Source organism: Micromonospora sp. R311 (genome assembly GCF_056780015.1).
Genome location: NZ_JBSWCE010000023.1, coordinates 55,926 through 111,542 on the forward strand (window position 1 = coordinate 55,926; position 55,617 = coordinate 111,542).

The window sequence follows — 55,617 nt, forward strand, 5'->3', positions numbered from 1 at the left end:
GATGTAAACACCGAGGTAGCGCCCACTCCGGGCCGCGACCGGGACAGAAGGAGAGACAAGCGTGCGACGTCGATCGATAATCGGCACTTCTCTGGCCGTGGTCGCCGCCATGGGGCTGGCCGCCTGCGGCGGCGGCGAGGACGGCGGCAGCGGGTCGAACACCCTGCGCGTGACGCTGGTGAACCACGTCTGGACCGAGAACATCAAGAAGGCCCTGCCGGAGTTCGAGAAGCAGACCGGCCTCAAGGTCGAGGTGACCCAGCTCGGCGAGGACCAGCTCTCCGACCAGTACAACGTCAAGTTGAACGCCGGGTCCAGCGACCTGGACGTGATGATGTACCGGCCGCTGCAGGAGGGGAAGCTGTTCGCCAAGAACAAGTACCTCGCCGACCTGACCGACAAGGCCAAGTCGGACAGCGCGTTCGAGTTCAGCGACTTCCAGGCCGGCCCGGTGCAGGCCACCTCGTACGAGGACAAGGTGGTCGGCGTACCGATCATCACCGAGCAGGAGGTCCTCTACTACCGCAAGGACCTGCTGGAGAAGTCCGGCTTCACCGCCCCGCCGAAGACCCTCGACGAGCTCAAGGCGCAGGCGGCGAAGGTCGAGGCGGACAACCCGGGCGTCGCCGGCTTCGTGGCCCGGACCGGCAAGTCGGCCGCGGTCACCCAGTTCTCCAGCTTCCTGTACAGCTTCGGCGGTGACTTCGTCGACGCCAGCGGCAAGGCCTCGGTCAACACCGAGCAGGCCAAGCAGGCGTACGCCTACTACGGCGGCCTGCTGCGCGAGCACGGCCCGGAGAACATCAGCACCGACATGAGCTGGTCCGAGGCGATGGCGATCTTCACCCAGGGCAAGGCGGCCTTCTACACCGAGGCCAACTCGCTCTACAAGAACGCCACCGACCCGGCCAAGTCGAAGGTCTCCGACACCGTCGGCTTCGCCACCTTCCCGGCCGGCCCGGCCGGCTCGAAGCCGTACAACGTCCCGTCCTGGGCGCTCGGCGTGAACGACGCGTCGAAGAACAAGGACAACGCCTGGAAGTTCATCCAGTGGGCGGCCGGCAAGGAGCAGTCGCTGGCGCAGCAGAAGGCCGGCGTCCCCGGCGCCCGCGCCTCCGTCTGGGCCAACCCGGAGGGCACCGCGACCTACCCGAAGGACCTGGCCGAGGCCACCCAGGTCAGCACCGCCAACGGCATCGGCCACGACCGCCCGCTGGTCGTGAGGGTCGCCCAGGCGCGCGAGATCGTCGGCCAGCCGATCGTCGACGCGATCACCGGCAAGGACGCGGCCGCCTCGGCGGACGCGGCGAACGAGCAGTTCCAGAAGTTCCTCGACGACGAGGCGAAGTAAGCCGTCCGCGGGGTGGCGGAGCCGACCGGCCCCGCCACCCCGCGCCGGGACCCTGGCCCTGAGAACCCGGAGACATCGATGTCGACCGTCACCACCCCAGTCACCAGATCGTCCGAGGCCCGTCCGGCGTCCCCGGATTCGGCCTGGTCGCGGTGGGCCAACCAGCACCGCAAGTGGCTCTTCGCGGCACCCGCCATGGCGTTCGTCGCCGTGCTGATCATCTTCCCGGTGGCGTGGACCGGGTATCTCAGCCTCACCGACGCCGAGGGCTCGGTCCGCGCCGAGAGCGAGTTCATCGGGTTCCAGAACTACCTGGACGTGCTCTCCGACACCGACCGGTTCTGGCCGGCGGTGTGGCGCACCGTCCTCTTCACCGGCGTCGTGCTCCTCGTCGAGGTCGTCCTCGGCATGGCGATCGCCCTGCTGCTCTGGCGGCCGTTCCGCGGTGAGAAGTGGGTCCGGGTCGCGATCCTGCTGCCGCTGGTGGCCACCCCGGTCGCGGTCGGCATGATGTGGCGGCTGATCTTCGACCCCAACATCGGCATGGCCAACCAGGTGCTCAGCTGGGTCGGCATCGGCCCGCAGCCCTGGCTCTCCGGGCAGAACTCGGCCCTGCCGACGACGATGTTCATCGACATCTGGCAGTGGACGCCGATGGTCGTGCTGATCCTGCTGGCCGGGCTGACGTCGCTCTCCGACGAGCCCCAGGAGGCGGCGCTGATCGACGGCGCCAGCACCTGGCAGCGGTTCCGGCACGTCACCCTGCCGCTGCTGATGCCCACCGTGATCGTCGCGATCCTGCTGCGCGGCATCGACGCGCTGAAGACCTTCGACATCCTCTACGCCACCAAGGGCCGCGGCGGCGGGTCGTTCCACGAGGTGGAGACGCTCAACGTCTACGCCTACGGCCTGAGCTTCGACTACAACGACTACGGCGTCTCGTCGACGGTCCTGATCATCTTCTTCCTGATCATCATCGGGGTGATGTGGGCCCTGACCTACCGCAAGAAGGGGCTGGAACGATGAAGCCGAGCAGGCCGTTCAAGGTCTTCCGGGCGGTGGCCCTCGTCGTCGTGGTGGCCTCGCTGATCGCGCCGCTGCTCTGGATGATCGCCGCGTCGCTCAAGACCAACGTCGACATCTACGACGCCAGCAAGGCGTTCGCCTTCTCGCCCACCCTGGACAACTACAGCACCGTGCTGGAGCGGGCGAACTACGTCCAGTTCATCGGCAACAGCCTCTGGGTGGCGTTCGCGGCCACCGTGCTGTCGCTGATCCTCGGGGTGCCCGCCGCGTACTCGATGAGCCGGTTCAGCATGAAGAAGTCCGCGCTCGTCGTGCTCATGGCGCGGGTCATCCCCGGCGTCTCGCTGCTGGTGCCCTGGTACTACGTCTTCTCGAACCTGCAGATGGTCGGCGGCTACACCGTGCTGATCCTCAGCCACATGTTCGTCTCGCTGCCGTTGATCGTCTACATCATGATGGGCTACTTCGACGGCCTGCCGGGCGAGTTGGAGGAGGCGGCGCTCGTCGACGGGCTGACCCACATCGGCGCGTTCCGGCGGATCACCCTCCCGCTGTCGGTGCCCGGCATCGCCACCGCCGGCATCCTGTCGTTCATCTTCTCCTGGAACAACTTCATGTTCGCCCTGGTGCTCTCCGGCGCCGACACCAAGACGCTGCCGGTGGCGATCTTCGACTTCGTCGGCTACGCCAGCATCGACTGGGGCGGCCTGATGGCGGCGGCCACGGTGGTCACAGTGCCGATCATGGTGATCGCCCTGTTCGTGCAGAAGTACATCGTCTCCGGCCTCACCGCCGGCGCCACGAAGGGCTGACGCCATGACCACGATCGCCCGGGTGGAGACCTTCCTCGTCGCGCCCCGCTGGCTCTTCGTCCGGGTGGAGACCACCGACGGGACCGTCGGCTGGGGCGAGGCGACCTGCGAGGGCCGCTCCGAGACCGTCCGCACCGCCGTCGAGCAGCTCAGCGAGCTGCTGATCGGCAAGGACGCGCTGCGCATCGAGGACCACTGGCAGGTGATGACGAAGGGCTCGTTCTACCGGGGCGGGCCGATCCTGGCCAGCGCCGTCGCCGGGCTCGACCAGGCGCTGTGGGACATCGCCGGCAAGCACTTCGGCGCGCCCGTGCACCAGCTGCTCGGCGGCCCGGTCCGGGACCGGATCCGGGTCTACGGCTGGGTCGGCGGCGACGAGCCCGCCGAGGTCCGCGACCAGATCAGCGCCGCCGTCGAGACGGGCCTGACCGCGGTGAAGATGAACGCCTCGGGACGGATGAGCCCGGTCGCCTCGGTCGCCGAACTCGACGGTGTGGTCCGGCGGGTGGCCGCCGCCCGCGAGGTGCTCGGCGACGAGCGCGACGTGGCGGTCGACTTCCACGGCCGGTTCAGCCTCGCCACCGCCCGCCGGGTCGCCCCGCTGCTGGAACCCTTCCGGCCCTTCTTCCTCGAGGAGCCGGTGGTCCCGGAGAACTCGCACCTGATCGGCGAGTTCGTCCGGGCCACCACCACGCCGGTGTCGACCGGCGAGCGGCTCTACAACCGGCAGGAGTTCCTGCCGGTGCTGCAGGCCGGCATCGCTGTCGCCCAGCCGGACCTCTCGCACGCCGGCGGCATCACCGAGGTCCGCAAGATCGCCGCACTGGCCGAGGTGTACGACGCGCAGCTCGCCCCGCACTGCCCGCTCGGGCCGATCGCGCTGGCGGCCTGCCTGCAGGTCGGCTTCGCCACGCCGAACTACCTGATCCAGGAACAGAGCATCGGCATCCACTACAACCTCGGCGCCGAGGTGCTCGACTACTGCCTCGACAAGACCCCGCTGACCTTCGTCGACGGGTACGTGGAACGGCTCACGGCGCCCGGCCTGGGCATCGAGATCGACGAACACGCGGTGCGGACGGCGGACAAGCGCGGGCACGCCTGGCGCAGCCCCACCTGGCGGCACCGCGACGGCTCCTATGCGGAATGGTGATCACATGACTGTCAACCTCACCGCCGAACTCACCGCCGCCCGCATCCTCGCGGTCATCCGCGGCACCGACACCGCCGGCGCGATCGCCGCCGGCACCGCCCTGCTGCAGGAGGGCGTACGCATCGTCGAGGTGGCTCTCACCACGCCGGACGCGCTGCGGGCCGTGGAGGCGCTGCGCGCGGCCGCGCCCGCCGGGTCCCTGGTCGGCGCCGGCACGGTGCTCACCGCCGCCGACGTCGCCGACGTGGCCGCCGCCGGCGCGCAGTTCGTGGTCACGCCGGCCGTGGTCGAGTCGATCGCCGAGGCCGCCCGCCGCGGCATCCCGGTCGCGGCCGGGGCGTTCACCCCGACCGAGGCGTACACCGCGATGCGGATGGGCGCGTCGGCGGTCAAGCTCTTCCCGGTGTCGGTCGGCGGCGCGGCGTACCTGAAGGCGGTGCGCGACCCGTTCCCGGACATCCCGTTCGTCGCGGTCGGCGGCGTGGGCCTGGACGACGTGCCCGGCTACCTGAAGGCCGGCGCGATCGCGGTCGGCGTCGGCGGGCCGCTGGTCGGCGACGCCGCCTCCGGCGGCGACGTGGCCGCCCTGCGGGAGCGGGCCCGCACCTACCTCGCCGCGGTGAACGGGGCGGCGCGCTGATGACCGCGCCGGATCTGCTCACCTTCGGCGAGGCGATGGTGTCGCTGCGCTCGGCCGGCCCGCTCGCCGGCGGGGGGCCGCTGAGCATGCACCTGGCCGGCGCCGAGTCCAACGTGGCGGTGGGGGTGGCCCGGCTCGGGCACCGGGCCACCTGGGTCGGCCGGGTGAGCACCGACGAGTTCGGCGAGTACACGCTGCGGCAGTTGCGCGCCGAGGGCGTCGGGGTGGACGCCGTCGCCCGGGACGCCCGGTCGACCGGGCTGATGTTCCTGGAGCAGCGCAGCGCCGACCTGACCCGGGTGCAGTACTACCGCTCCGGGTCGGCCGGGTCCGCGCTGCGCGTCGACGACCTGCGGGCTCCGCTGGCCGCCGGCGCCCGGATGCTGCACCTGACCGGGATCACCCCGGCGCTGTCCGACACCGCCCGGGAGGCCACCCGGTGGGCGGCCGAGGCCGCCGCCGCGGCCGGGATCCCGGTCTGCCTCGACGTCAACTACCGCGCCCGGCTCTGGTCCCGGGAGCGGGCCCGCGAGGTGCTCACCCCGCTGGCCGGGTACGCCGACATCGTCATCGCCTCCGCCGACGAACTCGACCTCGTCGGTGACCCGGGGGCCGACGAGTCCACCGTCGTGGCGGAGCTGTTCCGGCGGGGTGTGCACACCGTCCTGGTCAAGCTGGGCGCGGACGGCGCCCGGGCGTACACACCGGACGGGGTCGAGGACGTCGGAATCCTGACCGTGACCGCCGTCGACCCCGTCGGCGCCGGGGACGCGTTCACCGCGGGTTACCTGTCCGGCTGGTTCGACGGGCTCGACCTGGCCGGACGGCTGCGCCGGGCGGCCACCCTCGGCGCCTTCGCGGTCTCCACCCGGGGCGACTGCGAGGGCCTGCCGCGCCGCGCCGAACTGTCCCTACTCGACGGCCACGAGACGGGCAGCGTCCTGCGCTAGCCGTCGCCGCACCACGAACCGAAGAAAGGCACCCCGTGAAGATCGTCGCAGCGGACGTGATCGTCTCGAGTCCGGACCGCAACTTCGTCACCCTGAAGATCACCACCGACGAGGGCATCACCGGCCTGGGTGACGGCACGCTCAACGGACGCGAGCTGGCCGTCGCCTCGTACCTGCGCGACCACGTCGCCGCGCTGTTGATCGGGCGGGACCCGCACCGCATCGAGGACACCTGGCAGTTCCTGTACCGCTCGGCGTACTGGCGGCGGGGGCCGGTCACCATGGCGGCCATCGCGGCGGTCGACGTGGCGCTGTGGGACATCAAGGCCAAGGCCGCCGGGATGCCGCTCTACCAGCTGCTCGGCGGCGCGTCCCGCACCGGCATCATGGCGTACGGCCACGCCTCCGGCCGCGACCTGCCGGAGCTGTTCGACTCGATCCGCCGGCACCTGGACGAGGGCTACCGCTCCATCCGGGTGCAGACCTCCGTGCCCGGTATCAACGCCGTCTACGGCGTGGCCGCCCAGCCCAGCGCCGACGGCAAGCGCTACGACTACGAGCCGGCGCAGCGCATCCCGCTGCCGGCCGAGGAGGACTGGGACACCCGGGCGTACCTGCGCCACCTGCCCGGCGTCTTCGAGGCGGTCCGCAACGAGTTCGGCCCGGAGCTGCCGCTGCTGCACGACGGCCACCACCGGATGACCCCCATCCAGGCGGCCAAGCTCGGCAAGGCGCTGGAGCCGTACGACCTGTTCTGGCTGGAGGACTGCACCCCGGCGGAGAACCAGGAGGCGCTGCGACTGGTCCGCCAGCACACCACCACGCCGCTGGCCATCGGCGAGGTCTTCAACACGGTGTGGGACTACCAGACCCTGATCCGTGAGCAGCTCATCGACTACGTCCGGTCCGCGGTGACCCACACCGGCGGCATCACCGCCATGCGCAAGCTGCTCGACTTCGCCGCGCAGTACCAGATCAAGTCCGGCATCCACGGACCCACCGACATCTCGCCGGTGGGCATGGCCGCCGCGCTGCACCTGGACCTGGCCATCCACAACTTCGGCATCCAGGAGTACATGCGGCACGGGTCGCTCACCAACGAGGTGTTCCGGCAGTCCTTCACCTTCACCGACGGGTACCTGCACCCGGGCGAGCAGCCCGGGCTCGGCGTGGAACTCGACGAGGCGGCCGCCGCGAAGTTCCCGTACGTGCCGGCCTACCTGCCGTTCAACCGGCTCAAGGACGGCACGGTCCATGACTGGTGAGCAGCGGCCGGCCCCGGCCGGCCCGACGCGGCACGTGGTGGTGATGGGGGTGTCCGGGGCCGGCAAGACGACAGTGGCCCGGGGCATCGCCGCCCGTACCGGACTGACCTTCGCCGAGGCGGACGAGTTCCACTCGCCGGCCAACGTGGCCCGGATGGCGGCCGGCGAGCCGCTGGACGACGCCGCCCGCCTGCCCTGGCTGCGTGACCTGGCCGGGTGGATGGCGGCCCGCGCCGCCGAGGGCGTCTCCACGGTGCTGGCCTGCTCGGCGCTCAGGCGCTCCTACCGCGACCTGCTCCGGCAGGGCGCTCCGGGCGTGGAGTTCGTGCACCTGGACGGGTCGGCCGAGGTGATCCGCGACCGGATGACCCGCCGGGCCGGGCACTACATGCCGGCGAGCCTGCTGGAGTCGCAGCTGGCCACCCTGGAGCAGCCCGACCCGGACGAGTCGGTCCTGGTGCTCGACGTGTCGCTGACGCCGGAGGAACTGGTCGAGGCGGCGGTCGGCAAGCTCGGGCTGCCCCGGGTGGCCGAGTGACCGGCCGGCGTCAGCCGGGCAGCGCGTCGAGGTAGACCCAGCGACCGTCCTCGCGGACGAAACGGCTGCGCTCGGTCAGCGTCCCGGGCCGCCCGCCCGCCCGGTAGTGGGCGCGGAACTCGACGGTCCCGGCCGTGTCGAAGAGCCCGCCACGGTCGGTGCCGACCACCTCGAGCCGGGTCCAGCGCTGCCCCGGGTCGAGGTCCAGCCGCGCGGGCCGGGTCGAGGAGTGCCAGCTGCCCAGCAGGTAAGCGGCGTCGCCGAGGGCGAACGCGGTGAACCGGGAGCGCATCAACGCCTCGGCGGTCGCCGCCGTCCCGCCCCGGTGCAGCGGGCCGCAGCAGTCGGCGTACGGCCGGCCGGTGCCGCACGGGCACGGCCCGGCCGGGCCGGGAGCCGGGCTCCGGCGGATGTGGCGTCGTGGCACGGGCCCATTCTGGCCCACCGCCGGGCCGTACCCCCGGTCGGTCCGGCGGCCCGCGGGTCGGCGGCGGTCAGCCGGTGGTCCGGCGGGCGCCGCGTCGGGTGCCGAAGGACTCCATCGTCGCCTTCCGCCCGGTCGTCTTCTTCGCCGGCGCGGTCGTCGTGGCGCGGGAACGGCTCGCCACCGCCTTCTTCGCGGGCGCCTTCTTGGCCGCCGCCTTGGTGCCGGGAGCCTTCGCCGCCGCCGTGGTGCCGGGCGCCTTCGCGGCCGTCGCCGACACCCGGGGCCGGCGGGTGGGGGCCGCGGTGGCCGAGGTGTCCTTCTTCCGCGCGACCCGAGCCGAGGTCGACGTGGGCTTCCCGCCCGGCGTCTTGGCCGTGCTCGCCCCGGTCGCCCGCTTCGTGGCCGCCGCGACCTTCTTCGCCGCCGCCTTCCGGGGCAGCGGGCCCCCGTGGGGCCCGCCGGTCGCTCTGCTGGTACCACCGGTGGATCTGGCCGCCATCGTCCCTCCTCGCGGATCCGCCCTGCCCGCCCTGTCCAGGGCGGGACCCGTGCTGACCGGCCGGCGCGGGCCGACGACCCGTCCGGCGCGCACGGTCTTCCCGGGGCCCCGGCCGCCAAACGCCCTCGGGCGTCCGGCCCACCGCGACGGTACGGGTGGGCCCTTCCACCGGCAGTGACCGGCGTCTACATTCCAGACACCCGGCGTGACGAGGCCGATACGCCGGTTTCCCCTTCGAGGAGGTGCGGCACACCGTGGTGTCACTCCGCAAGGCGCTCGCCGGCGTCACCGCCGGCGTGGTCGTCGGATCCATCGCCCTGGCCGGCCCCGTCCAGGCCGAGCCCACCAACAACTCCGTCCGGAAACTCACCAAGGCGGTCACGCTGCACGGCGTGGTGCGCCATCTCGACGCCTTCCAGGCCATCGCCGACGCCCACGGCGGCACCCGCGCCTCCGGCACCCCGGGCTACACGGCCAGCGCCGACTACGTGGCGGGGCTGCTGACCCGGGCCGGCTACCAGGTGACCCGACAGCCCTTCGACTTCGCCTACTACGAGGAGTACGGCTCGTCGTTCGCCCGGGTCGCGCCGAACCCGACGACGTACGTCTCCGGCACCGACTACGACCTGATGACGTACTCCGGCCCGGGCACGGTGGAGGGCCCGGTCGTCGCGGTGGACCTCAACCTGGCCGACGCGGCCGCGTCCACCTCCGGCTGCGAGGCCGCCGACTTCGCCGGCCTCCAACTGACCGGCAGGATCGCCCTGATCCAGCGCGGCGGCTGCGGGTTCGGGGTCAAGGCGAACAACGCCGCGGCGGCCGGCGCGGTCGGCGCGATCATGATGAACCAGGGCGACGGTACGCCGGAGGCCAACCCGGACCGGTTCGCGCTCTTCTCCGGCACGCTCAGCGCGCCGGTGCCGATCCCCGTCGTCTCGGTCTCGTACTTCCGGGGCGTGGAATTCGCCGGCACCGCCGGCCTGGTCGTCCGGATCACCGCGGACACCGAATCGGAGATGCGCCGCACCGAGAACGTCATCGCCCAGTCCCGGCACGGCCGCACCGACAACGTGGTGATGGCCGGGGCGCACCTGGACTCGGTGCCGGAGGGGCCGGGTGTCAACGACAACGGCACCGGCAGCGCCGCGATCCTCGAGGTGGCGTTGCGGATGGCGAAGGTGAGGCCGAACAACGCGGTGCGGTTCGCCTGGTGGGGCGCCGAGGAGCGGAACCTGCTCGGCTCGACCCACTACGTCAACACGCTCAGCCCCGCGCAGCGGGCCGACATCGCCCTCTACCTCAACTTCGACATGGTCGGTTCGCCGAACTACATGTTCGGCGTCTACGACGGCGACGACTCGGCCGGCGCGGGCGCCGGCCCGGGCCCGGCCGGCTCGGCGGAGATCGAGGACGTCTTCGAGGCGTTCTACGCCGCCCGCGGGCTGCCCACCGTGCCGGCGGACTTCACCGGCCGCTCCGACTACGGCCCGTTCATCGCCGCCGGGGTCGACATCCCGGCCGGTGGCCTCTTCACCGGGGCGGAGGGCCGCAAGACCGCGGCCGAGGCGGAGTTGTTCGGCGGGGTGGCCGGGGCCTCCTACGACCCCTGCTACCACCAGGCCTGCGACAGCCGCACCCCGGTGGCCGACGGCGCCGACGCCGCGCTGTACGCGACGCTCGACGCCGAGTACGACCTGCACGGCAACGTGAACACCTACGCGCTCGACGTGAACAGCGACGCGGTCGCCACCGCGGTGCTCACGTTCGCGTACGACACCTCGGCGGTCAACGGGGAGCCCCGCGCCCCGGGCCGGTCGCACGGTGCCGGGCGCGGCGCCGACGCGCACGGTGAGCCGACGGGGTGAGTCCGCGCCGGGCCGGGCCCGCCGCACGGCGGGCCCGGCCCGGCTGCCGGTCAGCACGATTGGACCAGGAAACGGGAGGTGGATCGGCTCTGTCATGGGGCCAATCCGGCCGGGATGGTGGGGGACAGCGATCGACCCGACCGGAAGGGCTGGAACACCCACCATGACGACCGCCGACATGTGGTTCGACCCGCGCTGCCCGTGGGCCTGGAACGCCTCCCGCTGGTTGCTGGAGGTGGAACGGGTCCGGGCGGTCACCGTGCGGTTCCACGTGATGAGCCTGTCCGTGCTCAACGAGGGGCGCGACGGGCTGGAGGAGTGGTACCGGGAGTGGCTCAAGCCGGGCATGGGCCCGGTGCGGGTGGCCGTCGCCGCCGAGCAGAAGTACGGCAACCAGGTGCTGCGCGACCTCTACACGGCGCTCGGCAACCGGATCCACCACGCGCGCGCCCCGATCGGTCCGGAGCTGTACCGGGCGGCGCTGGCCGAGGTGGGGCTGGCGGTCGAACTCGCCGACGCCGCGGAGTCCACCGACCACGACGAGGCGCTGCTGGCCAGCCACCACGCCGGCCTGGAGCCGGTCGGCGAGGACCTCGGCACCCCCACCATCCACGTCACCGCGGGCGGTCACCGGACCGCCTTCTTCGGCCCGGTCGTCGCCCCGGCGCCGCACGGCGAGGCGGCCGGCCGGCTCTGGGACGGGGTGCTCGCGGTCGCCGGCACCGACGGCTTCTTCGAGCTCAAGCGCGCCCGTACCCGCCCGCCGATCGAGCGCTGACGGCTGGCCGGTGCCCCGTTCCGCCCGCGGACAGGGATCGGGCGCCGGTCCGCGGGCCGGGGCGGCGGGAACCGGTCAGGGCAGCTCGACCGGCAGCGGCACCGGGCGCTTGGCGACCCGGCCGTCGCCGGAGGACCGGCCGCGCAGGTGGCGGGCCAGCCACGGCAACAGGTGCCGGCGGGTCCACGCCAGTTCGGCGCGGACCACCTCGTGGCGGCCCTGGCGCGGCGCGGCGGCCAGCGGCTGCGACCAGCTGTCGTCGGCGCCGGGCAGCCCGACCGTGTGCGCCAGCGCCGCGGCGATCCGCTCGTGCCCGGCGCTGTTGGCGTGCAGCCGGTCGTCGCTCCACAGCCGGGGATCCGAGGCGACCGGGTGCGCACCGAGGTCCACCAGGGTGGCCCCGGTCCGCGCGGTGGCCGCGCGCAGCGCCGCGTTGAGCGCGAGCATCCGGCCGCGCAGCGGGCGGGCCACCGGCATCACCGGCACCGGGTCGGGCAGCGTGAAGGTCAGCACGGTCGCGCCCTGCCCGACCAGGGCCCGCTGCATCGCCTCGACCTCCGCGGCCACCCGGTCGGCGTCGAAGGACGGGCGCAGCACGTCGTTCATGCCGGCCACCACGGTGGCCAGGTCCGGCGCGAGGTCGAGCGCGACGGGCAGCTGCTCGGCCCGGATCCGGGCCGCGGTGCGGCCCCGGACGGCCAGGTTCGCATATTCCAACCCGCCCTGTGCGCGGGCCACCGCCAAGGCGAACCGGTCGGCCCAGCCCCGGTAGCCCCCGCCGCCGTCGGGATCGTCCAGCCCCTCGGTGGTGCTGTCGCCGATCGCCACGTACCGCCGCCACATCACGGGGCCGAGGGTAGCGGCCGGGCCGCCGGGTCCACCGCCGCGGGGGACAGCGGACGCGGCGCCCCTCGTGATCGTCTGCTGTCAGGCAGGGGCAGGAGGCCCGTCGTCACCTGCTGGCCAGCAGACGATCATGATGGTTGCGGCGGTGACGGCTCAGAGCCAGCCGGAGCGGCGGAACAGGCGGTGCAGAGTGAACGCGACCGCCGCCATCAGACCGAGCGCGGCGAAGTATCCGTAACGCCAGCCCAGCTCCGGCATGTTGGCGAAGTTCATGCCGTAGATGCCGGCGATGCCGGTCTGGGTGGCGGCGATGGCCGCCCACGCGGCGATCTTGCGCATGTCGTTGTTCTGTTCCACCGTCAGCTGCGTCAGCCGGGACTGCACGATCGAGGTGAGCAGGTCGTCGTAGGCGCCGACCCGGTCCACGGCCCGGGCCAGCCGGCCGTCGACGTCGACGAACCACCGGTGCAGCCCGCGGGGCGGGCCGTCCGGCCGCTGGTCGAGCAGCGAGCGCAGCGGCGCCTGCAGCGGCAGCACCGCCCGCTTGAACTCCACCACCTCCCGCTTGAGCTGGTAGAGGTGCTGGATGTCGACGGACCGGTCCCGGGCGAAGACGGTCTCCTCGGCCCGTTCCAGGTCCCGCTCGACGTGCCCGGCCACCTCCAGGTAGAGGTCGACCATCCGCGAGCAGACCGCGTACGCCACCGCCCAGGGGCCCTCGGCCAGCACCGCCGGCCGGCCCTGGATCTCCTCCCGCACCGGGGTCAGCGCCCCGGAGGCGCCGTGCCGGACGGTGATGACGAACCGGTCACCGAGGAAGACCATCACGTCCCCGGTGTCGATCACCTCGGAGGTGTCGGTCAGCTCGTGGTGCTCGACGTAGCCGGCGGTGCGCAGCACCAGCAGGGTGACCTCGCCGTGCCGCTGCACCGTGGGGCGGTGGCCGTCGGCGAGCGCCTGCGCGACGGTCAACTCGTCGAGCCCGAACGTGCGGCCGACCGCCGCCATCACCGCCGCGCCCGGGTCGTGCAGGCCGAGCCAGACGAAGGCGTTGCGGCCGCGCCGGACCCGGTCGTACGCGTCGGCGTAGTGCGGCCGGCCCGGCTCGCGGCGCCCGTTGACGTAGACGGCGCAGTCCACCACCGCGTCCGGGTTGACCCGCCGGCGCGGCGCCGGGACGGCCTCGGCGGCCGGCCGGCCGAGCAACCGGGTCACCAGCCCCGGCAGCCGCATCCGGGTCCGTACGGGTCGCTCGTCCACGTCCACCTCCGCGTCGCCGGGGCACTGACCCGACACCGTACGCGGATCACGGACGCGGCCCTGTCCGGCCTCCGACGCCTCGCCCGGTCAGCCCGTGCGGGTGGCGAAGACGACGACGTTGTCGACGTAGTGGCCGCTGCGTTCGTCGAACCGGCCGCCGCAGGTGACCAGGCGCAGCCCGGCCGCCGGGTTCGGGCCGTAGACGAGGTCGGAGGGGAAGCCCTGCTTCGGGTACGCCGCGACGCCGTCCACGGTGAAGGTCGCCACGCTGGCGTCGGCCCGGGTGACCCGCACGGCGTCGCCCCGGCGCAGCCGGCCCAGGTCGAAGAAGACGGCCGGGCCGCTGGGGGAGTCCACGTGCCCGACGACCACCGCGTTGCCGTTCTCGCCCGGGCTGACGCCGAGGGAGTACCAGCCGGCCAGGGCGGGCCGGTCCAGCGGCGGGACCTCCAGCGCCCCGGCGGCGTCGGCGGCGACGGGCACCACCTCGGCCCGTACGCCGATGGCCGGCACCTCGACCCGGACGGGGTCGGCGCGGGGCAGCGGCGGCAGGCTCGGCGCGGGACGGACGGCGACCGGCGCGTCCGCGGCGTCCGGCTGCGGCGGTCGGGGCGGCGCGGCGGTCAGCCCGGCCGCGATCAGGCCGAGCCCCGCCGTGCCCACCAGCCCCACCGTCGCGGCGGTCGGCCCCGGCCTGCGCCACCACACGTCTGCACCTCCGTGCCCGGTCGGGTCGGGGTGCCCGCACCGGCGTCGGTGCGGGCACCCGTCCCTGGGATGGTGTGTCGGGTCGCCGGTCAGGCGACGGCGGCGGGATGGCGCCGGCGGCGGGCCAGGATCAGGGCGCCCCCGAGAGCGGTGCCGAGCAGGGTCGCGCCGGCGGCGAGCGAACCGGTTCCGTCCGTGTCACCGCCGCCACCGGCCGGGGCGCCGCCGATCGGCGTGACGGTGAAGGTGGCGCTGCCGGCCGCGGTTCCGTCGCCGCAGGTCGCGGTCACCGTGTAGGTGCCCAGGGTGAATCCGGCGGTGAAGAGTTCGGCGCTCAGGCCGCCGCCGGCCGCGGCCGTGGTGGACCGGACGTTGATGTCGCGGTTCGGGCCGGTGACGCGGAAGATCGCGTCGCCGGACCTCGGGTTGCAGGTCGTCGCGGTGAGCACGACCGTCCCGCCGACCGGGGTGGTGGCCGGTGACACGATGGTGTCGGCCAGCGCGGCGCCCGGGAGCAGCAGCGTGCCGAGACCTACGCCCACCGCCGCCGATACGAGAACTGTCTTTGCCTTCATGCGCGTCTTCCCTCACATTTCGTCCGCTGACTGCGTGGGACGTCGTTCGGGTGGCCAACTCCGTGACTAGCACCGGTGTGCCCAACACTAGGAGGGTTGGGGCCTCGATCCGGTGAAAATGAGAAATCTTCGTTGCCGTCACGTGTCCCCCCCCACGGCGGCGGAAGCCGCAGGTCAGGCCCGGCACGCGCGACCGCGACGCCCGCGAGGAAAGCCGTGTTGCACCCCGTTCGGGGCGTACGCCCGGCGTCGGCTCAGCCGGGACGGCCCTGGCCGGGGCGGACCAGCCCGGTCTCGTAGCAGAGCACCACGGCCTGCACCCGGTCGCGGAGCCCCAGCTTCGCCAGGATCCGCTTGACGTGGGTCTTCACCGTCGACTCCTCGATCACCAGCACGGTGGCGATCTCGGCGTTCGACAGGCCGCGGGCCACCAGCTCCAGCACGTCCCGCTCCCGCGGGGTCAGCTCACCCAGCCGGCGGCGCAGCGCCGGGTCGACCGGCGCCTCGTGGTCGACCATCCGGCTGATCACCGTACGGGTCACGGCGGGGGAGAGCAGGGCCTCACCGGCGGCCACGGTGTGGATGCCGGCGATGAGCTGTTCCGGCCGGGTGCGTTTGAGCACGAAGCCGGACGCCCCGGCGCGCAGCGCGCCGAAGACGTAGTCGTCGTCCTCGAAGGTGGTCAGCACGAGCACCCGGGCCCGACCACCGGCCGCCACGATCTCCCGGGTCGCGCGCACCCCGTCCATCCGGGGCATCCGCACGTCCATCAGCACCACGTCCGGTTCGAGCGCCCGGCTCCGCTCGACCGCCTGCCGGCCGTCGGCGGCCTCGCCGACCACCTCGATGCCGTCGTCGACCGACAACACCGCCCGCAGGCCGGCGCGCATCAGGTCGTCGTCGTCGACCAGCAGCAGCCGCAGCGGGGTCACCGGCCCGACCCGTCGTACGGCAGGCGGGCCCGCAGCCGGAACACGCCCCGCTCCGTGACCGTCTCCAGCGTCCCGCCCAGCAGGGTGGCCCGCTCCCGCATGCCCACGATGCCGTGCCGCCGCCCCCGGACGGCGGCATCGGCCGGCGCCGCCGGGGCGGGATTGCTCACCGCGATCTCCACCGCGTCCGCCCGGAAGTCCACGGCGACCCGCGCGGTGCCGGATCCGTGCCGGGCGGCGTTGGTCAGCGACTCCTGCAGGATCCGGTAGGCGGCCCAGGAGACGCTGCGCGGCAGCGGCCGGTCCGGGCCGTGCAGGTGGGCGTCGATGCGCAGCCCGTCCACCCGGTGCCGGTCCACCAGCTCCGCCAACGCACCGGGATCGGCCGGCACGGCCTCGGCCGTGTCGTCGTCGCGCAGCGCCCGCACCAGCCGCTCCATCTCGACGATGGTGCTCCGGGCCACCTCCTCCACGGTGGCGATGGCGCGCAGCGACCGCTGCGGGTCCCGGGCGTGCGTCAACCGGGCCGCGCCGGCCTGCACCAGGATCACGTTGACCGCGTGGCCGGCGGAGTCGTGCAGCTCCCGCGCGATCCGGGTGCGCTCCTCGGCCACCGCCAGCCGGCGCTCGCGTTCGACCTCCCGGGCGGCGCGGGAGGCCTGCTCCTCCAGTTCGGCGATCCGCTCCCGCCGTACCCGGGACAACTCACCGGCCAGCCAGGCGCCCGCGAACGTCAACGCCCAGGCGCCGATGCCGGACACCACGCCGTGGCCCCGCAGGCCGGCCGCGGCGTACCCGCTGGCGGCCACCGGGACGAACGCCCCGACCGCGACGCGGGCCGCCCAGCGCCGGCCGGCCCGCCGGTCGCCGCCGTACGCCGCGGCCAGCGTGTACACCGCGACGACGCAGCTGAACGGGAAGTCCAGCGGGTAGTGCAGGACCAGCAGGGCGGCGGTGCCGACGGCGGTGCCGAGGTAGGCCAGCAGCGGCGCCCGGCGGCGGGCCAGCAGCGGCAGGCACGCCGCGGTGACCAGCGCGACGCCGGTGGCGTCCAGGGTGGTCGCGTCCGGTGACGGCGTGCCGAAGCCGTCGAGGACCAGGACGAGCAGGGACACGGCGAGCACGGACACCGTCACGCCGGCGTCCACGGCCTGGTCACGACGGGTCACGACCCCGAGGTTAGCCGGGCTGTCCCGGCCGCCGGATCCCCCGCCGGGAGCATCCGTCTCCCTCCCCGGGGGTACGCGGAGATCACCACGCGGGGCGTCGTCGCGTGCCGCCCGGCGCTCCTAGCGTCGGCGGCACCCGTCACCGCAGGAGGTCGTCACCGCGATGGTCCAGCCGAGTCCGGCGCAGAGCGCGCCCCCGACCACCCCGAGCGCGAGCCGATTCGAGCGACTGGCCGGCTGGGCGCACCGGCACCGCTGGTGGGCGGTGCTCGCCTGGCTGGTGACCCTGATCGCGGTCACGGTCGGCGCGCAACTCGTCGGCGCCAACTACCGCAACGACGTCTCGCTGCCCGGCACCGAGTCGCAGCGGGCCCTGGACACGCTGCGCGAGCGGGCGCCGGTGGCGGCGAACGCCGGCGTGCAGATCGTGCTGGCCGACCCGGCGGGGCTGGAGCGACCGGCGACCCGGGCCCGGGTCGGGGACCTGCTCGACCGGGTGCGCGCTCTGCCCTCGGTCGCCGAGGCCCGTGACCCGTACGCCGATCCCGGTGCGCTCTCCGCCGACCGGACGGTCGGCTACGCCACCGTCACCCTCACCGGGCAGGCCGGGGACGTGCCGGCCGCGGACGTCCGGCGACTCGTCGACACCGCGCGCGCCGGCGCCGGCGCCGGGCTGCGCGTGGAGGTCGGCGGCGACGCGGTGGTCGGTGTGGAGGAGGGCGGCGGCGGGCCGGCGGAGGGCATCGGCCTGCTCGCCGCGCTGGTCATCCTCGTCGTCCTCTTCGGGTCGGTGCTCGCCGCCAGCCTGCCGGTCATCATCGCCGTCTTCGCCGTCGGCACCGCGATGGGGCTGGTCCTGCTCGCCTCCCACGTCGCGACCGTCGCCGACTACACCACCCCGCTGATGGCCCTGGTCGGGCTCGGTGTCGGCATCGACTACGCGCTGCTGCTCTTCTCCCGCTACCGCGCGGAACTGCTCGCCGGCGCGCGCCCCGAGCAGGCCGGGCGCCGGGCGGTGGACACCGCCGGCCGGACCGTCCTGTTCGCCGGCACGACGGTGATCCTGGCCCTGCTCGGCCTGGTGGTGCTCGGCCTGGGCTCGTTGCAGGGCGTGGCGGTCGCCGTGGCGGTGACGGTGGCGGCCACCATGGCCGCGGCGCTGGTGCTGCTGCCCGCGCTGCTCGGCATCATGGGACCGCGGATCGAGCGGACGGTGCGCCGGCGCGCCGCCCGGGGCCGCGGCGAGGCGTCCCGCTGGACGGCCTGGTCCGCCCTGGTGCAGCGGCACCCCTGGGTGTCCACCGTGGTCGCGGTCGGTGCCCTGCTGGCCCTGGCCGTGCCGGTGCTGGACCTGCGGCTGGGCATCGCCGACCCGGGCAACGGCGCGCCGTCGCGCACCAGCCGGCAGGCGTACGACCTGCTGGCCGAGGGGTTCGGACCCGGCTTCAACGGACCGCTGGTCGTGGTGGTCGACGCCAGCGCCGCACCGGGCCGGGACGCGCGGGCCGTGGCCGAGGCGGCCCGCCCGACGCTGGCCGCCACGGCCGGCGTCGCCACCGTCGTCCCGCCCGCGCCGACCCCGGACGGCCGGGTCGCTACCATGATCGTCATCCCCGACGCCAAGCCGCAGGACGCCCGCACCGAGCAACTGGTCGACCGGCTGCGCCGCGAGGTGCTGCCCGGGCTGGGCGGTCCGGGGGTGAGCTTCCTGGTCGGCGGCACCACCGCCGCGACCGTGGACTTCTCGACCGCGGTGGCGGACCGGCTGCCGCTCTTCGTCCTGGTGGTCGTCGGACTGTCCACGCTGCTGCTGGTGCTGGTGTTCCGCTCGCTGCTGATCCCGCTCAAGGCCGCGCTGCTCAACCTGCTCAGCGTCGCCGCGTCCCTCGGCGCGATCACCCTGGTCTTCCAACACGGCGTCCTCGCCGGGGCGCTCGGCGTCCAGCCCGGCCCGATCGAGGCGTTCGTGCCGGTGCTGATCTTCGCGATCGCGTTCGGGCTGTCCATGGACTACGAGATCTTCCTGCTCGCCCGGATGCACGAGCACTGGGAGCAGCACCACGACGCCCCGGCCGCCGTGCGGCACGGGATGGCGACCACCGGTCGGATCATCACCGCGGCCGCGGCGATCATGGTGGTGGTGTTCGGCTCGTTCCTGTTCGATCCCGGCCGGATGCTCAAGCAGTTCGGCCTCGGGCTGGCCGTGGCGGTGCTGGTCGACGCGCTGGTCATCCGCTGCCTGATCGTGCCGGCCGTGATGCAGCTGTTCGGCCGGCGGGCCTGGTGGCTGCCCGCCTGGCTGGCCCGGCGGCTGCCCCGGCTCGCCCTCGAACACCGCTGAGTCGCCGCCGGGAGGCGGTGCGTCCGGCACCACCTCCCGCGGCCGGCGTCGACGCGGCGGGGGCCGCGCCGGAGCCGGCGGCGGCTCAGCTGCCGGGCGCGGCGGGTTCCGGAGCCGGCTCGGGCAGCGGCTCGCCGGTCTCCAGCAGGGTCTTCAGGCTGGCCAGCAGCTCGGGCCAGCCGCCACTGCCGTCGAGCTGCCCGCTGATCGCCCGGTGCATCTCGCTGTCCGGGGAGAAGTCGTCGTGCACCACGGTCAACCGGACGGCCTCGCCGTGCGGGGTGATCTCGAAGGTCACCTTGGAGCGCCGCTCGCCGAGGCGGGCGGCGAGCTCCTCGTCGGACCAGCCGAAGTGCGCGGCGTGCTCCGGCTGGAAGCCGTGCCAGCTGTAGCTGAGCAGGCGGTACGGCTCGGCGGCCAGCACCCGCTGGCCGAGGTCCCGGAACTCGCCGCCCGGGGCGTCCTGCCACAGCACGGGGGAGCCCACCTGCCAGTCGGACCGCAGCGCCACGCCGCCCCAGTAGCGGCGGGTGAACGCCGGCTCGGTCAACGCGGCCCAGAGCCGCTGCGGCGTGGTGCTGATGTAGGTCGTGTAGACGAACGTCGGACTCTGCATGGACTCCCGCTCCAATGCTGTCTGCAGGTCGGCGAGGGCGTGGACCCGCTGCCGGTCGTACCGGTTGATCCACCGGTCGGCGATGGCGTTGATCGGCGCCGGGTTGAGGTAGTGCAGCTTCTCCCGGCCGCGGCGCACGGTGGTCACCAGGTTGGCCGCTTCCAGGACCGCCAGGTGCTTGCTGACCGACTGCCGGGTCATCGCGAGCCCGGCGCACAGTTCGCGCAGGCTCTGCCCGTTGCGCAGGTTGAGGTCGTCGAGCAGCCGGCGGCGGCTGGCATCGGCCAGCGCCCGGAACACCTCGTCCACCTCGTCACCCCGCATATGCACCCGTTTGGTTGCCTGTCACTATAGGCAGCCGAACGGCTGCATGTCCACCCGGTCGGCCAGCCGGCCGAATACCGTTCGGTCGCCAGTACGCCGGCCGGCTAGGGTCGCCCGGTGACGGAGATCAGAACCCGGCGGCTGCTGCTGCGCGACTGGCGGGAGACCGACCTCGCGCCCTGGGCCGCGATGAACGCCGACCCCGAGGTCCGCGAGCACCTCGGCCCGCTGCTCACCCCGGAGCAGGCCACCGCCTCGGCCCGCCGGTTCCAGGCCGACCTGGAGCGCGACGGCTACGGCTTCTGGGCGGTCGAGGTCCGCGACACCGGCGAGTTCGTCGGCTTCGCCGGGCTCGACCAGGTCGACCCGGGGCTGCCGTTCACCGGGGTCGAGGCGGGCTGGCGGCTCGCCCGCGCCGCCTGGGGGCACGGCTACGCCACCGAGGCGGCCCGCGCCGTGCTGGCGTACGGCTTCGACACCGTCGGGCTGCCCGAGATCCTCGCCGTCACCACGGCCACCAACCTGCGCTCGCAGGCGGTGATGCGGCGGCTCGGCATGACCACCGACCCGGCCGACGACTTCGACGACCCGGAGGTCCCCGCCGGCCCGCTGCGCCGCAACGTGCTCTACCGCAAGCGCGCCGACCGCTGAGCGGGGCGCGGCCGGCGTTACGCCCAGCGGAAAAGCGAGGGTCGGCGGTAACGCCCCCTGGTAGGTTGGCGCGCCGTGACCAGGCAGGCGGGGGGGCGGACCCGCCCCGTTGAACAGGAACGGCGCCTCGACGCCCGCCCGCGCGGCGAGCGCGCCTGTCACGGCGACCAACGAACGGGCCCGGGGAGCGGTGTGACACCGTGACCGGGTGAACACCTCCGCGCCGGTCGACGTCGACCTCGCCCTCGTCGGCGGCGGCGGCGCCGCGTCCCTGGTGCTCGCCGCGCTCGACCGGCACGGGGTGCCCGACCTGCGGGTCGCCGTGGTCGACCCGGTGCACCGGCGCGGCCAGGACCGCACCTGGGCGTTCTGGGACCGCCCGGGCAACGACCTCGACCCGGTGCTGAGCGCGAGCTGGCGGCAGGTCGAGGTGGTCACCGCGCAGCGCCGGCGGGTGCTCGACCTCGCCCCGCTGCGGTACGCCATGCTCCGCTCCGGCCCGGTCTACGACCGGGCGGCCGAGGCCGAGCGGCGCCTCGGCGCGACCCGGATCGTGGCCGCCGCCGACGGTCTCGACGACGACGGCGAGCGGGTGGTCGTCCGGGCCGGCGGTGCTCCCGTCGTGCGGGCGTCGTGGGTGCTGGACTCCCGGCCCCGCCCGCCGCGCCGGCCCGGGCGCACCAACTGGCTCCAGCACTTCCGGGGCTGGTGGCTGGCGTCGGACACCCCGGTGTTCGACGCCGGGCGGGCGGTCCTGATGGACTTCCGCACCCCGCAGCCGGCCCGGGGTGTCTCGTTCGGCTACGTGCTGCCGGTGAGCGACCGTTACGCCCTTGTGGAGTACACCGAGTTCTCGCCCGCGCCGCTCACCGACGCCGGCTACGACGCGGCGCTGGCCGGCTACCGCGACCTGCTCGGCCTCGACCCGGCCCGGCTGACCGTGCGGGAGGTGGAGAGCGGGGTGATCCCGATGACCGACGGGCCGTTCGACGCCCGCCCGTCGCCCCGGGTGGTCCGGCTCGGCACGGCCGGCGGGGCGACCCGTCCCTCCACCGGCTTCACCTTCTCGGCCATGCGCCGGCAGGCCGACCAGGTCGCCCGCGCCCTGGCCGCCGGGCGGCCGCCGGTGCCGGCGCCGGCGTACCCCCGACGACACCTGTGGATGGACGCGGTCGCGCTGCGCGCGCTGGACCGGGGCGGGGTGAGGGGGCCGGAGTTCTTCGACCGGCTCTTCGACCGCAACCCCGCCGAGCGGGTGCTGCGTTTCCTCGACGGCGCCACCGGCCCGGCCGAGGAGTTGGCGGTGATGCGCTCCACCCGGCTGTCGCCGATGGTGGCCGCCACCGCGGGCGACGCCGCCCACCGGCTCCGCGACCGGCTCACTCCTGGCCGGTGACCGGCACGGGTCCTCGACGGCTGGCCCGCGCTCAGCCCGGCGGCCGCGCTCAGCCCGGCGGCGCGCCGTCGGCGGCCAGCTCGCGCAGCGACTCGCCGTCGAGGCGCAGCACGTCGATCTCGTCCAGCGACCGGGCCCGCAGCCGGCGGTAGAACCGCAGCGCCGGGTCGTTGGTGCGCAGCACCCACCATTCCAGCCGGGCGCAGCCCCGCGCCACGGCCAGTGCGGCCAGGTGGGCGAGCAGTGCCCGGCCGAGCCCGCCGCCGCGCTGCTCCGGCCGCACGTACAGGTCCTCAAGGTGCATGCCGGGACGGCCGAGCACGGTGCTGTAGGTGGGATAGAACAGCGCGAAGCCGACCGGCTCGTCGTCGACGGTCGCGACCACCGCCTCCGCCACCGGACGCGGCCCGAACAGCGCCCGGGCCACGTCCGCCGGCTCGGCGCTGACCTCCCCCGGGAAGTCCTCCGCCTCGGCCAACTCCACGATGAACCGGTGCAGCACGTCGACGTCGCCCGGCCCGGCCGGCCGGATCACCGCCCGGCCGCTCAGCTGCGCCCCGTCGATCATCGGTCGGCCGCCACCGCGCTGACCTCCTCGACGGTCCTGCTCACCTCGGCCCGCCGGCCGTCCCCGATCCCGGTCACGGTGATCCACCCTGCCAGACCGGCCCCGCCGCGGGCACGCCTTTTCCAGCGGCGGCCGTGCCGCCCGGCCCCGGTGTCAGGCCAGCAGCCGGTCGCGAAGCTGGGTGATCGTCTTCTCGGACACGCCGAGCCGGTCGGTCACGTAGCCGTGCACCGAGCCGTACCTCGCCCGCAGGTCGGCCAGGACGAGCTGGATGATCTCGGCCGGGGCGCGGCCGTAGCCGGGCCAGACCAGCGTGCGTCCGGGGTGGGCGGCCCGCCAGTCGGCGACCAGCCGCTCGGTGGCCAGCTCGGTCAGCGCGAAGTCCGTGGTGATCTGCTCCTCGTCGACGCCGAGCAGGGTGAGCAGCAGCGCGGCGAGCAGGCCGGTGCGGTCCTTGCCCGAGGTGCAGTGGAAGACCAGCGGCCCCTCGGCCTCGGCGATCACCTCGAGTGCCGTCCGCAGCTCGGCGGCCCCGTCCTCGGCCACCTCGGCGTAGCGGTCGGCGAGGTAGCGCCACGGGTCGACGGCCGGGTCGATGGTGGCCTGGTCGTAGGGGCGGTGCTCGATGCTGAGGTTGTGCCAGACCAGGCCGTCGTGGTGCGGCGCCCGGCCGCGGGCCTCGATCTCCCACGGGTAGCGCAGGTCGATCACCGTACGCACGCCGAGTTCCCGGAACCGGTCCACGTCCGCGCCGGCCAGCTTGCCCAGCGAGTCCGACCGGTAGAGCAGACCCCACCGCACGGTGCGGCCGTCGTCGGACCGGTAGCCGCCAAGGTCCCGGAAGTTGTGCAGCCGCTCGAAGCTGATGTGCCGTTCCACCGGCCCGACCCTATCCGCCGAGCGGCGTGGCGGACGCCCCGACCACCCGGGCGGACGCCCGCACCCGGTAGGTTGCCGGCATGGTGGACGGGACGGCCGGCATGGTCGTGCAGATCTGGACCGACGGCGCGTGCAGCGGCAACCCCGGCCCGGGCGGGTGGGGCGTGGTGCTGCGCTACGGCAACCACGAGCGGGAACTCTGCGGCGGCGAGGCGACCCCGACCACCAACAACCGGATGGAGCTGATGGCCGCCATCCAGGCGCTGGAGAGCCTGACCCGGCCGGTCGCGGTCGAGCTGCACACCGACAGCACGTACGTGCGCAACGGCATCACCAGCTGGCTCGCCTCGTGGAAGCGCAACGGCTGGCTGACCGCGGCGAAGCAGCCGGTCAAGAACGCCGACCTGTGGCAGCGGCTGGAGGCCGCGTGCGCCCGGCACCAGGTCACCTGGCTCTGGGTGAAGGGACACAACGGACACCCGGAGAACGAACGCGCGGACGCGCTGGCCAACCGGGGGATGACCGAGGCCCGCGCCGCGGCGGTGCCCGCCGCCCGCTGACACCTTCCGGCGCCGGGACGCGGGAGGAGCACCCGGCGCCGTGCCCGTTCTCCGGCGCCCGGCGCCGACCCGGCGACGGCTGTCCCCGGCGGCTGGAGCGCTGGTCCGGCGGCGGCTCTCTCCGGCGGCCGGAGCGCTGGCCGGGCGGCGGCTTTCTCCGGCGGCCGGAGCGCCGACCCGCCGGCGGCCCTTCTCCGGCATTCCGAGCACCGGCCCGGCGGCGGCACTCCTGCGCGTCGAGCGTGATGACTCTGCGGTATCAATATGACTCTGGGGTATCACGTCGGCGAGCGATCAGGTCGCCGGGCGCGACACGCCGGAGATCGGCGGCGCCGGGCGCGACACGCCGGAGATCGGCGGCGGCCGGCGGGGCATGGGCGGGCCGGCCGTGGTGACGCGGGTGGTCGAGAGGTCCGGCCGGGGCCGGTGGTCAGCGGGTCGCGTCCGGGTGGCCGGGCATGCCCGAGCCGCCGCTGCTGCTGCCGGACGCGCCGCCGGCCACGCCGGAACCGTCGTCCTCGGTCACGATGTCCGGCTTGATCTCGGTGTCGTCCGGGGCCGGGACGTCGGTGTCCGCCCCGACCTGGACCAGCCGGGCCTGGCCGACCTCGTCCTCGGCGTGCTCCGGGTCGACAGGCTGTTTGCCCTGACGTGTCCGAAATCCCACCATCGCCTCCCCGTACGTGCCGTCGGTCACCCGGCTACCCGAGGCCCTGACGCCGAAACGTCGCCCACGGGCTCCGCCGCCGGGAGTGGATCATCCGGCGGGGCGGCCAGCGACCGGCCGCGGCCGACCGCGACCGTCACGGCGACCGCCAGCGCCCCGGACACGATCAGGAAGGCGGGGGTGGTGCCGACGCGGTCGCTGACCGCGCCGCTGCTCGCGGCGCCGAGCGCGGTCCCGAGCTGACCGACGGTCTGCAACCAGCCGTACGCCTCGGCGGTGTGCGGCGCCGGCGCCGCCCGGGCCATCAGGCTGTCGGTGACGGCGAGCCACGGTGCGAGCGCGAGCCCGAAGACGGCGAGCGCCACCGCCATCTGCGGCACGGTACGCGGCCAGGGCAGCGCCACCGAGGTGACGGCCAGGGTGGCCAGCAGCGCCAGGTAGGCGCGCCGCGGGTCGGTCAGCCGGCCGCGGCGGGCGAGCACCAGGCCTCCGGCCAGGCTGCCCACCGACCAGACGGTAACCAGCAGGCCAGCCTGGTCCGGGTGCCCGGCGGCGGTGGCGAACGCCGGCACCAGCACCCACATGCCGCCCATGCACGTCGCGTAGCCGAGGTGCACGCCGAGCAGGGTGCGCACCGTGCGCCGGGCGGCCGGGCGGGCGGCCTGGCCGGGCGCCACCGCGGTGTCCCGCCGGGGCACGACGACGGCGTTGCCGACGAGGGCGAGGCTGCCGACGGCCGCGAACACCAGCATCGCCCCGGCGGGGCCGGTCAGCACGAGACTCAGGGTCACCGCGAGCGGGCCGCCGACGTAGAGGAACTCCTGGCCGACCGCGTTGACGGCGTACGCGCGGGTCAGCGCCGGAGCGGGCACCAGTCGGGGTAGCAGGGCCCGGCCGCTGCTCAGCGCGGGCGGGGTGGCCACTCCGGCGGCGGCGGCCAGGGCCACGAAGGCGGCGGGACGGGTGGTCAGTGCCAGGCCGGACAGGGCCACCAGGTGGGCGAGGCCGGAGACGAGCAGCACCACCCGGTCGCCGAACCGCGGCAGCAGCCGGCCGTAGAGGGGTGCGGTCACCGCCAGGCCGAGCCCGCAGGCGGCGCTCGCGGCGCCGGCGGTGGCGAAACTGCCGGTGTTGTGGTGGCCGAGCAGCACGACGAGCAACTGTCGCATCGCGACCGGGAGCTGGGCGAGGTTCATCAGCACGATGACGGCGACCGCCCGACCCGGTAGATTCATAACTTATGAATCTACCCGAGGGCCCGGCGGCCAATCTCCTCGGCGCGCTCGCGCTGCTGGTCAACTCCCGGGTGCGCGCCGCCGTCGCCGGCCCGGCCGGGTCCGGCGGGGCCCTCGCCGAGGCGGTCGTGGTCATCAGGGACCAGCCCGGCGTGACCGCGGAGTGGCTGGGCCAGGTGCTCGGCCTGACCCAGCCCGGCGCGGCCCACCTGGTCCGTCGCCTGGTCGACCAGGGCTGGGTGCAGCGGCGACCGGGCGCGGACGCGCGCAGTCGCGCGCTGCACCTGACACCGGCCGGCCAGCGCGCCGCCGGGGAGATCCTGCGGACCCGGCAGCAGGCGCTCGCCGAGTTGGTGGACAGACTCACCGCCGAGCAGCGCCGGCGGTTCGCGGAGATCGCCGGCGACCTGCTGCGCTGCGAGCCGGGGGACCGGCAGGAACTGGCCCGGCTGTGCCGGCTCTGCGACCGCTCCCGTTGCCCCGCCTGCCCGGTGCACGACAGCTACCGGCACGGCTCCAGCCGGACCGGTGGTCCGCAGCCCGCCGGCTGAGCAGTTCCCGGGACGGTGCGGCCGAGCAGACGGGCCGGTGCGCAGCCAGGCCCGGTCGGGGCGGGTCGCGGCGGCGTGTCGGCGCCCGCATCCAGGCCCGGTCCGGGCCGGTCGCGGCGGCGGGTCAGCGCCGTCGGGCGGTGCGTGCCGGGCGCCGGCCGGCCACCGGTCGTACCGGGGTGAGCGGCAGCCCCGACCAGTGCGCCGGCCGGGTGAGCGCGGCCGGCAGGCCGGTGTGCCGGTCACCCCGGGCCGCGTCGAGCTGCGACTGGTGCAGGAAGAGGCCGGCGGACAGGTCGGCCCCGCGCAGGTCGGCGCCGCGCAGGTCCGCGCCGGTCAGGTCGGCCAGGCGCAGGTCCACCCCGCGCAGGTCGGCCCCGATCAGCAGCGCGCCGCGCAGGTTGGCCGCGCGCAGGTCGACCCGGCGCAGGTCGGCCCCGAACAGTCGGGCGCCCCGGTGGTCGGGGCCGGGCCGGCCGCCCCGGGCGCGCACCAGGTCGCCGGTGCGCGACAGTAGCGCGTTGACCCGCCCCCGGTACGCGTCGACGTCCAGCGCGAGCAGCGTCTCCGGATCGGCGTCGGTCAGGCGCCTCGTCTCGGCCAGCGCGGCGGCCAGCTCGTCGGGCAGCGGCCGCGGCGGGCGCAGCGCCACCGCCTGGGTCAGATACCAGAGCAGTTCGTGCAGCGGCCGCATCACCGCGAAGGTGTCGAACATCCGGGCCGCGGTCTCCGGGGCCTGCCGCCAGTCCCGGCCGCCGAAGGTCACCTGGGCGACCTGCTGCCCGGCGCCGAAGCAGTCGAAGACCGTGCAGCCCGGGAAGCCGCGCTCGCGCAGCTCGGTGTGGATGCCGCAGCGGAAGTCCGACCGCAGGTTCCCGCAGGGCTGCCCGGCCGGCTTGTCGGCGGCGAAGTCGGCCGACGCGGCGAAGGCCGGCGCGACGCAGCAGAGCCCGAAGCACCGGGCGCAGTCGGCGCGCAGCTCGCCGGCCGGCGACGGGGCCTGGGCGCTTTCCGACACGCTGACCGTTCTCCTGCCGATGCTGGTTCCCGCCCGGGTGGACGGACACCGGCCATTGTCCCAGCCGGCCGCCGCCGCGGCCGGCCGCGGGTCACCGACCGTTCGGGTCGGCGCCGGCGGCGGAGCGGGGACCGGGCGGGCGGCGGTCGGGCACCAGCCGTGGCACGGCCCGGTCGCCGTCGCCGGGGCCGTACTTCTGGTCGACGAGCCGGGCCACCGCCTGTTCGTGCTCCCACAGCTCCTCGAACCGGGCGTGCGCGAACCCGCCCCACGGGCTGTCCATGTCCACCTCCAGCTGCGGGACGTTGAACGACAGCTTGCCGATCGGGAAGAACGAGATGAGCGCGTGCCCGTCCCACTGGTAGAGCTGAGGTGTCGGGCGGCGCGGCGCCCGCCCGCCGGCGGACGCCGCGCCGAGGCGTGGGTCAGAAGGCGAAGAGCGAGCCGGTCTCGCGCAGCATCGCGCAGCGGTTGCCGAAGGTCTTCGCCCAGGACACCGGCCGGTCCTGCCAGAAGCCGAAGGCGCGGGCGGTGACCGGCGCGTACTCCAGGGTGCACGGGCCCGGTTCGGGGGTCATCGCGGTGAGGTCGCCGTCCACGGCCGCCACGGCCCGGCAGGCGGCCATGGCCTCCGGGTGCGTCCCGCCGGCCGGCTCGCAGCGCAGCGCGGTGGCCCGCGGTTCGCCGTGGACGTGCGGCAGGACGGTCAGCAGCAGCACCGAGGTGGGCCGGTCGGCGGCGTGCGCGGCGCGGGGGGTGGTCGCCGCCGTGAGCGCGCCGGTGGCCAGGACGGTCACCGCGAACAGGGCGGTGACCCGCTGGACGAAGGGCATGGTGTGTCCTTCCGGTCGGGGCCCCGGGTGGGGGCCGGTGTCGGCCCGGCCGTCGTGTGACCGGGCCGCCGACCACGCTAAGTGGACACTGTGAACCGCGAGCGTCACCAACTGTTACGAGGGTTCGACCCGCCGCCAGTCGTCCGAGGTGAGCGCCGCCGCCTGCGGCCCCATCATCAGCATGCCGCCGTCGACCGGCCAGGACGCCCCGGTGACGTACGCGGCGGCGGGGGAGGCCAGCAGCGCGACCACCGCGGCCACCTCGCGGGCGTCGCCCGGCCGTCCGACCGGCACACCCGGGCGCTGCTGGGTGAACGGGTCGACGTCCTCCTGACCGGTCATCGGGGTGGCGATCTCACCGGGAGCGACCGCGTTCACGGTGATGCCGTCGGCGGCCAGTTCCTGCGCCATCACCTTGGTGAGCAGCCCCAGCCCGCCCTTCGCCGCGCAGTACGCGGCCGAGCCCACCCGCGGCGCGTGCTCGTGCACGCTGGTGATGTTGATGATCCGGCCGCCGGTGCCGTCCGCCCGCATCCGCCGCGCGGCCCGCTGTGAACAGAGGAACGGCCCGTCCAGGTCGATCGAGAGCACCTCGCGCCACTGCTCCCAGCCGGTGTCGACGAACGGGACGGCGGTGCCGGTGCCGGCGTTGTTGACCAGCACCCCGATCCCGCCCAGCCGGTCGGCGAGCTCGTCGATCACGGCGTCGGCCCCGGGCAGCCGGGTCAGGTCCAGCTCCGCGACCTCGCAGCGGCGCCCGGTGGTGCGGACCTCGGTGGTGGTCCGGTCGGCCCCCTCGGGGTCGCCGTACCAGGTGATGCCGATGTCGAAGCCGGCCTCGGCGAGGGCGACCGCGCAGGCCTTCCCGATGCCGGAATCCGCGCCGGTGACGATGGCGATCCTCGGATAGTTCTCGTAGCGCGCTGGCATGCCCGCGCATTACCCGTCACATGCGAATACAACCATCCGTCGACGTCGGTCCATGCAGGGGATTGTCGGCGACCGATCACTTCTGACATCCTCCAGCGTGGACGCTGCCAGCGACGGTCGCCAATCCGGCCGCCGCGCTGCGGCGACGCGTTCTCGTGCCGGAGGGACCCCCGTGAAACGCAGACGTCGCCATCTCCTCGCAGGACTAGCGGTCGCCGCCCTCGTGGCGACGACGGGTGCCGCGGGCATCCATTTCACCGGTGCCGAGGTGCCGGCCGCCGCGGCGGTGGGCGACGGCGAGATGCCGGGCGCCACCGGCGCCCACCTCGACCGGTTGCGCCAGGCGGTGCCCGGCAGCGACGGCATGTCGCCCGAGGGGCCTGGCAACGCCGCCCAGCAGGAGTTCCTCGAGCGCGCCTACCCGGCCGACTCGATCAGCATCGCCCAGGTCGACCGCTCCAAGGCCGCCTACGCGGCCGCCGAGCGGCGCCTGCGCGGCACCCAGCGGTGGACCAACGTCGGCCCCAGCGAGGCGCTGTACCCGTTCACCGAGTACCGCGACGCCTTCAACTACGTGCCCAACGAGTACGTCGCGGGCGGCCGGGTCACCTCCATCGACATCGCCCCGGACTGCAACGCGCTGCTCTGCCGGGCCTACGTCACTCCGGCCGGCGGCGGCGTCTGGGGCACCCTGAACGTCCTCGCCCCGCAGCCGAAGTGGTTCTACCTCGGCGGGCCACTCGGCATCAACGCCGCCGGCTCGGTGAAGATCGACCGCAACGACAAGACCGGCCTGACCATCTACGTCGGCACCGGCGAGGCGAACACCTGCGCCTCCGGCTGCGTGGCCGGCGTCGGGCTCTACAAGTCGACCAACGGCGGCCTGACCTGGCAGGGCCCGCTGGGCAAGGACGTGCTGGCCGGTAAGGGCATCGGCGAGATCACCATCAAGCCGGGCGACCCGAAGACGCTCTACGTCGCCACCACCACCGCGCTGCGCGGCATGTCCAGCTCCTGCTGCACCGGTGTCACCCGCCCGGTGCCCGACGCCGCCAAGTGGGGCCTGTACAAGTCCACCGACGGCGGCAAGAACTGGCGGTTCCTCCACAACGGCTCGGCCGACGCGACCCAGTGCACCGGCAGCGCCGCGGAGTACAACAACACCGCCGCCTGCTCGCCGCGCGGGGTGCGCTACGTCAAGCTCGACCCGAAGAACTCCGACATTGTCTACGCCTCGTCGTACGCCCGCGGGGTCTGGCGCTCGGCGGACGCCGGCGCGACCTGGACGCAGATCAAGCCCTCCCTCAACGCCGCGGTCTTCCAGACCCGGGCCGCGATCGACGTGACCGCGCTCCCGAACGGCAAGACCCGGATGTACGTCTACGAGGGCAACATCGGCAACCCGTACTCCCGGCTGTTCCGCAGCGACGACGTGGCCGCCGGCGCCCCGGCGTTCGCCGACCTGACCAGCGCCAACCCGGCCGACCCGGGCTTCGCCACCTACAACCAGTGCACCGGCCAGTGCTGGTACGACGTGTTCGTGCACACCCCGCCGGGGCACCCGGACATCGTCTACACCGGCGGTTCCTACGTCTACGGCGAGACCGTCGCCCACAAGCGGGCCGTCGTCCTCTCCACCGACGCCGGGGTCAGCGGCACCGACATGACCTACGACGGCACCGACGAGCTGCACCCGAACGGCCTGCACCCCGACCAGCACGCGCTGATCACCAACCCGCGCAACCCGTACCAGTTCTTCGAGACCAACGACGGCGGCGTGATGCGCTCCAGCGGCCAGTTCGTCGACCGCTCGGCCTGGTGCGACAACCCGGCCCGCAACCTGACCACGCAGGCGCAGAAGGACCGCTGCCGGCAGATGCTGTCGAAGATTCCCTCGAAGCTGGAGGGCATCAACACGGGCATGAACACCCTGCAGTTCATCAGCCTCTCGGTCAGCCCGCACGACCACCGGCTGCTCCAGGGCGGCACCCAGGACAACGGCACCTGGGAGAACAAGGGCCAGCGCGCCCGCTGGGTCAACACGATGATCGGTGACGGCGGTGCCTCCGGCTTCGACGTCGGCAAGCCGGAGTTCCGGTTCCACAACTTCTATGACGTGACGCCGGAGGTGAACTTCAACAACGGCGACATCGGCAGCTGGATCTCCGTCTACGACGGGGTCTTCGGCCAGCCGGGCAACCTGTTCTACGCCCCGGTGATCAGCGACCCCAAGGTCAGCGGCACCATGTTCGCCGGCACCGCGCGCTCGGTCTACCGCACCAAGACCTTCGGTCTGGGCAACCGGACGCTGGAGGAGGCCAACCGGATCTGCAACAGCTGGACCGGCACCTTCGAGGCCCGGTGCGGCGACTGGGAGCAGCTCGGCACGGTCGCGCTGACCGACGCCGCCTGGGGCGACCGGGCCGGCGGGGCCGTCTCGGTGGTCCAGCGGGTCGACACCGACTCCTCCACCGCGTACGCGGCGACCAGCACGGGCCGGGTGTTCGTCACCCGCAACGCCGACGCCGAGCCGGCCGCCGCGGTGACCTGGACCCGGATCGACACCCCGACCACCCCGAACCGCTTCGTGACCAGCATCCACGTCGACCCGGCCGACCCGGCCCGGGCGTGGATCTCCTACAGCGGCTTCAACTCGAACACCCCGGCCACCCTCGGGCACGCGTTCGAGGTACGGCTGACCGGCACCGGGGCGACCTGGGCCGACCGGTCGTACGACTTCGGCGACCAGCCGATCACCGACCTGGTCCGCGACGACGTCACCGGCGACCTGTACGCGGCCACCGACTTCGGTGTGCTGCGGCTGGCCAAGGGGACGACGAGCTGGGTCAAGGCGGCCGGCGGGATGCCGAACGTGGAGGTCGCCGGGCTCACCATCGTGCCGGGCAAGCGGATCCTCTACGCCGCCTCGCACGGGCTCGGCGCCTGGAAGCTCCCGCTGAGGTAGGCGCAGATCGGCACCAACCGGGTGAGGGGCCGCGCGAGCGGCCCCTCACCGCTGCCCGAGCGGGCCGCGCGCGTCTGGCGCACCCTCGGCGCGGCCTTCGTCCTCCTCGTCTTCGTCCCGCCGCTGCTGCTGCTGGTCTCCGGCTCGCTCACCGAGCCCGGCCTGCCGCCCTCGCCGACGCCGCGACTGCTGCCCGAGCCGGTCTCCACCACCGGCTACCAGCAGGCCGTGGAGCTGGGCGGGCTGCTGCGCGCGTCGCTGAACTCGGTGCTGGTGGCGGTCGTCGCCGTGCCGCTGAGCGTGCTGGTCGCCGCGCTCGCCGGCTTCGCGCTGGCCCGGCTCGCCCCGCGCACCACCGCCACCGTGGTCGCGGCCTCGCTGGTCGCGCTGATGGTGCCGGCCACCGCGCTGCTGGTGCCCCGGTTCGCGATCTTCCGGATGCTCGGGTTGACCGATACCCTGGTGCCGTTGATCGCGCCGGCCCTGGTGGGCACCTCACCGCTCTACGTCCTGGTCTACTACCTGGCCTTCCGGGCGCTGCCGGCCGACCTCTACGACGCCTGCCTGGTGGAGGACCTCTCCCCGATGCGCATCTGGTGGCGGGTCGCCCTCCCGCTGGTCCGCCCGGTCACCGCCACGCTCACCGCGCTCACCTTCGTGCTCACCTGGTCGAACTTCCTCGACCCGCTGGTCTACGTCTACGACCGCGACCTGTTCACCCTGCCGCTGGCGCTGCGTTCGCTGTCGGTGCTGGATCCGACGAACTTCCCGGTCTTCCTGGCCGGGGCGGTGCTCGCCACGGTGCCGGCGCTGGCCGTGTTCGTGCTCGCCCAGCGGCGCTTCCTCCACCACGACGACCCGACGGGACGGAACCGATGAGACCGAAGGCCCTGCTGGCACTGCTGCTCTCCGCCGTGCTCCTGACCACCGGTTGTGGTTCCGGGTCCGGCTCGTCCACCGACGGTCCGGTGCGGCTGCTGGTCTTCGGCGCCCCGGAGGAACTGGCCGCGTACCGCACCCTCATCGAGGCGTACCAGAAGGCCCGGCCCGGGGCCGAGGTGCAGCTGATCGAGGCCAGCGACCGCAAGGACCTGCTGGCCCGGCTGGCCACCTCGGTGGCCGGCGGCGCGCCGCCGGACCTGTTCCTGATGAACTACCGCTTCTACGGCCAGTTCGCGGCCAAGGACGTCGTCGAGCCGCTGGACGAGCGGATCGCCGCCTCCGACGCCGTCGACCCGGCCGACTACTACCCGGTCGCGATGGACGCGTTCAAGTGGAACGGCAGGCAGCTCTGCCTGCCGCAGAACGTCTCCAGCCTGGCCGTCTACTACAACCGCACGCTCTTCCAGAAGTACGGCGTGCCCGAGCCGAAGCCCGGCTGGACCTGGAACGACCTGGTCGGCACCGCCACCGCGATGACCCGCGACGCCCGCGGCGTGGTGGTCAAGGCGACCGAGAGCGAGGGCGCCGCGCTGCGCCCGGCCGTGCACGGGCTCGGCGTCGAGCCGTCCATCATCCGGCTCGCCCCGTTCGTCTGGTCCAACGGCGCCGAGATCGTCGACGACCCGGCGAAGCCGACCCGGCTGACGCTGGACACCCCGGCGGCCCGGGAGGCGCTGAAGAACCTGGTCGACCTGCGGCTGGCGTACGGGGTGGTGCCGACCGACGAGGAGGTGGAGGCGGAGGACGACGAGTCGCGGTTCGCCAACGGCCGGCTCGCCATGCTGATGAGTTCCCGCCGGTCCACCACCACGTTCCGGTCGATCACCGACTTCGAGTGGGACGTCGCCCCGCTGCCGGTCTACCGGGAACAGGTCGGGGTGCTGCACTCCGACGCGTACTGCATGACCCGGGGGGCCAGGCGCAAGGACGCGGCCTGGCGGTTCCTGGAGTACGCCATCGCCGAGGAGGGCCAGCGGATCGTCGCGGCGACCGGCCGCACCGTGCCGTCGCACATCGGGGTGTCGCAGTCCCCGGCGTTCCTCGGCCCGGCCCAGCCGCCGCGCAGCGCCAAGGTCTTCCTCGACGCCATCCCCACCGTGCGGGCGCTGCCCACCGTCTCCACCTGGCCGGAGATCGAGGACGTCACGTACGGGATCCTGGAGAACGCGATGCACCGCGGCGACCGGCTCGACGACGTGATCCGCGACCTCGACCAGCAGACCCGGCCGCTGTTCGCCCGTGGGGAGCACGGGTGAGCGAACCGGGGCTCGCCCTCGACGGCGTCAGCGCCGCCTACCGGTCCGCGACGGTGCTGCACGAGGTCGACCTGGCGGTGGCCCGCGGCGAGCTGCTCGTCGTGCTCGGCCCCTCCGGAGCGGGCAAGTCGACCGTGCTGCGGGTGGTGGCCGGGCTGGAGCCGGTCACCGCCGGTCGGGTCCGGATCGCCGGCCGGGACGTCACCGGCGACCGCCCCGGCCTGCGCAACGTGTCCATGGTCTTCCAGTCGTACGCGCTCTTCCCGCACCTGAGCGTGGCGGAGAACATCGCCTTCGGGCTGGAGGTGCGGGACACGCCCCGGGCGGTGGCCCGGGAGCGGGCCCGTGCCGCCGCCGAGTCGGTGGGCTGCGCCGGGCTGCTCGACCGCCGCCCCGGGCAGCTCTCCGGCGGCGAGCGGCAGCGGGTGGCGCTGGCCCGGGCGCTGGTGCGGGAGCCGGACGTGTTCCTGCTCGACGAGCCGCTGTCCAACCTCGACCTCGCGCTGCGGGTGGAGATGCGCGCCGAGCTGCGCGCCCTGCACGACCGGCTGGGCGCCACCATGGTGCACGTCACCCACGACCAGACCGAGGCGCTGGTGCTGGCCGACCGGATCGCCGTGCTGCGGGACGGCCGGATCGAGCAGGTCGGCACCCCCGACGAGATCTGGCGCACCCCGGCGAGCACCTTCGTGGCCCGCTTCGTCGGCTCGCCGGCGATGAACCTGCTCCCCGCTGCCGGGCCGCTGCGGCCCACCGGCACCCCGCCGGCCGGGGCGCCGGTCACCGAGCCCGGCCGGCTCGACCTCGGCTTCCGGCCGGAGGCGGTCACCGTGGCCGGCCCCGACGCCGACGGCACGCCGGCCACCGTGGACCGGGTGGACGTGGTCGGCGAGGACGCGTACGCGTACCTGCGGCTCGCCGGCGGGGAGCCGGTGGTCGCCCGGGTGCCGGCGGCCCGCCGGCCGGACCGGGGCGCGGCGGTACGCATCGCGGTCCGCTGGGCCGACGTGCACGTCTTCCACGCCGGTCCCGGGCGACGGTTCACCCCGTCATGAGGCCGGACACCCGCTCCCGCCGGCAGTTGGCGCTGATGCTGGCGCCGTACCTGGTCGGCCTGGTCGGGCTGGTGCTGCTGCCCGCCGTGGTGACCCTGGCGCTCGCCTTCACCGAGTACGACCTGCTGCGCCCGCCGACCTGGGTGGGGCTGGACAATCTCACCGCCCTGTTCGACGACCCGGTCTTCCGGGTGTCGCTGACCAACTCGCTGGTGTTCGGGTTGGTGGCCGTACCCCTACGGGTGCTCCTCGCGCTCGGCCTGGCGCTGCTGCTGCACCGCCGCGCGTTCGGCGTCGGCAGCGCCCGCACCGCGGCGGTGCTGCCCACCGCGGTGCCGGAGATCGCCTACGGCCTGCTCTGGCTCTGGCTGCTCAACCCGCTGTACGGGCCGATCAACCAGTTGCTGCGCACCGGCGGGGAGAACGGGCTCACGGCGCTCGGGCGCACCCCGCCGCAGTGGCTCACCGACCCCACCGACGCCCGCGCGGCGATCATCCTGCTGAGCCTGTTCACCATGGGGGAGACCTTCGTGGTGCTGCTCGCCGCGCGGCGCGCGCTGCCCCGCGACGTGTACGAGATGGCCGCCATCGAGGACGCCACCGGCTGGGACGTGTTCCGGCGGATCACCCTGCCGCTGATGGCGCCGGTGCTGGCCCTGCTGGCGGTGCGTGACCTCATCCAGAGCCTGCACTTCTCGTTCGTGCCGGCGTTCGTGGTCACCGACGGCGGTCCGCCGCCGTACGCCACCACGTACCTTTCGCTGTTCGTCTACCGCAACGCCTTCGAGTACCTGCGGTACGGCTACGCGGCCGCGGCGACGCTGGTGATGATCCTGCTGACCGTGGCGGCGGTGCTCGTGCAGTGGCGGCTGATCCGCCGCTACCGCGCGTTCTACGGCGTCTGAGGAACCCGGCGGCCGGCCGGACCGTCCCAGCTGACGGAGGTGTCATGTCATGCGCAGAGCATCGGTGCTGCTCACCGCGATCGGTCTGGTCTGGACGATGACCGCCTGCGCCACCGGCGACCCACCCGAGCCGGCGTCCACCGGCCAGCCGCCGACCGCACCCCCGCCGTCCGCGACCGGCCCGTCGGCCGCGACGCCGCCCCCGCCGGGCGGTGGCGAGGTGCCCGGGCCGCTGCCCTGGGGTGGCCGGACGCTGACCGGGACGGTGGAGCGCGTCGGCGACTGCACCATGCTGCTGGTGGGTGCCCGGCGTTTCGCCCTCACCGGGGAGGTCGCGGCCAGCCTGAGCCCGGGCGCCCGGGTGACCGTGCACGGCGCGCTGACCGCGCGCCCCGCCGACTGCGGTGAGCGGGACCTGGCGCAGACCATGGCCGTGAACCGGGTGGAGCCGGTCTGATCCGGTGGTCAGGCCGGCGCGGGCAGGTGTAGGGCGGCCCGGCGCGGGTAGCCGCGGGGAATGGAGCTGGTGGAGGAGTCGCCGTACCGGTTCCGGATCGACCGGCACGACCCCATGCGGGTACCGGGCGTGGTCTTCGCGTCCCGCTCGCTGCTGCCGGACGCCGGGGCGGACAAGTCGCTGGACCAGGTGGCGAACGTGGCCACCCTGCCCGGCATCGTCGGCGCCTCGTACGCCATGCCCGACGTGCACTGGGGCTACGGCTTCCCGATCGGCGGGGTCGCCGCCACCGACGTCGAGGCCGGCGGCGTGGTCTCCCCGGGCGGGGTGGGCTTCGACATCTCCTGCGGCGTCCGGTTGCTCGCCGCCGACCTGGACCGCGCCGAGCTGGGCGCCCGGCTGGAGACGCTGATGGACGGGCTGGGCGCGGTGACCCCGCGCGGCATGGGCAAGGGCGCGGTGTGGCACCTGTCCAAGCAGTCGGAGCTGGACGCGGTGCTGCGCGGCGGCTCCCGGTACGCGGTGGAGCGGGGGTTCGGCGTCGAGCGGGACCTGGCCCGCTGCGAGGACTACGGCGCGGTGGACGACGCCAACCCGGCCGAGGTGAGTGAACGGGCGGTGGAGCGCGGCGCGCGCCAGGTCGGCAGCCTCGGCTCCGGCAACCACTTCCTGGAGGTGCAGGCCGTCGAGGAGGTGTACGACGACCGCGTCGCCACCGCGTTCGGGCTGCGACCGGGCCAGGTGTGCGTGATGATCCACTGCGGGTCGCGGGGGCTGGGCCACCAGATCTGCACCGACTACGTCCGCAGGATGGAGAAGGTGATGGCCCGGTACGGCATCCACGTGCCGGACCGGCAGCTGGCCTGCGCGCCGGTGGACTCGCACGAGGGCCGCGCCTACCTGGGCGCGATGGCGGCCGCCGCGAACTACGCCCGGGCCAACCGGCAGCTGCTGGCCGACGCCGCCGGCAAGGTCTTCAAGCGGGAGACCGGCCACGGCCTCGATCTGGTCTACGACATCTCGCACAACCTCGCCAAGATCGAGACGCACGGGGTGGACGGCGGGCAGCGCAGTCTCTGCGTCCACCGCAAGGGCGCCACCCGGGCGTTGCCGCCGGGTCACCCGGACCTGCCCGACGACCTGCGGGACGTGGGGCAGCCGGTGCTGATCCCCGGCTCGATGGGCACCGGCTCGTACGTGCTCACCGGGGTGCCCGGCGCGCCCGCCTTCGCCTCCACCTGCCACGGCGCCGGCCGGGTGCAGAGCCGCAAGCAGGCGGTCAAGGCCGAGAAGGGGATGGACCCGCGCCGCCAGCTGGAGGCCCAGGACATCGTGGTGCGCGGCGCGTCCCGGCGGGGCCTGGCCGAGGAGATGCCGGCGGCGTACAAGGACATCTCGGCGGTGATCGAGGCGGCCGAGGGGGCCGGGCTGTGCCGGAAGGTGGCCCGGCTGGTGCCGATCGGCGTGGTGAAGGGCTGACCGCGCGCGTCGCCGGCGGGCGCTGAGCGGGCTCAGACGTCCAGGGTCACCGCACAGGACCAGCCGCCCTCGTCGCCGCGGCCGAAGCGCAGCTCGTGCAGGGCGACCGCCTTCGGCACCGCGCCGACCAGCTCGACCGCCTCGGTGTCGGTGGTCCGCCAGCGCACCAGCAGGCCGCCGGCGCCGTCGCCGGTCACCTCGGTGCTCAGCGGCAGCTCGCCCTCGGTCTCCATCCGGAAGATCACCTCGTCCAGGACGCTCACCAGCAGGTCCTCGTCGTCGCCGGCAGGCGCCCGGAACTCCCGTTCGGCTTCGGGCCGGGCCGCGCCGGGGTCGGTGAACGTGTCGACCAGGGCGGTCACCGCCTCGGCCACGCACGCCTCCCGGGTGGGCGCCCATGCCTCGATCCGTACGTCGGCGGTGTGCGGCACGCACCGGTGCCCCCGTTCCGCTCGTCGCTCCATGCCCCGATCATGCGCTTCCGCGCCAGGCGGCGGGGCGGTTGTCGGGAGCGGCCCGGAACCGGGTCCGGGGGAACCCGGAGCGGGCCCGGAAACCGGCCGGATCCGCTGGGCGTCGCCCGGATATGCAGTCACGCTACAGGTACTGAATCTACAGGAGGTGCGTGTGGTGGCCGGACGACGATCCCTGGCCCGGGTGGCCATCGGCGTGCTCGCCGTCGTGCTCGTCATCTGCTGCGGCGGGGTGGCCGTCGGCGGCTGGGCGCTCGCCCGTGGCGGCACCGACACCGTCGGTCGGGTGGACTTCGTCCGCCCGCTCGCGGTGCCGCCGCTGGCCGAGTCCCGGATCGACGAGCGGGGGCGGCGGGTGTTCGACCTGCTCGCCCGGGACGGCGAGCGGGATTTCCGCGGCGACGGGCGGCTGACCCGCACCGCCGGCTTCGACGGCGACTTCCTCGGCCCCACCCTGCGGGCGAAGCGGGGGGAGCAGGTCGTGGTCAACGTGGTGAACCGGCTCGCCGAGGCGACCAGCGTGCACTGGCACGGCACGCACCTGCCGGCCCGGATGGACGGCGGGCCGCACCAGATGATCCGCCCGGGGGCAACGTGGTCGCCGACCTGGACGGTGAACCAGCCGGCCGCCACCCTCTGGTACCACCCGCACCCGCACGGGGCGACCGAGGAACACGTCTACCGCGGGCTCGCCGGGATGTTCATCGTCGACGACGAGCGGGCGGCCGCCCTGCCGCTGCCCCGCGACTACGGCGTGGACGACATCCCGGTGATCGTGCAGGACCGAAACTTCTCCCGCAGCGGCGAGTTCAAGACGACCCGCAACGCCATCGCCGGCATCGGGGTCCTCGGCGACACCCTGCTGGTCAACGGCACCGTCGGGCCCTACCTGGACGTGCGGACCGAGCGGGTGCGGCTGCGCCTGCTCAACGGCTCGACGGCCCGCACGTACGACTTCGGCCTGGCCGACGACCGGCCCTTCGCGCTGATCGGCAGCGACGGCGGGCTGCTGCCGCGCGCCGCCCGGGTCGACCGGGTGCAGCTGTCTCCCGGCGAGCGCGCCGAGATCGTGGTGGACGTCCGGCCGGGGGAGCGGGTCACCCTGCGCAGCACCCCGCCCGAACTGGGCGCGGGCGCCCTGGCCGACCGCTTCGCCGGCGGCGCGGACCGCTTCGACGTGCTGCAACTGCGGGCAGCCGACACGCTCGCGGCGTCGCCGCCGGTGCCGGCGGCGCTGGTGCCGACCGACCGGCTGGATCCGGCCGACGCGGCGCAGACCCGCCGGTTCACCCTCACCGGCCGCAGCGTCAACGGGCGCAAGATGGAACTGGACCGGATCGACGAGACGGTGACCCGGGGCAGCACCGAGGTCTGGGAGGTGACCAACCGGGACGGCACCCCGCACAACTTCCACGTGCACGACGTGCAGTTCCAGGTGCTCTCGGTCGGCGGCTCGGCCCCGCCGCCCGCGCTGAGCGGCTGGAAGGACACCGTCTACCTGGCGCCCGACCGGCCGGTACGACTGATCATGCGGTTCACCGACCACAGTGACCCGAACGTGCCGTACATGTACCACTGCCACCTGCTGTACCACGAGGACGCGGGCATGATGGGCCAGTTCGTGGTGGTGGAACCGGGCCAGCGCGCCGGCCGCCCACCCCGGGCGGGCGACCACGGCGGCCACGACTGACGGCCACCCGCGTGGTGACCGGCGTCCCGGTGACCGGCGGCCCGGTCACCGGCGGTCGGATGACGGCGGTCGGATCACCGGCGGTCGGGTCGCCGCCCTCCGGGGGCGGGCGGCGCGGACCCGGCCGGGCGCCCGTGGCGGCCTGTCGAGCTGCCCCATCTGTAGGACCAACCGGCACCGGGCCACCCGGCCCGACCCCGGCGCGAGGCGCGACATCCGCGTGCCCCGTCCGTGCGGGCAGCTCGACAGGGCGCGCAGGAGCCGAGCGTCACCGCCGCAGGCGCGTCACGGTGACCCGTCTGTGGGGCAGTTCGGCAGGGCACGCACGGGCGAGCGCCGGGATGACCGGTGCACCGGCCGCCGCCGGCGTCGGTAGGCGGCGGGACCGCGGCGGCCCGCGGCGGGGCGTACGGTCGGCGGGTGCGGATCACCAAGTTCACCCACGCCTGTGTCCGGATCGAGCACGACGGGGCGGTCCTGGTGATCGACCCGGGCACCTGGAGCGAACCGCGAGCCCTGGCCGGCGCGGACGCCGTGCTGGTCACCCACGAGCACACCGATCACGTCGACGTGCTGCGGCTGGCCGGCCTCGGCGTCCCGGTCTTCGCGCCCGAGCAGGCGGTGCTGCCCGACCTGGCCCCGCTGCCGGTCACCCGGGTCCGCGCCGGCCAGCGGTTCACCGCCGCCGGCCTCACCGTGGCCGCGTACGGCGGGCGGCACGCCACCATCCACGACGGGCAGCCCGACTGCGCCAACCTCGGCTACCTGGTCGAGGAGAGCGTCTACCACCCGGGCGATTCGCTGCACCGACCGGACCGGCCGGTGCCGACGCTGCTGGTGCCGGCGCAGGCGTCCTGGCTGAAGCTCACCGAGGCGATCGACTTCGCCCGCGCGGTCGGCGCCGAGCGGGTCTTCCCGATCCACGACGCCCAGCTCAACGAGCGGGGCCTGGCCAGCGTCAACGGCTGGTTCGCCGAGACCGTGCCCGGTTACCGCCACCTGGCGCCGGGCGAGTCCGCCACCTCAGCCTGACGGTCGCCGGCTCAGCACTCGAACCGGGGCGCGGCCGCGGTCAGCAGGGCCGTCCGGGCCGGCGCGGCCCAGCCGCGCCGCAGCTCGCTAGCGATCGCGTCGAGCACCCGCGGCACGTCCCGTGCGGCGCCGTCGTGCATCGCCTCGACCACCACCAGGATCGCCGCCGTGTCGTCCCGTACCGCCGACCAGCCGCTCTGCCGGTTGGTCCAGCGCCGGGCGTGCGCCCGCCCGTCCGGGTCGGCGAAGATCACCTCACCCGGGTCCGGGTGCTCCTCGACGCCGCCGAAGGTCAGGTAGCGCTCGTCGCCGCGGGCCGGCCGCACCTCGATGCCGCCGCCGATCCGCGCCACGTCGAGGATCCCCACCGGGACGGCGTACGCGGCGGAGACGGCGTTGCCGAGGTCGACCAGCGGATGCACCGCCGGCAGGCTGCCCTCGGTGCGCAGCCGGCGCAGCAGTGACTCCGCCGCGCACCGGTACCTCGTCGGGGCGAGCCCCATCCGCGAGAACGCCCGCCGCCACGCCTGGATCTCGGGGAAGGTCGCCTCGCTGCCGCCGGCCAGCCGCTGCCGGGCCACCGTGTGCAGGTCGGCCAGCGGCAGGTCGACGCGGGACTTGCCGTCGACGCCCTCGGCGTGCAGCAGCCCGGCGACCAGTCCCGGGTGCGCGGACCAGACCTCGGGGGAGTGCTGGAAGAACATCTCAGCTCCCCGCTCAGGACTCGGCGCGGGCCAGCAGCAGCCCGAGCGCGACGAACGAGCCGGCGAAGCCCCGGCGCAGCCAGCGGGTCACCGCCGGCCGGGCCAGCACCCGGTCGCGCACCGCGCCGGCGAGCACCCCGTAGCCGCCGAACACCACGAAGGTGAGCAGCATGAACACCGTGCCCAGCCCGAGCATCCGGGCGAACTGGTCCGGCTCGCCCGCGCGGACGAACTGCGGCAGGAACGCGAAGAAGAAGATGGTCAGCTTCGGGTTGAGCAGGTTCGACAGCACCGCCACCGTGATCACCCGGGTGGCCGACGGGGCCGGGTCCGCCGGGTCGACGGTGAACCCGCTCCGGTCCCGCCACGTCGCCCAGGCCAGGTAGAGCAGGTAGGCCACCCCGACGTACCTGAGCACCTGGAAGGCCGTCGCGCTGGAGTGCAGCAGCGCGGCCAGCCCGGTGACCGCCGCCGCCAGGTGCGGGGCGACGCCCAGGGTGCAACCGGCGGCGGCGAGCAGCCCCGCCCGGGGGCCCCGGCCGAGCCCGGCGGCGAGCGTGTAGAGCGCGCCGGTGCCCGGGGTGGCGATCACGACGAGCGAGGTGACCAGGAACGCGACGGTCATCATCGTCCTTCCGACAAGTGGGTGGGTGCTTCCTCCAGAGCCCCACTCTGCTGCCATCATGGCCCGATGAGCAGGGCCAAACCACGGCCGTCCGAGAGGTCCATAACCGCCGGGTCGGACTTCCTGCACCTGGACATCGCCGACGCCCCGCCCGGCGGACGAGCCGACTGGCTCGCCACCCGGCTCCGCGCGGCCATCGCCGGCGGGCGGCTCCCCGTCGGCGGCCGGCTCCCCGCCACCCGGGTGCTCGCCGCCGACCTCGGCGTCTCCCGGGGCGTGGTCACCGAGGCGTACCAGCGGTTGGTCGAGGACGGCCAGGTCGCCGGCCGGGGGCGCGCCGGCACCGTGGTGGTCGCCGCCCCGGCCGCGCCGCCCGCGCCGCCGCCGATCTCCGCGCCCGCGCCGGCCACGCTCTTCCCGCGCGCCCCGGGCACCGACATCTTCGACGCGGTACGCACGGCACCCGCGCGGATCGACCTGACGCCCGGCGTACCGGATCTGGCCGCCTTTCCGCGCGCGGACTGGCTGCGCGCCGAACGGACCGTGCTGCGGCAGCTGGCCGCGTCGGACTTCGGCTACGGCGACCCGCGCGGGACGCCCGCGCTGCGCGGCGCGGTCGCCGCCTGGCTGGCCCGCAGCCGGGGCGTCGCCGCCGATCCCGTCGAGGTGATCGTCACGACCGGCGTCTCCCAGGCGCTCGGCCTGCTCGCCCAGGCGCTGCGCCCGCACGGCGTCACCCGGATCGCGGTGGAGGACCCTGGCTCGCTCGGGGTACGCCAGCACCTGAACAACTGGCGGGTCGACACCCCGCCCGTCGCGGTCGACGCCGGCGGCCTGCGGGTCGACGAGCTGGCCGCCAGCGGCGTGGGCGCGGTGATGCTCACCCCCGCCCACCAGTTCCCGACCGGCGTGGTGCTCGACGGCGAGCGCCGCCGGCAGCTCGTCTCCTGGGCACGGGCCGGCGGGCTGGTCATCGAGGACGACTACGACGCGGAACACCGCTACGACCGCCCGCCGGTGCCGGCGCTGCGGGCGCTCCTGCCCGACCAGGTCTGCTACGCCGGCAGCGTGTCGAAGCTGCTCGCGCCCGCGCTGCGGGTCGGCTGGCTGCTGGTGCCACCGCGCTACCGGGATGCGGTGGTGGACGCCAAGCGCAACGCCGACCTGGGCAACGCGGTGCTGCCGCAGCTGGTGCTCGCCGAGCTGATGACCTCCGGCGCGCTGGAACGCCAGCTCCGGATGCTGCGCCGGCGGCACGTCCGCCGGCGGGACGCGATGATCGCCGCTCTGGCCCGGCATCTGCCGGGCGCGACCGTGCACGGGGCGGCGGCCGGGCTGCACCTGATGGTCACGTTGGCCGGCGACGTGCCGGACACCGAGGTGGCGGCCGCGGCGCTGGAGCGCGGGGTGAAGGTGCAGCCGCTGTCCTGGCACTGCCAGCGCGAACACCGGCCCGGCCTGGTCCTCGGGTACGCGGCGAACACCGCGACGGCCATCGAGGAGGGCATCGCCACCGTCGCCGCCGTGCTGCGTGGGTAGCGAGGCTCCGGCGGTTCTCGTGCCCCGGAGTCGGCGAGGGCATCCTGTTCGACAGCCCCCGAGCGTCGGCGCCGCGGGGTGCCGGGCCCCGCGGCGCGTGACGGCTCCGCGTTCGCCCAGGAGCACCCGGGCGTCCGTCAGAGGCCCTTCGCGACCTCGACCAGCTGGTCCAGGGCTGCGCCCCAGCCGTCGATGAACCCCATCTCCGCGTGCGCCTTCTTGGCCGAAGCGTCGGCGTGGATCGCGGTGGCGGTGTACCTCGTGCCGTTGCCGGCGGGCTCGATGTGGACGACCGCGGTGAACGGGAAGCCCTCCTCGGTGACCTGCGGGCGGAACCCGGGGCCCAGGGCCGAGGTGAACACCAGCGTCGAGTTCTCCTCGACCAGCAGGACGCAGCCGATGTTCGGGAACTCCTCGCCCTCCGGGGAGCGCATCACCGTGTTGAACTTGCCGCCGGGCCGCAGGTCCAGCTCGCAGGACGTGGTCGACCAGGGCTTCGGGGTGAACCACTGGACGATCAGCTCGGGCGTGGTCCAGGCCTTCCAGACCAGCTCGGGGGCGACGTCGACGGTGCGCTCCAGGACGAGGTCGAGGTCGGGGTTCGCGTTGTAGGTGGTCATTGCTGCTGCTCCTTCAGGTGGTAGAGAAGTGCGTCCAGTTGATCGAGGCGTCGGGTCCACAGGGCGCGCTGCCCGGCGAGCCAGGTGTCCATCCGCTCGAGCGGCTCGGGCGCGAGCCGGTAGGTCCGCACCCGCCCCTTCTTCTCCGACGTCACCAGGCCGGCGCGCTCGAGGACGCTCAGGTGCTGGGTGAACGACGGCAGCGCCATGTCGAACGGACGGGCCAGCTCGCTGGTGGTCGCCGGCCCCCGGCCGAGCAGCTCGACGACCCGACGGCGGGTGGGATCGGACAGCGCGTGGAACACGCCGTCCAGCGTCGGGTCGACCACCCCGTCCCCACCGTCGACTCGCTTAGGCATGTACCTAAGTATGGGGGCAGAGGTCGGTTAGGTCAATGCCTAAGTGAGTTGGTCCCCGGCGGCGCAGTCAGGACCTGCGGGGGAGGGCGTCCGCTTGACACGCCCGGGCTCGCTGGCCAGCATCGGGGCATCGGTGTCGCGACCTCGGCGGCCAGTCGGGCCGCGCGGGCTGAAACGTCGACTCTCCACGAAGGGACGACGTGATGCACCCGACGCTGCGGCGGCTGGACGACCTCGCCACCCACCTCGCCAGCCGCACCGACGTGATCGCGCTGCTCGGGCTCGGCTCCGCCGGCGCCGACCACGACCGCCTCGACGACTACTCCGACCTGGACTTCTTCGTCGTGGTCGACGCGCACGCCAAGCCCCGCTACCTGGAGTCCGTCGACTGGCTGCGCGCACCCTGCCCGGTGGCGTACAGCTTCGCCAACGACCGCAACGGGCGGAAGGCGCTCTACGCCGACGGCATCTTCGTCGAGTACGCCATCTTCACCCTCGACGAGCTGGCCCGGCTGCCGTTCACCGGCGCCCGGATCGTCTGGCAGCGCGCCGACGCGCCGGCCGGACTGGTCGACTGCGGACCCCCGCCGACCGGGGCTGTTTTCGACACCGTCGAGTTCCACCTCAACGAGGCGTTGACCAACCTCTACGTCGGCCTGCTTCGCGAACTGCGTGGCGAGCGGCTGACCGCGGCCCGGTTCATCCAGTCGTACGCCGTCGACCGGGTCATCGCGCTGCTGAACCTGACCTGTCCCGACGCCGGGCACCGCCGCGACCCGTTCGACGCCAGCCGGCGGGTGGAGCAGGCGTACCCGCCGGAGCTGCTTCCGCTGGCCGCGATGGTGCCCGGCTACCAGCGCAACCGACAGGCGGCGACGGTCACGCTGACCTGGCTGGAGGAGCGCTTCACCGCCGACCGGGTGATCACCGACGCCATCCGCCGGCTGCTGGATGCCGGGTAGCGGCGGGGGCATGCCGGTAGCGGGAAGCCCCCTGGACGCCCACTCGTCGGTGACGATGTCGTCGCGGTGGGCCGGGCGGTGGCCGACGACGGCTGGACCGGGTGTTCGGCATGGCGACGCTGCCCGGGCGCGCGGGCTCGGGGCAGCCCCTGCCGGGCTGGCCGCCCTGGCCGAGTGGGCTGGCGCGGAGCCGCCCCCGGATGGGTCGGGCCCACATCGCGGCGCCGCCCGACGTGTCGGTCCCGCTCATATCCGGTGTGCTCGATGTCACGCTAGCGTCTGGCCACGCCGACACCACCGCCGGCGCTCACCGACCCGGGAGAGCGTCATGAAGACCCCGCTGAAGGCCACCGCCGCCCTGGTCACCGCCCTGCTGCTGACCCTGACCGCCGCGACCCCCGCCCAGGCCGCCGACCCGTCCACCAAGCCGCCGGTCGCCGGCTCGCTGCGCGCCTACCACGTCTCCGGCGTGTACGTCGCCGGGGTCTCCTCCGGTGGCTACATGGCCACCCAACTGCACGTCGCCTACTCGTCCCGGATCCGGGGCGCGGCGGTCTTCGCCGCCGGGCCGTACTACTGCGCGCAGAACAACGTCGCCCAGGCGCTCTACGGCTGCGGCGACAACCAGTACCCGACCAACCTGTCCGCCCTCCAGACGTACACCCGCAGCTGGGCCTCGTACGGCTGGGTCGACCCGGTGGGCAACCTCTCCGGTGACCCGGTGTACGTCTTCCACGGCACCAACGACACCACCGTCAAGAAGTCCGTCACCGACGACCTGGTCCGCTACTACCAGCACTTCGGCGCCAGCGTGCAGTACGACAGCGGTTCGTCGGCCGGCCACGCCTGGGTCACCCCGTACGGGACCCGCGGGTGCACGGCGACCGCCTCGCCGTTCCTCAACAACTGCGGCACCGACCCGCAGAACGCCCTCCTGCGCAAGCTGCTGGGCAGCGTCAACGCGCCGAACACCGGCGCGCTCGGCGGCACCCTCATCCGGTTCAGCCAGAACACCCACGCGACCAACGGCTGGGCCCCCGGCCTGAGCATGGACGCCAATGGTTTCGCGTACGTGCCCTCGTCGTGTGCCGCCGGCCAGTCCTGCCGGCTGCTGGTCGCACTGCACGGCTGCCTCCAGGCGTACGGCTCGGTCGGCACGGCGTTCGTGGACCGGGCCAACCTCAACCAGTACGCCGACACCAACAACCTGATCGTGCTCTACCCCCAGGCCGCCACCGCGGGCACCAACCCGAACGGCTGCTGGGACTGGTGGGGCTACCTCGGCGCCAGCAACTACCCGATCAAGGGCGGCGCCCAGGTCGAGACGATCATGAACATGGTCCGCCGGCTGGACGGCTGACCCACCGCACACCCGGGGCGGGGCCGCCGGCCCCCGCTCAGGCGTGCTCGTCGGCGGGGGCGTCCACCCCGGCCAGGCGGGCGTCCGCCGCGGCCTGCCCCTCGGCGTCCCGTACCGCCTCGCACACCGCCGCCGCGTCCACCCAGTGCCGCCGCGCCTCGTCCCGGTCACCGAGCCGCGCCGCCGCGTCGCCCAGGTAGAGCAGCGTCCGGCCCAGCCCCGCCGTGGCCCGCCCGCCCTCGCGCAACCGCTGGCTCTCGGCCAGCATCTCGTACGCCTGCCGGGCCTGCCCGGGCGCGGTGCCCAGCAGCGTGGCGCCGGCGTTGAGCAGCGCGGCGGCCCGGTTCGTCGGGTCCGCCACCGACTCGTACTCGCGCAGCGCCGCCCGCCACGACTGCGCCGCGTCCAGGTGCTCGCCCAGCTCGGCGTGCACCAGCACCAGATTGGTCAGCGCCGCCGCGTAGCCCCGGGCGTCGCCGAGCGAGCGGAACGTGTTCGCCGCGCGCACCAGGTGGTGGTGCGCCACTTCCAGCTCACCGCGGGCGAGCTGGGCGGCGCCGAGCCCGAGCTGGGTGAGCGCGTGCCCGGCCCGGTCGGCGCCGGAGCGGTGCCGGCGGGACAGCTCCAGGTGCTCCACCGCGTCGTCGAGCTGGCCCAGGTCGAGCAGGACCAGGCCGAGGTTCATCCGGGCCTGCGCGGTGCCCCGGCGGCCCCGCTCCGCCACCGCCAGGGTAAGCGCGGTCGCCGCGCCCTGCGGGTCGTGCCGGCGCCGGCGCAGCACCCCCAGCTCGTTGTGCGCCCAGCCGGCGATCTCCGGCCGGTCGTCGGCGGTCGGCGTGGCCAGCACGGTGCGGCACACCTCGTCCCACTCGTCCAGCCGCTCGACGTGGGCGAGCCAGCCGCACAGCGCCACCGCCAGCCGGAACCACCAGCGCCGCACCCGCCGGGGCAGCGTCTCCGCCGCGCCCGCCGGCACCTTGACCACCGCGAGCAGCAGCTCCTGGTGCAGGTCGAACCAGCCGTACGGGTCGTCGTCCAGGGGCAGTGGCCGGTCCCGGTCCAGCGTGGACGCGGCCACCGCCAGGCTCGCCACGTGCCGCTCCGCCCGCCGGGCCAGGTGCCGGGTGAGCCGGGCCTGCGCGGCCACCCGCCGGCGCACCGGCTCGTCCCGGCGCAGGTGCAGCCGGGCGTACGCGCCGAGCAGCGGCCGCACCTCGTACCGGTCGCCGGGCGCGCCGACCACGAACGCCCCGGCGGCCAACTCGTCCAGCAGGGCGGCGACCCGGTCGGGCCGCCGGTCGGCGAGCGCGGCGATGGTCGGCCGGTCGACCGGGGCGGGACTGAGCGACATCAACCGCCACAGCCGCCGGGCCTCCGCCGAGAGCGCGTGGTAGGCGGCGTCCCGCGCGGTCACCAGCAGGGTCGCCGGTGAGGCGTCGATCTCCTGGTGCGGGGGAGTCTCGACGGCCCGGCGCAGCGCCTCCAGCACGTCGGCGTGCCGCCAGCCGTGCTGGGCGGTCCGCCGGCCCAGTTCCGCCACCGTACGGGGCTGCCGCCCGCACAGCTCGACGATGCTGCCGACCGCCGGGTCGGTGCGCGGGTCCGGGCGGTGCGGCCGGGCCGCCGGCGCCGCCGCGCCGGCGGTGGCGAAGAGGTCGACGGCGTCGTCGGTGTCCGGCTCGCCGATCCAGTGCGCCACCACCCCGACCGCGTCCAGCGCGGCCAGCGCCCCGGTGCCGGCCAGCAGCAGCCGGCAGGTGTGGGCGGTCGGCGGCAGCAGCGGCCGGACCTGGGCGGCGTCGTCGACGTTGTCCAGCACCAGCAGGATCCGCCGGCCGTCGAGCTGGCCGCGCAGCTCGTCGGCGGCCTCGGCGAGGTCGTCCGGGCGACCGGAGGCCGGCGGCCGGGTGCCCAGGATCCGGGCCAGCGCGGCGAGTACCTGCCGGGGCGGGTGGCGGCGGCCGCCCCGGCGCAGGTCCAGGTGGTACTGGCCGTCCGGGAAGTCCGCCCGGCACCGGTTGGCCGCCTCGATGGCGTACCAGGAGGTGCCGACGGCCCGGCGCCCCACCACCGCCACCGCGTGCTCCCGCTTCAGCGCGTCGACGATGGCGTCCACGTCGTCGCTGCGCCCGGTGAAGGTGCCCTGGTAGGGCAGCGTCGGCGTGCCGGCGGCCGCCGGCGTCTCGGCGTCCGGCTCGGCGAGTTGTTCGCGCTGGCGGCGGCGCCACTCCACGACGAACGAGGCGAGCAGGCCGAGCACGACCACGCCGACGCTCGCCGAGCCGAGCACCGCCACGGAGAGCTCGGAGAGCAGGTTGCCGGCGACGTTGCCGAGCAGCGCGCTGACGCCGCCGCCGAGCACCCCGCCGAGGGCGAGCAGCACGCTCAGCCGCCCCGGCCCGCGGGACCGGCCACCCGGCCGGGTCACCGGACGCCCCCGGCGACCAGCCCGGCGACGAGCTGCCGGCGGGCCAGCACCACCAGCAGCACCGGCAGGATCGACGCGACCACCGACCCGGCGGCGAGCACCCCGCTGTTGACCACGAACCCGCGGGTCTGGCCGGCCAGGAAGAGCCCCAGCGGCGCGGCGCCGGGGCCGCTGAACAGCAGGCCGACCACCAGGTCGTTCCACACCTGCACGAACTCCAGCACGGCGACCGCGACCACCGCCGGGCGGTTGTGCCGGGCCAGCAGCCGCAGCGTGCTCCACCAGTGCCGCCCGCCCAGCCGCACCGCGCGTACCTGCTCGGCGGGGAGGTCGGCGAAGGCGTTGCGCAGCACCAGCACGGCGAACGGGATGCCCAGCGCGACGTGCACCAGCCCCAGCCCGCGGGCGGTGCCGGAGGAGAGCACCACGCCGAGCACCTCGTTGACCGGACCGGCGATCACCTGGACCGGCACCACGCTGGCGGCCATCAGCAGCAGCCCGGTCGCCTGCGCGGGCGGCCCGGTCAACCAGGCCAGCGGGTACGCCGCCAGCAGCGCGATGCCCAGCACCGCGGCGGTGACCACGGTGGCCAGCACCAGCGTGAAGCCCAGCGTGCGCCACAGCTCCGGGCCGCTGGCCAGCTGGCGGTAGGAGTCCAGGCTGGGCGCGCTCGACCACCAGGCGCGGGCCGCCGCGTCGACCGGCTTGTGCAGTGAGGTGGCCAGCAGCACGCCCAGCGGCACCAGCCAGGCGAGCGCGGCGCCCGCGGCGAGCAGCCGGATGGACCGGCGCGGCGGGGCCGCCGCCGGGTCGGGCTCGGCCGGCGCCGGATCCCGCGGCGGCGGCCACGACTGGCGGACGAAGAGCGCGGCCACCAGCATCCCGGCCACCACGGCCACCAGCCAGATCACGCCGAGCGCGGCGCCCTCGCCGGTGGTGGTGCCGCCGGAGGTCTGCCAGACCCGCAGCGCCAGCACCGACGCCTCGTCCCGCACCGAACCGGGCGTCATCACCAGGATCAGGTCGAAGGTGCGGCTGGTGCCGAGCGCCACCAGGGCGAACACCACCGCGACGGTACGCAGCAGCAGCGGGCGCCACTGCGCGTCCCAGAGCACGTCCCGCCGGCTGCCGCCGAAGGCGCGGACCGCGTCGGCCAGGCTGGGCGGCACCGCGTCCAGGGCGGCCCGGAACACCAGCACGGCCAGCCCGACCCAGGCCCACACGAACGCCGACATCAGCGCCACGGTGACCAGACCCGGGCCGAGCAGCTGCGGCACCTGGTCCGCCGAGCGGCCGGTGAGCCGGGCCAGCAGGAGGGTGGCCAGCCCCCGCTGTGGATCGGGGTCGTAGAGCAGCCGGAAGGTGACCCCGGTGACCACCAGCGGCAGCGCGGTCGGCACCACCAGGATCAGCCGGACCAGCCCGCCCTCCTGGGAGCGGCGGGACGCGGCGGCCAGCAGGTAGCCCAGCACCGTGACCACGGCCGGCACCACCAGCGCCCAGAGCACCGTGCGACCCACCACCGCGGCGGTGCCGGGCGCGGCGAACGCGGCGCGGAAGTGCGCCGCGCCGACCCACCGGCCGTCGGTGAACACGCTGGCGTGCAGCGTCCGCAGCACCGGCCAGGCCACCAGCCCGCCGAGCAGCAGCAGCGCCGGCAGCAGCAGCGCGGAGGTGGCCCCCGCCGCCGGATAGGCCCGGCCGCGCCGGGGCGGCCCGACGTCGTCGAGCACCGCCAGCTCGCCGAGCACCGGCCGGGTCATCGGCCGCCTCCGGCCGCCCGGGCCGCCGCGGCCAACTGGTTGGTGGCCCGGCGTACCGCCTCGGCGGCCCGCACCCCACCGGTGACGTCGGCGAAGAAGTCCTGCATGATCCGCCAGATCCCCACCCCGTCGGAGCCGGTGAACGGGCCGGGCAGCCGGTCGGAGAGGTCGAAGCGGACCGACTCCGCGCCCTGCAGCTCGGCGGCGAGCGCCCGGCGCACCGGGTCGCGGTAGCTCGCCAGCGGGACGGTCACGTTCGGGGAGAGGTAGCCGCCGGCCTGCAGCCACGGCTGGAACGCCGACCCTTCGCTGAGCCAGCCCACCAGTTCTGCGCCGCGCGCCGACCCGGCGAACGCGACCGCCGCGTCCCCGCCGAGGATCAGCGGGCGGTCCGCCACCCGCGAGCCCGGGAACCGGAACGTGACCGGCTGCTCCGCGCCGCGCTGGAACCGGGCGCTGACGTCGCCGACGAAGTCGCCCTCGAACACCATCGTCGCCCGGCGGTGGTGCACCACCTGGATCACCGACTCCTCGTACTGGGTGAGCAGGGCGCGGCGGGCGCCGCCGGGAAAGGCGCCGTCGATGCTCCACAGCTCGGCCAGCCGGTCCAGGGCGACCCGTACCGAGCGGCTGCGCCAGTCGGCCTCGCCGCGGGCCAGCGCCTCGTAGAAGTCGGGCGCGGCGATGTCGGCCAGCACGTTCTCGAACCAGTCGGTGAGCACCCAGCCGTCGGCGGCGCCGATCGCCAGCGGGGCCGGGGCGGTGCCGGCCCGGGCCCGGGCGCCGAGCCGGCGGGTGATCGCCACCAGCTGGTCCCAGGTGGCGGGCGGCTCGGAGAGCATCGAGTCGAAGTACCAGAACAGCGACTTGTGCGCCGCCTTCACCCAGACGCCGTAGCGGCGGCCGTCGGTGACCAGCAGGTCGGCCATCCCGGGCGGGACGGCGTAGCTCGCGGCGGGGGTGAGCTCGCGCAGCCAGCCGCGCCGGGCGTACTCGACGACCAGCCCGGAGCGGGGCAGGATGGCCACGTCGGGGCTGGTGCCGGCGAGGTGCCGGGCGCGCAGGAACGCGTCGATGTCGTTGCCCGCGCTGACCACCCGCACCGGGGCGCCGTAGCCGGCCACCACCTCCCGGAACCGGGCCAGCTCCGCGCCGCTCCACACCACCGCCACCTGCACCGACCGCTCGTTCCGGGAGCAGGAGGTGACGGCCGTCGCGGTTCCCGCCGCGGCGGCGGCGCGCAGCAGCGTACGGCGGCGCAGCCTCACCGGCCCGCCTCCGCGGTGGCGTCGGCCGGCTCGACGGCAACCCGGTCGCCGACCTCGGCCAGCACGGCCTCGTCGCCGGTGCAGGCCAGCACCGCGACACCCGGGGCGTCCGGCGGGGCGAGCCGCCCGACCAGGTCGGTGAGGCGTCCCCCGTCCGGCGTGCCGGCCGGCAGGTCGATCACCAGCACCTCCGGCAGGCAGGCCATCGCGCGGGCCAGCGCCACCCGGAACCGCTGGGCCTCGGAGAGCAGGTGCGGGCGCAGGTCGAGCGTCGGCGCCAGCTCCAGCCGCTCGACCACCGTCGCCACCCAGGTGTCGGCCACCTCGCGCACCCGTTCCCGCTTGCGCTGGCCGTAGGCGATGTTGCGGCGCACGGTCAGATGGGGCAGCAGGGCGCCGCCGGCCGGGACGTACCCGATCCGGCGGCGCAGCGGCGGCAGGTCGGTGACGTCCCGGCCGCCGACCAGGACGGTGCCGGCCAGCGGCGCGGCCAGCCCGGCCACCACCCGGGCGAACGCCGTGCCGACCCGGGGTGGGGCGGCCAGCGCCACGGTGGTGCCGGCGGCGACGGCGAGGGTCACCGGCGCGACGGCGGGCACGGCGACGAGTTCGCACAGTCGTAACGTGGCCATCACCTCCGGTGACCCGAGTCGTCGCCCCCAGGGTGGCACACTCCGACGACAACCACGGCCCCGGCACCCTCCCTTGTGGAGACGGCGAGTGGTCCGCACTCTTCGGTGCGGCGTTGCGGCGAACCGGCACCGGGCCGGCTGGCCGACGCCTAGCCTGGCGGTGAGGAGCAGCATCGACCGTCGACGGAGGCCACGGTGAGCATCGAGCAGGCGAGGGACGCCTTTGCCGGCGTCGAGGAGGTGCAGCTCACCGTCACCGGCCGCCGATCCGGGCGGCAGATCTCCCACCCGGTGTGGTTCGTGCAGGAGGAACAGAACATGTTCCTGGTGCCGATCACCGGATCGGACAGCGACTGGTACAAGAACGTCCGAAGGACCCCGATGGTCGAGGTCGCCGCGAACGGCACGGCGGTGAGCGCGCCCGCCACCCCGATCACCGACGCCGACCGGGTCGGCCATGTCGTGGCGATGTTCTGCGAGAAGTACGGCCGGGAGCAGGTGGAGCGGCACTACCCGAAGCGCGACGTCGCCGTCCGGGTGGCCCTCGGCTGAGCGACGGCGGGGCCGGGCCTCAGCGGGGCGGATCGGCGGCGCGCGGCGGGTAGAGCGCGGCCAACCCGGCGGCGGTGGCCGTGAGCATGGCGCGCAGCTCGGCCGGCGCCAGCACCTCCACCTCGGCGCCGAGCCGGAGCAGGTCGCCGTGGGCGTGGGTGAGCGACTCGATCGGCACCACCGTGGTCACCCAGCCGGTGGCGTCCGGTGGGCCGGCGTTGTTCTCGGCCGCGCGGGCCACCACGTCGCTGGCGACCTCCCGCAGCCGCTGCCGGCCGGACGGGGAGAGCCGGACGGTCGCGTCGTCGCGGTGCAGCCGGGCCCGGAACCGCACCACGTGCGTCCGCCACCAGGCCGGCAGGTCGAACTCCGCCGGCCGGTCGAAGCCCTCGTCGAGGGTGGTCAGCGCCAGGATCTGGTTGATCCGGTAGGTCGCCGGGCTGTCCCGGCCCGGCCGGTTGGCCACCGCGTACCACCGGCCGCCCTTGAGCACCAGCCCGTACGGCTCCAGCACCCGGTCAACCTCGCCGGTCCAGCTGCGGTAGCGGACCTGGACGCGCCGCTCCCGCCACACCGCGTCCGCCATCTCGGTCAGGTGGGGTGAGGCGTCGCCGTCGGCGTACCAGCCGGGGGTGTCCAGGTGGAACCGCTGCCGCAGCCGCCCGGCCCGGTCGGCGAGCGCGGGCGGCAGCGCGGCCTGGAGCTTGAGCTGGAGCGCGGCCACCACCGCGCCGTAGCCCAGCTCGGCGGCGGGCCCGGGAAGCCCGGCGAGGAAGAGGCGGTCGGCCTCCTCGGCGGTCAACCCGGTCAGCCGGGTCCGCCAGCCCTCGACCAGCTGGTAACCGCCGGCGTGCCCGGCCTCCCCGTAGAGCGGGATGCCGGCCGCGTGCAGCGACTCGACGTCCCGGTAGACGGTGCGGACCGAGACCTCCAGCCGTTGCGCGAGCTGGGCCGCGGTCAGCCGGCCGTGGGTCTGCAACAGCAGCAGGAGGGAGAGGAGTCGACTGGCCCGCACTCTGCTGACAGTAGCTGTCAGGGGAGTGGTCCTACCGTCCCGGCATGGCATTTCGCGACAAGGACCTGTGGGTGCCGGGACCGGTGACGGTCGCCGGCCGGGAGCTCAAGCGCTATCACATCGACCAGCCGCACCGGCGCATCGAGCCGGAGGTGGAGAAGGCCGCCTACGAC

General features: G+C 74.6%; 55 protein-coding genes and 2 pseudogenes (1 of these 57 cut by a window edge). 31 read left to right on the forward strand and 26 right to left on the reverse strand.

The window, feature by feature from the left end; translation table 11 throughout:
• The first annotated feature begins 61 nt into the window (after window positions 1-61).
• From AC1WTP_RS20250 to AC1WTP_RS20285, 8 genes are all read left to right on the forward strand, one after another.
• Window positions 62-1,351: an ABC transporter substrate-binding protein gene (locus AC1WTP_RS20250; RefSeq protein WP_481650827.1), complete on the forward strand. Its 1,290-nt coding sequence runs from the start codon at window positions 62-64 to the stop codon at window positions 1,349-1,351.
• Window positions 1,352-1,429: 78 nt separating this feature from the next.
• Window positions 1,430-2,377, forward strand: coding sequence for a carbohydrate ABC transporter permease (locus AC1WTP_RS20255; protein ID WP_481650828.1), 948 nt, complete (start codon window positions 1,430-1,432; stop codon window positions 2,375-2,377).
• Window positions 2,374-3,189, forward strand: a complete 816-nt coding sequence (locus tag AC1WTP_RS20260; RefSeq protein WP_481650829.1) for a carbohydrate ABC transporter permease — start codon at window positions 2,374-2,376, stop codon at window positions 3,187-3,189. The genes AC1WTP_RS20255 and AC1WTP_RS20260 overlap by 4 nt, the downstream gene beginning before the upstream one ends.
• Before the next feature lie 4 nt (window positions 3,190-3,193).
• On the forward strand, window positions 3,194-4,342 hold the full coding sequence (dgoD, locus tag AC1WTP_RS20265) for a galactonate dehydratase (RefSeq protein WP_481650830.1): 1,149 nt from the start codon (window positions 3,194-3,196) through the stop codon (window positions 4,340-4,342).
• Between the two features lie 4 nt (window positions 4,343-4,346).
• Entirely contained in the window at window positions 4,347-4,982 is a 636-nt protein-coding gene (locus tag AC1WTP_RS20270) for a bifunctional 4-hydroxy-2-oxoglutarate aldolase/2-dehydro-3-deoxy-phosphogluconate aldolase (RefSeq protein WP_481650831.1), read from the forward strand.
• Entirely contained in the window at window positions 4,982-5,932 is a 951-nt protein-coding gene (locus AC1WTP_RS20275) for a sugar kinase (protein ID WP_481650832.1), read from the forward strand. The genes AC1WTP_RS20270 and AC1WTP_RS20275 overlap by 1 nt, the downstream gene beginning before the upstream one ends.
• Window positions 5,860-7,197, forward strand: a complete 1,338-nt coding sequence (manD, locus tag AC1WTP_RS20280; protein ID WP_481650901.1) for a D-mannonate dehydratase ManD — start codon at window positions 5,860-5,862, stop codon at window positions 7,195-7,197. The genes AC1WTP_RS20275 and manD overlap by 73 nt, the downstream gene beginning before the upstream one ends.
• The gene (locus AC1WTP_RS20285) at window positions 7,187-7,735 is read left to right on the forward strand and encodes a gluconokinase (RefSeq protein ID WP_481650833.1); all 549 of its coding nucleotides are present in this window, start codon (window positions 7,187-7,189) and stop codon (window positions 7,733-7,735) included. Before manD ends, AC1WTP_RS20285 begins: the two co-directional genes overlap by 11 nt.
• Window positions 7,736-7,745: 10 nt before the next feature.
• Here AC1WTP_RS20285 and AC1WTP_RS20290 read toward each other — a convergent pair whose 3' ends face one another.
• A complete protein-coding gene (locus AC1WTP_RS20290) occupies window positions 7,746-8,162 on the reverse strand; it encodes a YchJ family protein (RefSeq protein ID WP_481650834.1) in 417 nt (138 codons plus the stop codon).
• Between the two features lie 98 nt (window positions 8,163-8,260).
• Between AC1WTP_RS20290 and AC1WTP_RS20295 the strand changes: the two genes are divergently transcribed.
• The 4 genes and pseudogenes from AC1WTP_RS20295 to AC1WTP_RS20310 all read left to right on the forward strand — a co-directional run bounded on the left by AC1WTP_RS20295 (window position 8,261) and on the right by AC1WTP_RS20310 (window position 11,304).
• Window positions 8,261-8,839, forward strand: coding sequence for a hypothetical protein (locus AC1WTP_RS20295; protein WP_481650835.1), 579 nt, complete (start codon window positions 8,261-8,263; stop codon window positions 8,837-8,839).
• Window positions 8,840-9,290: 451 nt separating this feature from the next.
• Window positions 9,291-9,602 (forward strand): annotated as a pseudogene (locus tag AC1WTP_RS20300) (PA domain-containing protein); the annotation flags it as partial.
• Window positions 9,603-9,692: 90 nt separating this feature from the next.
• Window positions 9,693-10,430 (forward strand): annotated as a pseudogene (locus AC1WTP_RS20305) (M28 family peptidase); the annotation flags it as partial.
• Between the two features lie 259 nt (window positions 10,431-10,689).
• Window positions 10,690-11,304, forward strand: a complete 615-nt coding sequence (locus AC1WTP_RS20310; RefSeq protein WP_481650836.1) for a DsbA family protein — start codon at window positions 10,690-10,692, stop codon at window positions 11,302-11,304.
• Between the two features lie 75 nt (window positions 11,305-11,379).
• Here AC1WTP_RS20310 and AC1WTP_RS20315 read toward each other — a convergent pair whose 3' ends face one another.
• The 6 genes from AC1WTP_RS20315 to AC1WTP_RS20340 form a co-directional block, all read right to left on the reverse strand.
• Window positions 11,380-12,147, reverse strand: a complete 768-nt coding sequence (locus tag AC1WTP_RS20315; RefSeq protein WP_481650902.1) for an SGNH/GDSL hydrolase family protein — start codon at window positions 12,145-12,147, stop codon at window positions 11,380-11,382.
• Window positions 12,148-12,303: 156 nt separating this feature from the next.
• Window positions 12,304-13,410 (reverse strand): magnesium and cobalt transport protein CorA, encoded by a 1,107-nt coding sequence (locus tag AC1WTP_RS20320; protein WP_481650837.1) that lies wholly within the window; start codon window positions 13,408-13,410, stop codon window positions 12,304-12,306.
• 87 nt (window positions 13,411-13,497) lie between these two features.
• Window positions 13,498-14,118, reverse strand: coding sequence for a class F sortase (locus AC1WTP_RS20325; protein ID WP_481650838.1), 621 nt, complete (start codon window positions 14,116-14,118; stop codon window positions 13,498-13,500).
• A gap of 89 nt (window positions 14,119-14,207) precedes the next feature.
• Complete coding sequence (locus AC1WTP_RS20330; RefSeq protein ID WP_481650839.1) at window positions 14,208-14,693, reverse strand: hypothetical protein; 486 nt, start codon at window positions 14,691-14,693, stop codon at window positions 14,208-14,210.
• A 254-nt stretch (window positions 14,694-14,947) separates the two neighbouring features.
• Window positions 14,948-15,583, reverse strand: coding sequence for a response regulator (locus AC1WTP_RS20335; protein ID WP_481650903.1), 636 nt, complete (start codon window positions 15,581-15,583; stop codon window positions 14,948-14,950).
• A 38-nt stretch (window positions 15,584-15,621) separates the two neighbouring features.
• Complete coding sequence (locus tag AC1WTP_RS20340) at window positions 15,622-16,794, reverse strand: sensor histidine kinase (protein WP_481650840.1); 1,173 nt, start codon at window positions 16,792-16,794, stop codon at window positions 15,622-15,624.
• Window positions 16,795-16,957: 163 nt separating this feature from the next.
• On the opposite strand from AC1WTP_RS20340, the gene AC1WTP_RS20345 reads away from it, so the two are divergent.
• Window positions 16,958-19,135 carry an MMPL family transporter gene (locus AC1WTP_RS20345; protein ID WP_481650841.1) on the forward strand — a complete coding sequence of 726 codons (2,178 nt, stop codon included), beginning with the start codon at window positions 16,958-16,960 and terminating at the stop codon, window positions 19,133-19,135.
• Between the two features lie 85 nt (window positions 19,136-19,220).
• Here AC1WTP_RS20345 and AC1WTP_RS20350 read toward each other — a convergent pair whose 3' ends face one another.
• Window positions 19,221-20,060 carry an ArsR/SmtB family transcription factor gene (locus AC1WTP_RS20350; RefSeq protein ID WP_481650842.1) on the reverse strand — a complete coding sequence of 280 codons (840 nt, stop codon included), beginning with the start codon at window positions 20,058-20,060 and terminating at the stop codon, window positions 19,221-19,223.
• Between the two features lie 132 nt (window positions 20,061-20,192).
• Between AC1WTP_RS20350 and AC1WTP_RS20355 the strand changes: the two genes are divergently transcribed.
• Window positions 20,193-20,726, forward strand: a complete 534-nt coding sequence (locus AC1WTP_RS20355; RefSeq protein ID WP_481650843.1) for a GNAT family N-acetyltransferase — start codon at window positions 20,193-20,195, stop codon at window positions 20,724-20,726.
• Between the two features lie 208 nt (window positions 20,727-20,934).
• Window positions 20,935-22,122, forward strand: coding sequence for a lycopene cyclase family protein (locus AC1WTP_RS20360; protein WP_481650844.1), 1,188 nt, complete (start codon window positions 20,935-20,937; stop codon window positions 22,120-22,122).
• Window positions 22,123-22,171: 49 nt separating this feature from the next.
• Here the strand turns inward: AC1WTP_RS20360 and AC1WTP_RS20365 are convergent, their stop codons facing one another.
• Both AC1WTP_RS20365 and AC1WTP_RS20370 read right to left on the reverse strand, forming a co-directional pair.
• Window positions 22,172-22,690 carry an N-acetyltransferase family protein gene (locus AC1WTP_RS20365; protein WP_481650845.1) on the reverse strand — a complete coding sequence of 173 codons (519 nt, stop codon included), beginning with the start codon at window positions 22,688-22,690 and terminating at the stop codon, window positions 22,172-22,174.
• Between the two features lie 153 nt (window positions 22,691-22,843).
• Entirely contained in the window at window positions 22,844-23,569 is a 726-nt protein-coding gene (locus tag AC1WTP_RS20370; RefSeq protein WP_481650846.1) for a tyrosine-protein phosphatase, read from the reverse strand.
• Between the two features lie 80 nt (window positions 23,570-23,649).
• Here AC1WTP_RS20370 and rnhA point away from each other — a divergent pair, with 80 nt between their 5' ends.
• Window positions 23,650-24,129: a ribonuclease HI gene (gene rnhA, locus AC1WTP_RS20375; RefSeq protein ID WP_481650847.1), complete on the forward strand. Its 480-nt coding sequence runs from the start codon at window positions 23,650-23,652 to the stop codon at window positions 24,127-24,129.
• A 430-nt stretch (window positions 24,130-24,559) separates the two neighbouring features.
• Here the strand turns inward: rnhA and AC1WTP_RS20380 are convergent, their stop codons facing one another.
• Window positions 24,560-24,826 (reverse strand): preprotein translocase YidC, encoded by a 267-nt coding sequence (locus AC1WTP_RS20380; RefSeq protein WP_481650848.1) that lies wholly within the window; start codon window positions 24,824-24,826, stop codon window positions 24,560-24,562.
• Entirely contained in the window at window positions 24,823-26,031 is a 1,209-nt protein-coding gene (locus AC1WTP_RS20385) for an MFS transporter (RefSeq protein WP_481650849.1), read from the reverse strand. Before AC1WTP_RS20385 ends, AC1WTP_RS20380 begins: the two co-directional genes overlap by 4 nt.
• Before the next feature lie 5 nt (window positions 26,032-26,036).
• On the opposite strand from AC1WTP_RS20385, the gene AC1WTP_RS20390 reads away from it, so the two are divergent.
• Window positions 26,037-26,582, forward strand: a complete 546-nt coding sequence (locus AC1WTP_RS20390; RefSeq protein WP_481650850.1) for a MarR family winged helix-turn-helix transcriptional regulator — start codon at window positions 26,037-26,039, stop codon at window positions 26,580-26,582.
• A 124-nt stretch (window positions 26,583-26,706) separates the two neighbouring features.
• Here the strand turns inward: AC1WTP_RS20390 and AC1WTP_RS20395 are convergent, their stop codons facing one another.
• The 4 genes from AC1WTP_RS20395 to AC1WTP_RS20410 all read right to left on the reverse strand — a co-directional run bounded on the left by AC1WTP_RS20395 (window position 26,707) and on the right by AC1WTP_RS20410 (window position 29,363).
• Window positions 26,707-27,600 carry a pentapeptide repeat-containing protein gene (locus AC1WTP_RS20395; protein ID WP_481650851.1) on the reverse strand — a complete coding sequence of 298 codons (894 nt, stop codon included), beginning with the start codon at window positions 27,598-27,600 and terminating at the stop codon, window positions 26,707-26,709.
• Between the two features lie 91 nt (window positions 27,601-27,691).
• Window positions 27,692-27,883 (reverse strand): hypothetical protein, encoded by a 192-nt coding sequence (locus tag AC1WTP_RS20400; RefSeq protein WP_481650852.1) that lies wholly within the window; start codon window positions 27,881-27,883, stop codon window positions 27,692-27,694.
• Between the two features lie 142 nt (window positions 27,884-28,025).
• Window positions 28,026-28,433 carry an SSI family serine proteinase inhibitor gene (locus AC1WTP_RS20405; protein ID WP_481650853.1) on the reverse strand — a complete coding sequence of 136 codons (408 nt, stop codon included), beginning with the start codon at window positions 28,431-28,433 and terminating at the stop codon, window positions 28,026-28,028.
• 114 nt (window positions 28,434-28,547) lie between these two features.
• On the reverse strand, window positions 28,548-29,363 hold the full coding sequence (locus tag AC1WTP_RS20410; protein WP_481650854.1) for an SDR family oxidoreductase: 816 nt from the start codon (window positions 29,361-29,363) through the stop codon (window positions 28,548-28,550).
• Between the two features lie 172 nt (window positions 29,364-29,535).
• Between AC1WTP_RS20410 and AC1WTP_RS20415 the strand changes: the two genes are divergently transcribed.
• Genes AC1WTP_RS20415 through AC1WTP_RS20445 form a run of 7 tightly spaced genes read left to right on the forward strand, consistent with a single transcriptional unit; the run spans window position 29,536 to window position 38,422 of the window.
• Window positions 29,536-32,328 (forward strand): exo-alpha-sialidase, encoded by a 2,793-nt coding sequence (locus AC1WTP_RS20415; RefSeq protein ID WP_481650855.1) that lies wholly within the window; start codon window positions 29,536-29,538, stop codon window positions 32,326-32,328.
• Between the two features lie 21 nt (window positions 32,329-32,349).
• Entirely contained in the window at window positions 32,350-33,207 is an 858-nt protein-coding gene (locus AC1WTP_RS20420) for a carbohydrate ABC transporter permease (protein WP_481650856.1), read from the forward strand.
• Entirely contained in the window at window positions 33,204-34,526 is a 1,323-nt protein-coding gene (locus tag AC1WTP_RS20425) for an ABC transporter substrate-binding protein (protein WP_481650857.1), read from the forward strand. Before AC1WTP_RS20420 ends, AC1WTP_RS20425 begins: the two co-directional genes overlap by 4 nt.
• Window positions 34,523-35,581, forward strand: coding sequence for an ABC transporter ATP-binding protein (locus AC1WTP_RS20430; protein WP_481650858.1), 1,059 nt, complete (start codon window positions 34,523-34,525; stop codon window positions 35,579-35,581). The genes AC1WTP_RS20425 and AC1WTP_RS20430 overlap by 4 nt, the downstream gene beginning before the upstream one ends.
• A gap of 35 nt (window positions 35,582-35,616) precedes the next feature.
• Window positions 35,617-36,486, forward strand: a complete 870-nt coding sequence (locus tag AC1WTP_RS20435) for a carbohydrate ABC transporter permease (RefSeq protein WP_481650904.1) — start codon at window positions 35,617-35,619, stop codon at window positions 36,484-36,486.
• A gap of 49 nt (window positions 36,487-36,535) precedes the next feature.
• Window positions 36,536-36,943, forward strand: a complete 408-nt coding sequence (locus AC1WTP_RS20440; RefSeq protein WP_481650859.1) for a hypothetical protein — start codon at window positions 36,536-36,538, stop codon at window positions 36,941-36,943.
• Between the two features lie 60 nt (window positions 36,944-37,003).
• A complete protein-coding gene (locus tag AC1WTP_RS20445) occupies window positions 37,004-38,422 on the forward strand; it encodes an RtcB family protein (protein WP_481650860.1) in 1,419 nt (472 codons plus the stop codon).
• A gap of 32 nt (window positions 38,423-38,454) precedes the next feature.
• On the opposite strand, the gene AC1WTP_RS20450 is transcribed toward AC1WTP_RS20445, so the two are convergent.
• A complete protein-coding gene (locus AC1WTP_RS20450; RefSeq protein ID WP_481650861.1) occupies window positions 38,455-38,886 on the reverse strand; it encodes an archease in 432 nt (143 codons plus the stop codon).
• Window positions 38,887-39,052: 166 nt separating this feature from the next.
• Here AC1WTP_RS20450 and AC1WTP_RS20455 point away from each other — a divergent pair, with 166 nt between their 5' ends.
• Together AC1WTP_RS20455 and AC1WTP_RS20460 are read left to right on the forward strand one after the other, a co-directional pair.
• A complete protein-coding gene (locus AC1WTP_RS20455; RefSeq protein WP_481650862.1) occupies window positions 39,053-40,585 on the forward strand; it encodes a multicopper oxidase family protein in 1,533 nt (510 codons plus the stop codon).
• A 420-nt stretch (window positions 40,586-41,005) separates the two neighbouring features.
• Window positions 41,006-41,617, forward strand: coding sequence for an MBL fold metallo-hydrolase (locus tag AC1WTP_RS20460; protein ID WP_481650863.1), 612 nt, complete (start codon window positions 41,006-41,008; stop codon window positions 41,615-41,617).
• A gap of 11 nt (window positions 41,618-41,628) precedes the next feature.
• On the opposite strand, the gene AC1WTP_RS20465 is transcribed toward AC1WTP_RS20460, so the two are convergent.
• Window positions 41,629-42,321 (reverse strand): B3/B4 domain-containing protein, encoded by a 693-nt coding sequence (locus AC1WTP_RS20465; RefSeq protein ID WP_481650864.1) that lies wholly within the window; start codon window positions 42,319-42,321, stop codon window positions 41,629-41,631.
• A gap of 13 nt (window positions 42,322-42,334) precedes the next feature.
• Window positions 42,335-42,946: a LysE family translocator gene (locus tag AC1WTP_RS20470; RefSeq protein WP_481650865.1), complete on the reverse strand. Its 612-nt coding sequence runs from the start codon at window positions 42,944-42,946 to the stop codon at window positions 42,335-42,337.
• A 66-nt stretch (window positions 42,947-43,012) separates the two neighbouring features.
• Between AC1WTP_RS20470 and pdxR the strand changes: the two genes are divergently transcribed.
• Window positions 43,013-44,485, forward strand: a complete 1,473-nt coding sequence (gene pdxR, locus AC1WTP_RS20475; protein WP_481650866.1) for a MocR-like pyridoxine biosynthesis transcription factor PdxR — start codon at window positions 43,013-43,015, stop codon at window positions 44,483-44,485.
• Window positions 44,486-44,622: 137 nt separating this feature from the next.
• Here pdxR and AC1WTP_RS20480 read toward each other — a convergent pair whose 3' ends face one another.
• A complete protein-coding gene (locus tag AC1WTP_RS20480; protein WP_481650867.1) occupies window positions 44,623-45,105 on the reverse strand; it encodes an SRPBCC family protein in 483 nt (160 codons plus the stop codon).
• Window positions 45,102-45,464 (reverse strand): ArsR/SmtB family transcription factor, encoded by a 363-nt coding sequence (locus tag AC1WTP_RS20485; protein ID WP_481650868.1) that lies wholly within the window; start codon window positions 45,462-45,464, stop codon window positions 45,102-45,104. Before AC1WTP_RS20485 ends, AC1WTP_RS20480 begins: the two co-directional genes overlap by 4 nt.
• A gap of 203 nt (window positions 45,465-45,667) precedes the next feature.
• Between AC1WTP_RS20485 and AC1WTP_RS20490 the strand changes: the two genes are divergently transcribed.
• A complete protein-coding gene (locus AC1WTP_RS20490) occupies window positions 45,668-46,426 on the forward strand; it encodes a hypothetical protein (RefSeq protein ID WP_481650869.1) in 759 nt (252 codons plus the stop codon).
• Between the two features lie 328 nt (window positions 46,427-46,754).
• Window positions 46,755-47,786, forward strand: a complete 1,032-nt coding sequence (locus AC1WTP_RS20495; RefSeq protein WP_481650870.1) for an extracellular catalytic domain type 2 short-chain-length polyhydroxyalkanoate depolymerase — start codon at window positions 46,755-46,757, stop codon at window positions 47,784-47,786.
• A 37-nt stretch (window positions 47,787-47,823) separates the two neighbouring features.
• Here the strand turns inward: AC1WTP_RS20495 and AC1WTP_RS20500 are convergent, their stop codons facing one another.
• Genes AC1WTP_RS20500 through AC1WTP_RS20515 form a run of 4 tightly spaced genes read right to left on the reverse strand, consistent with a single transcriptional unit; the run spans window position 47,824 to window position 53,877 of the window.
• Window positions 47,824-50,214, reverse strand: coding sequence for a tetratricopeptide repeat protein (locus AC1WTP_RS20500; protein WP_481650871.1), 2,391 nt, complete (start codon window positions 50,212-50,214; stop codon window positions 47,824-47,826).
• The gene (locus tag AC1WTP_RS20505; protein WP_481650872.1) at window positions 50,211-51,977 is read right to left on the reverse strand and encodes an ABC transporter permease subunit; all 1,767 of its coding nucleotides are present in this window, start codon (window positions 51,975-51,977) and stop codon (window positions 50,211-50,213) included. The genes AC1WTP_RS20500 and AC1WTP_RS20505 overlap by 4 nt, the downstream gene beginning before the upstream one ends.
• Window positions 51,974-53,245, reverse strand: a complete 1,272-nt coding sequence (locus AC1WTP_RS20510; protein ID WP_481650873.1) for an extracellular solute-binding protein — start codon at window positions 53,243-53,245, stop codon at window positions 51,974-51,976. The genes AC1WTP_RS20505 and AC1WTP_RS20510 overlap by 4 nt, the downstream gene beginning before the upstream one ends.
• Complete coding sequence (locus AC1WTP_RS20515) at window positions 53,242-53,877, reverse strand: ATP-binding cassette domain-containing protein (protein ID WP_481650874.1); 636 nt, start codon at window positions 53,875-53,877, stop codon at window positions 53,242-53,244. The genes AC1WTP_RS20510 and AC1WTP_RS20515 overlap by 4 nt, the downstream gene beginning before the upstream one ends.
• Before the next feature lie 195 nt (window positions 53,878-54,072).
• Between AC1WTP_RS20515 and AC1WTP_RS20520 the strand changes: the two genes are divergently transcribed.
• Entirely contained in the window at window positions 54,073-54,429 is a 357-nt protein-coding gene (locus tag AC1WTP_RS20520; protein ID WP_481650875.1) for a nitroreductase/quinone reductase family protein, read from the forward strand.
• A 19-nt stretch (window positions 54,430-54,448) separates the two neighbouring features.
• On the opposite strand, the gene AC1WTP_RS20525 is transcribed toward AC1WTP_RS20520, so the two are convergent.
• A complete protein-coding gene (locus AC1WTP_RS20525; RefSeq protein WP_481650876.1) occupies window positions 54,449-55,444 on the reverse strand; it encodes a helix-turn-helix transcriptional regulator in 996 nt (331 codons plus the stop codon).
• A 44-nt stretch (window positions 55,445-55,488) separates the two neighbouring features.
• On the opposite strand from AC1WTP_RS20525, the gene AC1WTP_RS20530 reads away from it, so the two are divergent.
• Window positions 55,489-55,617, forward strand: partial view of a hypothetical protein gene (locus tag AC1WTP_RS20530; protein WP_481650877.1) — the beginning only. 351 nt of this gene lie beyond the right edge of the window; 129 of the gene's 480 nt are visible here — the first part of the coding sequence; its start codon is at window positions 55,489-55,491; its stop codon lies beyond the right edge, outside the window.

Coding starts and splice junctions, on each gene's coding strand:
- AC1WTP_RS20255 (WP_481650828.1), top strand. CDS start 1,430: ATGTCGACCGTCACCACCCCAGTCACCAGATCGTCCGAGGCCCGTCCG.
- AC1WTP_RS20260 (WP_481650829.1), top strand. CDS start 2,374: ATGAAGCCGAGCAGGCCGTTCAAGGTCTTCCGGGCGGTGGCCCTCGTC.
- dgoD (WP_481650830.1), top strand. CDS start 3,194: ATGACCACGATCGCCCGGGTGGAGACCTTCCTCGTCGCGCCCCGCTGG.
- AC1WTP_RS20270 (WP_481650831.1), top strand. CDS start 4,347: ATGACTGTCAACCTCACCGCCGAACTCACCGCCGCCCGCATCCTCGCG.
- AC1WTP_RS20275 (WP_481650832.1), top strand. CDS start 4,982: ATGACCGCGCCGGATCTGCTCACCTTCGGCGAGGCGATGGTGTCGCTG.
- AC1WTP_RS20285 (WP_481650833.1), top strand. CDS start 7,187: ATGACTGGTGAGCAGCGGCCGGCCCCGGCCGGCCCGACGCGGCACGTG.
- AC1WTP_RS20310 (WP_481650836.1), top strand. CDS start 10,690: ATGACGACCGCCGACATGTGGTTCGACCCGCGCTGCCCGTGGGCCTGG.
- AC1WTP_RS20315 (WP_481650902.1), bottom strand. CDS start 12,147: ATGTGGCGGCGGTACGTGGCGATCGGCGACAGCACCACCGAGGGGCTG.
- AC1WTP_RS20330 (WP_481650839.1), bottom strand. CDS start 14,693: ATGAAGGCAAAGACAGTTCTCGTATCGGCGGCGGTGGGCGTAGGTCTC.
- AC1WTP_RS20335 (WP_481650903.1), bottom strand. CDS start 15,583: ATGCGCGCCGGCCTGCGGGCGGTGTTGTCGGTCGACGACGGCATCGAG.
- AC1WTP_RS20345 (WP_481650841.1), top strand. CDS start 16,958: ATGGTCCAGCCGAGTCCGGCGCAGAGCGCGCCCCCGACCACCCCGAGC.
- AC1WTP_RS20365 (WP_481650845.1), bottom strand. CDS start 22,690: ATGATCGACGGGGCGCAGCTGAGCGGCCGGGCGGTGATCCGGCCGGCC.
- rnhA (WP_481650847.1), top strand. CDS start 23,650: ATGGTGGACGGGACGGCCGGCATGGTCGTGCAGATCTGGACCGACGGC.
- AC1WTP_RS20385 (WP_481650849.1), bottom strand. CDS start 26,031: ATGAATCTACCGGGTCGGGCGGTCGCCGTCATCGTGCTGATGAACCTC.
- AC1WTP_RS20390 (WP_481650850.1), top strand. CDS start 26,037: ATGAATCTACCCGAGGGCCCGGCGGCCAATCTCCTCGGCGCGCTCGCG.
- AC1WTP_RS20400 (WP_481650852.1), bottom strand. CDS start 27,883: ATGGACAGCCCGTGGGGCGGGTTCGCGCACGCCCGGTTCGAGGAGCTG.
- AC1WTP_RS20405 (WP_481650853.1), bottom strand. CDS start 28,433: ATGCCCTTCGTCCAGCGGGTCACCGCCCTGTTCGCGGTGACCGTCCTG.
- AC1WTP_RS20410 (WP_481650854.1), bottom strand. CDS start 29,363: ATGCCAGCGCGCTACGAGAACTATCCGAGGATCGCCATCGTCACCGGC.
- AC1WTP_RS20425 (WP_481650857.1), top strand. CDS start 33,204: ATGAGACCGAAGGCCCTGCTGGCACTGCTGCTCTCCGCCGTGCTCCTG.
- AC1WTP_RS20435 (WP_481650904.1), top strand. CDS start 35,617: ATGCTGGCGCCGTACCTGGTCGGCCTGGTCGGGCTGGTGCTGCTGCCC.
- AC1WTP_RS20440 (WP_481650859.1), top strand. CDS start 36,536: ATGCGCAGAGCATCGGTGCTGCTCACCGCGATCGGTCTGGTCTGGACG.
- AC1WTP_RS20445 (WP_481650860.1), top strand. CDS start 37,004: ATGGAGCTGGTGGAGGAGTCGCCGTACCGGTTCCGGATCGACCGGCAC.
- AC1WTP_RS20450 (WP_481650861.1), bottom strand. CDS start 38,886: ATGGAGCGACGAGCGGAACGGGGGCACCGGTGCGTGCCGCACACCGCC.
- AC1WTP_RS20465 (WP_481650864.1), bottom strand. CDS start 42,321: ATGTTCTTCCAGCACTCCCCCGAGGTCTGGTCCGCGCACCCGGGACTG.
- AC1WTP_RS20470 (WP_481650865.1), bottom strand. CDS start 42,946: ATGACCGTCGCGTTCCTGGTCACCTCGCTCGTCGTGATCGCCACCCCG.
- pdxR (WP_481650866.1), top strand. CDS start 43,013: ATGAGCAGGGCCAAACCACGGCCGTCCGAGAGGTCCATAACCGCCGGG.
- AC1WTP_RS20480 (WP_481650867.1), bottom strand. CDS start 45,105: ATGACCACCTACAACGCGAACCCCGACCTCGACCTCGTCCTGGAGCGC.
- AC1WTP_RS20485 (WP_481650868.1), bottom strand. CDS start 45,464: ATGCCTAAGCGAGTCGACGGTGGGGACGGGGTGGTCGACCCGACGCTG.
- AC1WTP_RS20490 (WP_481650869.1), top strand. CDS start 45,668: ATGCACCCGACGCTGCGGCGGCTGGACGACCTCGCCACCCACCTCGCC.
- AC1WTP_RS20495 (WP_481650870.1), top strand. CDS start 46,755: ATGAAGACCCCGCTGAAGGCCACCGCCGCCCTGGTCACCGCCCTGCTG.
- AC1WTP_RS20505 (WP_481650872.1), bottom strand. CDS start 51,977: ATGACCCGGCCGGTGCTCGGCGAGCTGGCGGTGCTCGACGACGTCGGG.
- AC1WTP_RS20515 (WP_481650874.1), bottom strand. CDS start 53,877: ATGGCCACGTTACGACTGTGCGAACTCGTCGCCGTGCCCGCCGTCGCG.